This is a genomic window from Paraburkholderia sp. EG286B (genome assembly GCF_040965655.1).
In the GTDB taxonomy this organism is placed as follows: domain Bacteria; phylum Pseudomonadota; class Gammaproteobacteria; order Burkholderiales; family Burkholderiaceae; genus Paraburkholderia.
Map to the genome: position 1 here is coordinate 55,340 of NZ_JBFRCF010000020.1, position 55,899 is coordinate 111,238.

General features: G+C 66.2%; 53 protein-coding genes, 1 tRNA gene, 2 pseudogenes and 1 riboswitch (2 of these 57 only partly in view). Of the genes and pseudogenes, 47 read left to right on the forward strand and 9 right to left on the reverse strand.

Annotated elements, in window-relative coordinates; translation table 11 throughout:
* From AB4Y42_RS33070 to ugpQ, 7 genes are all read left to right on the forward strand, one after another.
* Positions 1–520 carry the 3' portion of a fimbrial assembly protein gene (locus AB4Y42_RS33070; protein ID WP_368691438.1) on the forward strand. The gene continues 152 nt to the left of window position 1, outside the view, so the window shows 520 of its 672 coding nt (coding positions 153–672); its start codon lies beyond the left edge, outside the window; the stop codon is at positions 518–520.
* Positions 517–1,389, forward strand: a complete 873-nt coding sequence (locus AB4Y42_RS33075; protein WP_368696496.1) for a hypothetical protein — start codon at positions 517–519, stop codon at positions 1,387–1,389. The genes AB4Y42_RS33070 and AB4Y42_RS33075 overlap by 4 nt, the downstream gene beginning before the upstream one ends.
* Positions 1,386–3,011 (forward strand): type IV pilus secretin PilQ, encoded by a 1,626-nt coding sequence (gene pilQ, locus AB4Y42_RS33080; protein ID WP_368691440.1) that lies wholly within the window; start codon positions 1,386–1,388, stop codon positions 3,009–3,011. Before AB4Y42_RS33075 ends, pilQ begins: the two co-directional genes overlap by 4 nt.
* A 131-nt stretch (positions 3,012–3,142) precedes the next feature.
* Entirely contained in the window at positions 3,143–3,697 is a 555-nt protein-coding gene (aroK, locus tag AB4Y42_RS33085) for a shikimate kinase AroK (RefSeq protein ID WP_069268233.1), read from the forward strand.
* A gap of 75 nt (positions 3,698–3,772) precedes the next feature.
* The gene (gene aroB / locus AB4Y42_RS33090; protein WP_324157976.1) at positions 3,773–4,855 is read left to right on the forward strand and encodes a 3-dehydroquinate synthase; all 1,083 of its coding nucleotides are present in this window, start codon (positions 3,773–3,775) and stop codon (positions 4,853–4,855) included.
* A 133-nt stretch (positions 4,856–4,988) separates the two neighbouring features.
* Positions 4,989–6,128, forward strand: coding sequence for a deoxyguanosinetriphosphate triphosphohydrolase (locus tag AB4Y42_RS33095; RefSeq protein WP_368696531.1), 1,140 nt, complete (start codon positions 4,989–4,991; stop codon positions 6,126–6,128).
* Between the two features lie 52 nt (positions 6,129–6,180).
* A complete protein-coding gene (gene ugpQ / locus AB4Y42_RS33100; RefSeq protein ID WP_368696532.1) occupies positions 6,181–6,936 on the forward strand; it encodes a glycerophosphodiester phosphodiesterase in 756 nt (251 codons plus the stop codon).
* A gap of 36 nt (positions 6,937–6,972) precedes the next feature.
* Here ugpQ and AB4Y42_RS33105 read toward each other — a convergent pair whose 3' ends face one another.
* Both AB4Y42_RS33105 and AB4Y42_RS33110 read right to left on the reverse strand, forming a co-directional pair.
* On the reverse strand, positions 6,973–7,347 hold the full coding sequence (locus tag AB4Y42_RS33105) for a YqjD family protein (protein WP_133186266.1): 375 nt from the start codon (positions 7,345–7,347) through the stop codon (positions 6,973–6,975).
* A gap of 375 nt (positions 7,348–7,722) precedes the next feature.
* Positions 7,723–8,442 (reverse strand): OmpW family protein, encoded by a 720-nt coding sequence (locus AB4Y42_RS33110; protein WP_133186264.1) that lies wholly within the window; start codon positions 8,440–8,442, stop codon positions 7,723–7,725.
* Between the two features lie 189 nt (positions 8,443–8,631).
* On the opposite strand from AB4Y42_RS33110, the pseudogene AB4Y42_RS33115 reads away from it, so the two are divergent.
* The 4 genes and pseudogenes from AB4Y42_RS33115 to thpR form a co-directional block, all read left to right on the forward strand.
* Positions 8,632–9,321: pseudogene (locus tag AB4Y42_RS33115) on the forward strand (transposase); the annotation flags it as partial.
* A gap of 652 nt (positions 9,322–9,973) precedes the next feature.
* Positions 9,974–14,674, forward strand: coding sequence for a glutamate synthase-related protein (locus AB4Y42_RS33120; RefSeq protein WP_368696497.1), 4,701 nt, complete (start codon positions 9,974–9,976; stop codon positions 14,672–14,674).
* A gap of 104 nt (positions 14,675–14,778) precedes the next feature.
* Positions 14,779–16,245: a glutamate synthase subunit beta gene (locus tag AB4Y42_RS33125; protein WP_368691442.1), complete on the forward strand. Its 1,467-nt coding sequence runs from the start codon at positions 14,779–14,781 to the stop codon at positions 16,243–16,245.
* Positions 16,246–16,431: 186 nt separating this feature from the next.
* On the forward strand, positions 16,432–16,992 hold the full coding sequence (gene thpR, locus AB4Y42_RS33130) for an RNA 2',3'-cyclic phosphodiesterase (RefSeq protein ID WP_368691443.1): 561 nt from the start codon (positions 16,432–16,434) through the stop codon (positions 16,990–16,992).
* 36 nt (positions 16,993–17,028) lie between these two features.
* On the opposite strand, the gene AB4Y42_RS33135 is transcribed toward thpR, so the two are convergent.
* From AB4Y42_RS33135 to AB4Y42_RS33150, 4 genes and pseudogenes are all read right to left on the reverse strand, one after another.
* Positions 17,029–18,393 carry a D-amino acid dehydrogenase gene (locus tag AB4Y42_RS33135; RefSeq protein WP_368696498.1) on the reverse strand — a complete coding sequence of 455 codons (1,365 nt, stop codon included), beginning with the start codon at positions 18,391–18,393 and terminating at the stop codon, positions 17,029–17,031.
* A 49-nt stretch (positions 18,394–18,442) separates the two neighbouring features.
* Positions 18,443–19,738 carry an MFS transporter gene (locus AB4Y42_RS33140; protein WP_368696499.1) on the reverse strand — a complete coding sequence of 432 codons (1,296 nt, stop codon included), beginning with the start codon at positions 19,736–19,738 and terminating at the stop codon, positions 18,443–18,445.
* A 290-nt stretch (positions 19,739–20,028) separates the two neighbouring features.
* Positions 20,029–20,427, reverse strand: a pseudogene (locus tag AB4Y42_RS33145) (SDR family NAD(P)-dependent oxidoreductase); the annotation flags it as partial.
* Between the two features lie 53 nt (positions 20,428–20,480).
* Positions 20,481–22,238: an ABC transporter ATP-binding protein/permease gene (locus AB4Y42_RS33150; protein ID WP_368691446.1), complete on the reverse strand. Its 1,758-nt coding sequence runs from the start codon at positions 22,236–22,238 to the stop codon at positions 20,481–20,483.
* A 309-nt stretch (positions 22,239–22,547) separates the two neighbouring features.
* A riboswitch (TPP riboswitch) is annotated at positions 22,548–22,662 on the forward strand.
* 248 nt (positions 22,663–22,910) lie between these two features.
* Here AB4Y42_RS33150 and AB4Y42_RS33155 point away from each other — a divergent pair.
* The 28 genes from AB4Y42_RS33155 (at position 22,911) to tatC (ending at position 44,799) form a co-directional block, all read left to right on the forward strand.
* Positions 22,911–24,059 (forward strand): FAD-dependent oxidoreductase, encoded by a 1,149-nt coding sequence (locus AB4Y42_RS33155; protein ID WP_368696500.1) that lies wholly within the window; start codon positions 22,911–22,913, stop codon positions 24,057–24,059.
* Between the two features lie 42 nt (positions 24,060–24,101).
* A complete protein-coding gene (gene thiS / locus AB4Y42_RS33160; protein WP_028206558.1) occupies positions 24,102–24,299 on the forward strand; it encodes a sulfur carrier protein ThiS in 198 nt (65 codons plus the stop codon).
* An 80-nt stretch (positions 24,300–24,379) separates the two neighbouring features.
* Positions 24,380–25,195, forward strand: coding sequence for a thiazole synthase (locus AB4Y42_RS33165; RefSeq protein ID WP_368696501.1), 816 nt, complete (start codon positions 24,380–24,382; stop codon positions 25,193–25,195).
* Positions 25,192–26,304: a thiamine phosphate synthase gene (gene thiE / locus AB4Y42_RS33170; RefSeq protein WP_368696502.1), complete on the forward strand. Its 1,113-nt coding sequence runs from the start codon at positions 25,192–25,194 to the stop codon at positions 26,302–26,304. The genes AB4Y42_RS33165 and thiE overlap by 4 nt, the downstream gene beginning before the upstream one ends.
* Positions 26,305–26,473: 169 nt before the next feature.
* A complete protein-coding gene (locus tag AB4Y42_RS33175) occupies positions 26,474–27,295 on the forward strand; it encodes an ABC transporter ATP-binding protein (RefSeq protein ID WP_368691450.1) in 822 nt (273 codons plus the stop codon).
* The gene (gene mlaE, locus AB4Y42_RS33180) at positions 27,292–28,068 is read left to right on the forward strand and encodes a lipid asymmetry maintenance ABC transporter permease subunit MlaE (protein WP_368691451.1); all 777 of its coding nucleotides are present in this window, start codon (positions 27,292–27,294) and stop codon (positions 28,066–28,068) included. Before AB4Y42_RS33175 ends, mlaE begins: the two co-directional genes overlap by 4 nt.
* Positions 28,069–28,135: 67 nt before the next feature.
* The gene (gene mlaD, locus AB4Y42_RS33185) at positions 28,136–28,717 is read left to right on the forward strand and encodes an outer membrane lipid asymmetry maintenance protein MlaD (RefSeq protein ID WP_368696503.1); all 582 of its coding nucleotides are present in this window, start codon (positions 28,136–28,138) and stop codon (positions 28,715–28,717) included.
* Between the two features lie 14 nt (positions 28,718–28,731).
* A complete protein-coding gene (locus tag AB4Y42_RS33190; RefSeq protein WP_368691453.1) occupies positions 28,732–29,742 on the forward strand; it encodes a VacJ family lipoprotein in 1,011 nt (336 codons plus the stop codon).
* Between the two features lie 177 nt (positions 29,743–29,919).
* Positions 29,920–30,552 carry an ABC transporter substrate-binding protein gene (locus AB4Y42_RS33195; RefSeq protein ID WP_342924266.1) on the forward strand — a complete coding sequence of 211 codons (633 nt, stop codon included), beginning with the start codon at positions 29,920–29,922 and terminating at the stop codon, positions 30,550–30,552.
* On the forward strand, positions 30,549–30,821 hold the full coding sequence (locus tag AB4Y42_RS33200; protein WP_368696504.1) for a lipid asymmetry maintenance protein MlaB: 273 nt from the start codon (positions 30,549–30,551) through the stop codon (positions 30,819–30,821). The genes AB4Y42_RS33195 and AB4Y42_RS33200 overlap by 4 nt, the downstream gene beginning before the upstream one ends.
* Positions 30,822–31,098: 277 nt before the next feature.
* Positions 31,099–32,025 carry an ABC transporter ATP-binding protein gene (locus tag AB4Y42_RS33205; protein ID WP_254317694.1) on the forward strand — a complete coding sequence of 309 codons (927 nt, stop codon included), beginning with the start codon at positions 31,099–31,101 and terminating at the stop codon, positions 32,023–32,025.
* Positions 32,022–32,777, forward strand: a complete 756-nt coding sequence (locus AB4Y42_RS33210; RefSeq protein WP_042269663.1) for an ABC transporter permease — start codon at positions 32,022–32,024, stop codon at positions 32,775–32,777. Before AB4Y42_RS33205 ends, AB4Y42_RS33210 begins: the two co-directional genes overlap by 4 nt.
* 15 nt (positions 32,778–32,792) lie before the next feature.
* Positions 32,793–33,032 (forward strand): BolA family protein, encoded by a 240-nt coding sequence (locus AB4Y42_RS33215; RefSeq protein WP_028206568.1) that lies wholly within the window; start codon positions 32,793–32,795, stop codon positions 33,030–33,032.
* 108 nt (positions 33,033–33,140) lie between these two features.
* Complete coding sequence (gene murA / locus AB4Y42_RS33220; RefSeq protein ID WP_368696505.1) at positions 33,141–34,403, forward strand: UDP-N-acetylglucosamine 1-carboxyvinyltransferase; 1,263 nt, start codon at positions 33,141–33,143, stop codon at positions 34,401–34,403.
* Positions 34,400–35,098 (forward strand): ATP phosphoribosyltransferase, encoded by a 699-nt coding sequence (gene hisG, locus AB4Y42_RS33225; RefSeq protein WP_069268253.1) that lies wholly within the window; start codon positions 34,400–34,402, stop codon positions 35,096–35,098. Before murA ends, hisG begins: the two co-directional genes overlap by 4 nt.
* A 97-nt stretch (positions 35,099–35,195) precedes the next feature.
* Entirely contained in the window at positions 35,196–36,515 is a 1,320-nt protein-coding gene (gene hisD, locus AB4Y42_RS33230) for a histidinol dehydrogenase (protein WP_368696506.1), read from the forward strand.
* 211 nt (positions 36,516–36,726) lie between these two features.
* Positions 36,727–37,803 carry a histidinol-phosphate transaminase gene (gene hisC / locus AB4Y42_RS33235; RefSeq protein WP_368696507.1) on the forward strand — a complete coding sequence of 359 codons (1,077 nt, stop codon included), beginning with the start codon at positions 36,727–36,729 and terminating at the stop codon, positions 37,801–37,803.
* Positions 37,804–37,857: 54 nt separating this feature from the next.
* Positions 37,858–38,445: an imidazoleglycerol-phosphate dehydratase HisB gene (hisB, locus tag AB4Y42_RS33240; protein ID WP_133186218.1), complete on the forward strand. Its 588-nt coding sequence runs from the start codon at positions 37,858–37,860 to the stop codon at positions 38,443–38,445.
* 254 nt (positions 38,446–38,699) lie between these two features.
* The gene (gene hisH / locus AB4Y42_RS33245; RefSeq protein WP_368691458.1) at positions 38,700–39,341 is read left to right on the forward strand and encodes an imidazole glycerol phosphate synthase subunit HisH; all 642 of its coding nucleotides are present in this window, start codon (positions 38,700–38,702) and stop codon (positions 39,339–39,341) included.
* A gap of 170 nt (positions 39,342–39,511) precedes the next feature.
* A complete protein-coding gene (gene hisA / locus AB4Y42_RS33250) occupies positions 39,512–40,264 on the forward strand; it encodes a 1-(5-phosphoribosyl)-5-[(5-phosphoribosylamino)methylideneamino]imidazole-4-carboxamide isomerase (RefSeq protein ID WP_069268257.1) in 753 nt (250 codons plus the stop codon).
* Between the two features lie 223 nt (positions 40,265–40,487).
* Entirely contained in the window at positions 40,488–41,261 is a 774-nt protein-coding gene (hisF, locus tag AB4Y42_RS33255; protein WP_368691459.1) for an imidazole glycerol phosphate synthase subunit HisF, read from the forward strand.
* Between the two features lie 4 nt (positions 41,262–41,265).
* Positions 41,266–41,703: a phosphoribosyl-AMP cyclohydrolase gene (gene hisI, locus AB4Y42_RS33260; protein ID WP_368691460.1), complete on the forward strand. Its 438-nt coding sequence runs from the start codon at positions 41,266–41,268 to the stop codon at positions 41,701–41,703.
* Entirely contained in the window at positions 41,700–42,068 is a 369-nt protein-coding gene (locus AB4Y42_RS33265) for a phosphoribosyl-ATP diphosphatase (RefSeq protein WP_110388464.1), read from the forward strand. The genes hisI and AB4Y42_RS33265 overlap by 4 nt, the downstream gene beginning before the upstream one ends.
* Before the next feature lie 42 nt (positions 42,069–42,110).
* The gene (locus tag AB4Y42_RS33270) at positions 42,111–42,503 is read left to right on the forward strand and encodes a membrane protein (RefSeq protein ID WP_028206579.1); all 393 of its coding nucleotides are present in this window, start codon (positions 42,111–42,113) and stop codon (positions 42,501–42,503) included.
* A gap of 42 nt (positions 42,504–42,545) precedes the next feature.
* The gene (locus tag AB4Y42_RS33275; protein ID WP_368691461.1) at positions 42,546–42,914 is read left to right on the forward strand and encodes a histidine triad nucleotide-binding protein; all 369 of its coding nucleotides are present in this window, start codon (positions 42,546–42,548) and stop codon (positions 42,912–42,914) included.
* Between the two features lie 160 nt (positions 42,915–43,074).
* Entirely contained in the window at positions 43,075–43,317 is a 243-nt protein-coding gene (tatA, locus tag AB4Y42_RS33280) for a Sec-independent protein translocase subunit TatA (protein ID WP_342924276.1), read from the forward strand.
* Between the two features lie 97 nt (positions 43,318–43,414).
* The gene (gene tatB, locus AB4Y42_RS33285) at positions 43,415–43,972 is read left to right on the forward strand and encodes a Sec-independent protein translocase protein TatB (RefSeq protein WP_368691462.1); all 558 of its coding nucleotides are present in this window, start codon (positions 43,415–43,417) and stop codon (positions 43,970–43,972) included.
* A gap of 44 nt (positions 43,973–44,016) precedes the next feature.
* A complete protein-coding gene (tatC, locus tag AB4Y42_RS33290; RefSeq protein ID WP_368696508.1) occupies positions 44,017–44,799 on the forward strand; it encodes a twin-arginine translocase subunit TatC in 783 nt (260 codons plus the stop codon).
* A gap of 128 nt (positions 44,800–44,927) precedes the next feature.
* Here tatC and AB4Y42_RS33295 read toward each other — a convergent pair whose 3' ends face one another.
* A complete protein-coding gene (locus AB4Y42_RS33295) occupies positions 44,928–46,142 on the reverse strand; it encodes a Do family serine endopeptidase (RefSeq protein ID WP_368691464.1) in 1,215 nt (404 codons plus the stop codon).
* A gap of 19 nt (positions 46,143–46,161) precedes the next feature.
* Between AB4Y42_RS33295 and AB4Y42_RS33300 the strand changes: the two genes are divergently transcribed.
* The 7 genes from AB4Y42_RS33300 (at position 46,162) to AB4Y42_RS33330 (ending at position 51,388) form a co-directional block, all read left to right on the forward strand.
* Positions 46,162–46,908 carry a Nif3-like dinuclear metal center hexameric protein gene (locus tag AB4Y42_RS33300; protein ID WP_368691465.1) on the forward strand — a complete coding sequence of 249 codons (747 nt, stop codon included), beginning with the start codon at positions 46,162–46,164 and terminating at the stop codon, positions 46,906–46,908.
* Positions 46,909–47,145: 237 nt separating this feature from the next.
* The gene (gene petA, locus AB4Y42_RS33305; RefSeq protein WP_368691466.1) at positions 47,146–47,766 is read left to right on the forward strand and encodes a ubiquinol-cytochrome c reductase iron-sulfur subunit; all 621 of its coding nucleotides are present in this window, start codon (positions 47,146–47,148) and stop codon (positions 47,764–47,766) included.
* Positions 47,766–49,154, forward strand: a complete 1,389-nt coding sequence (locus AB4Y42_RS33310) for a cytochrome bc complex cytochrome b subunit (protein WP_368696509.1) — start codon at positions 47,766–47,768, stop codon at positions 49,152–49,154. Before petA ends, AB4Y42_RS33310 begins: the two co-directional genes overlap by 1 nt.
* An 18-nt stretch (positions 49,155–49,172) precedes the next feature.
* A complete protein-coding gene (locus AB4Y42_RS33315; RefSeq protein WP_368696510.1) occupies positions 49,173–49,973 on the forward strand; it encodes a cytochrome c1 in 801 nt (266 codons plus the stop codon).
* Positions 49,974–50,087: 114 nt separating this feature from the next.
* The gene (locus AB4Y42_RS33320; protein WP_027797364.1) at positions 50,088–50,699 is read left to right on the forward strand and encodes a glutathione S-transferase N-terminal domain-containing protein; all 612 of its coding nucleotides are present in this window, start codon (positions 50,088–50,090) and stop codon (positions 50,697–50,699) included.
* Positions 50,700–50,778: 79 nt separating this feature from the next.
* On the forward strand, positions 50,779–51,294 hold the full coding sequence (locus tag AB4Y42_RS33325; RefSeq protein WP_368691469.1) for a ClpXP protease specificity-enhancing factor: 516 nt from the start codon (positions 50,779–50,781) through the stop codon (positions 51,292–51,294).
* Between the two features lie 18 nt (positions 51,295–51,312).
* Positions 51,313–51,388, forward strand: a tRNA-Thr gene (locus tag AB4Y42_RS33330).
* 85 nt (positions 51,389–51,473) lie between these two features.
* Here AB4Y42_RS33330 and AB4Y42_RS33335 read toward each other — a convergent pair.
* Both AB4Y42_RS33335 and AB4Y42_RS33340 read right to left on the reverse strand, forming a co-directional pair.
* Positions 51,474–52,424 (reverse strand): cation diffusion facilitator family transporter, encoded by a 951-nt coding sequence (locus AB4Y42_RS33335; RefSeq protein WP_368696511.1) that lies wholly within the window; start codon positions 52,422–52,424, stop codon positions 51,474–51,476.
* A gap of 69 nt (positions 52,425–52,493) precedes the next feature.
* A complete protein-coding gene (locus tag AB4Y42_RS33340) occupies positions 52,494–55,274 on the reverse strand; it encodes an N-6 DNA methylase (RefSeq protein ID WP_368696512.1) in 2,781 nt (926 codons plus the stop codon).
* 244 nt (positions 55,275–55,518) lie between these two features.
* Between AB4Y42_RS33340 and AB4Y42_RS33345 the strand changes: the two genes are divergently transcribed.
* Positions 55,519–55,899, forward strand: the start of a protein-coding gene (locus tag AB4Y42_RS33345) for a methyltransferase (protein ID WP_368691472.1). Its footprint extends 765 nt past the window's final position; only the first 381 of its 1,146 coding nucleotides appear in the window; the start codon lies at positions 55,519–55,521; its stop codon lies off the right edge, out of view.

The window sequence follows — 55,899 nt, forward strand, 5'->3', positions numbered from 1 at the left end:
GGGTGTCGTGCTCTGGCAGCGCGTCGAATGCAGCGCGCTCGAGGCTCGTCGCGCGGCGCTGGAGCGGCCGCTGGCGCAGTGGCGTGCACCGCTCGCCGAGGCGCAGCGCCTCACGCGGGAGAGCGAAGCGCGGCGTGTCGGCGAGCGACTCGCCCGGCAGCACGCGCGGGCTACGGCGCGCTTTTTCGCCCTCGCGGACGCGTTGGCAAGCGACGCTCTGCCGGGCGTCGGCTTGCAGCAGCTCGCGCAGTTCGCCGATGAAACCGATCTGCAGGCGAGCGCAGCGGACGAATCGGCGGCTGCGGCGTGGCTCGGACGGCTGCGCTCGCTGCCCGATGTCGAGGCCGTGAGCGTGCGCGAACTCAAGCGCGGCGCGCCGGCCGGCGCTGCACGCGAGCGTGCGTCCGACGGCGAACCGATTCGCGTCGCGGCTCATCTCGTCTGGCAAGGCGCGAGCACCGTGCCGCGAGCCGGCGCACCGCGAGCGTCGAGCGACGCCGCAGCGAAGGAGGCGACATGAGCACGATGGCTGCGCACGCTGGGCAGGAGCGGGCGCTCGTCCCGGCTCGGTCAGGCGCGGGCAACGTCGTGCGCGGATGGCCGCCGCTGCACGCGTGGAGCCTGCACCGCCGCCTGGCTGTCGCGTTGACGATTGCCGTGCTGGCTCTCGCCACTGCAAGCGGCGCCTGCATCGTCGGGGATCCGCTTGGCGTCCATGCAGCGCGCGCCGCGCTGGAAGCCGCTCAAAAGCGCTACGGCGATGCCCAGCAAGTCCTGGCGCGTCTGCCCGCGCTGCGCGAAGCTGCGGCGCGAATGCCTTCGCGTGCGCCGCGTGCGGGCAATTCCGCCGACGACATTCGCCGCATCTCGCAACTCGCCGCGCAATCGGGCCTCGTGCTGCATATGCTGGAGCCAGGCGTCGCGGGCGGCGTGCAAGCCGAGGCGTTCCGGTCGATCAGGCTGGTCGCGCAAGGCAGCTTCGCGCAACTGCGCCGACTGCTCGTAGAGTTGGCGCGCGAGGCGGCGCTCACGGTGCCATTCGAGCTTGCCATCCGGCGCACGGGAACCGGTCTGTCGGTCTCGGCAACGTTGCGCGTATACGATGCGCTTCCCGCCGTGCCGCTGGCGGTGGCTCCCGCAGCGGTGGAGCGCGATCCCTTTGCGCACGCGGCTGCGGCCGGGAGGGCGGAAGACGGGTGGCGCCTTGCCGGCATCCTGCAGGATCGGCTGCGTATCCTCGCGCTCCTGGAAACGCCCGAGGGCGTCGTGTCCGCGCAGGCGGGCGAGGCGGTCGGCAATGCGCGCGTGCTGGCAATCGGGCCGGCGCGGGTCGTCGTCGCGGCGGGTGGGACGACGCGCGCGCTCGGCTGGGCGGAGGCGGCGAAATGAGCGCGCTCGAGCGGAGCGTTGTTGTCCTCGCCGCGTTGATGGTGAGCGTTGCCGCGTGCGCGGCATGGGCCGCGGTGCCGCCGCCTCGACCTGGGTGGGCACGTCCGCCGGCGGCGCTCGCGCGCTACGAAGTGCCGCCGTTGCCCGACGGGGCGGGGGAGCCCGCAGCGAATCAGTGGATCGCCAATCCGTTCATGGGAGGCAGCGATGCTTCTACGACCGAAGTCGCGCCCGAAGACGTTTCGCGGGCAGACGCGGACGGCGACGCTGGCGTGTCCCAACGCGCCGCCCAGCCTTCGCGCGAACCGGTCAGCGCCACACCTGCGGCCGGGCCGCTCGAAGGGCCGCCGGTGCCCATGCGCGCGCCGACGCGCCTCGGCGACGCCGCGGCAGCCAACGATGGCTTGCCGGCGGACCGACCGATCACGCTCAACTTCCAGCGCGCTGAACTCACGGCCGTTCTGCATGCGTTCGCCCAGTTCACGAAGCTCAATATCGTCGCAAGCGAACGGGCGCGCGGCCAGGTGACGTTGCGCCTCGAGCGCGTGCCGTGGCGTACCGCGTTCGACCTGCTGCTGGAAGCAAACGGCCTTGCGATGTCGCGCATCGGCGACGTGATCTGGGTCGCGCCCGCCGCGGAGGTGGCAGCGCGCGAGCGGCAGCGTTACGAGGCGCACGCCCGGGCCGCGGAGCTGGAGCCGCTCGCGAGCCGCTCGTTCGAGTTGCATTACGCGCGCGCCGAGGATCTGCGCCGCTTCCTGACCGGCACGGGCGCACAGCGCGCACTCTCGAAGCGCGGCACGGCGGTGGCGGACGCGCGCACGAATGTCCTCTTCGTCACCGACCTGCCGGCGCGACTCGACCAGATCGGCGAACTCGTGTGGCGGCTTGATGCGCCCGCGCGTCAGGTGCTGATCGAGGCGCGTATCGTCGAGGGGGAAGAGGGGCTGTCGCGCGAGCTGGGCGTGCGTCTTGGCGTGACGCCGGTGAGCGTGGACGCAACGGCCCCCCGCGGCCTGACCACCAAAGCCGACGGCACGGTGTACGACCTCGCGGCGGGCCCGATTGCCGGCTTCGAGCCCGCGGGCCTTGGGCTCACGCTGCTGGCCGCGCGCGCCACGCGTCTGCTCGACATCCAGTTGAGCGCGCTCGAGGCCGAAGGGCGCGGACGGGTGGTGTCGAGCCCGCGCGTGGTCACCGCCGACCGCACGAAGGCCGTCGTCGAGCAGGGTACCGAGCTGCCTTATCAGGCCAAGGTCGGGCAGGGCGTTTCGGGCGTGCAATTCCGGCGCGCCAGCCTGAAACTCGAAGTCGAGCCGCAGATCACACCCGATGGCCGCGTGATACTCGACCTCGACGTGGCGAAGGACAGTGTCGGCGAGCAAACGGCCGCCGGGCCTGCGATCAACACCAAGCACGTGCAGACGCGCGTGGAAATCGAGGACGGCGGGACGGTCTCGATTGGCGGCATCGACGCGACCGATGACCGCGATGATGTGACGCGCGTGCCACTCCTGGGCAAAATACCGGTTCTGGGCGCGCTTTTTTCGCATCGCGCGCACCGGGATAAGCGCAGCGAGCTCGTGGTGTTCATCACGCCGCGCGTCGTGGAGCCGAATTGACCCTCATTGATCGGGCAAACTGGCTGCCAGCGGGCAGCCCCATGTTTACGGGGTCTGATCAACGGGGCCGCAGGCTCGACAATGCCGCCGCTTTGCCAGTAAGCTGCGGCACCAACCTTTCGTAGGAAACGCTGCAAGTGCGGGACGCAAACGCCAATGTATTTTTCGTAGGGCTCATGGGCGCCGGCAAGACGACCGTGGGCCGGGCGGTCGCGCGCCGGCTGGAGCGTCCGTTCTTCGACTCCGATCACGAGATCGAGGCGCGCACGGGCGCGCGCATCCCGGTGATTTTCGAACTCGAAGGCGAAGCGGGCTTCCGCGACCGCGAGGCCCAGATGATCGAAGAGCTCACGGGGCGCGAAGGCATCGTCCTCGCGACCGGCGGCGGCGCAGTGCTGCGGCCCGAAAATCGCGCAGCGCTCAAGGCGCGCGGCTTCGTCGTGTATCTGCGCGCGCATCCGCACGACCTGTGGCTGCGCACGCGGCGCGACAAGAATCGCCCGCTGCTGCAAACCGAAGACCCGAAGGCGCGGCTCGAAGCGCTGTACGAAGTGCGCGACCCGCTGTATCGCGAAGTCGCGGACTTCGTGATCGAAACCGGCCGGCCTTCCGTCAACGGACTCGTCAACATGGTGCTGATGCAGCTCGACATGGCCGGCGTCGTGCGGGCCACGGCGCGCGAGTAGGGCGCAGGTCGCCCGGTGAGTCGCGCAGTGAGTCGTGCAGCAGGCAGTGCATCGGAAACCCAAAAGATTCAGAGCATGATTACCGTCAACGTCGAATTGGGCGACCGCGCCTACCCCATCCATATCGGCTCCGGCCTGATCGGTCAGACGGCGCTCTTCGCGCCCCATATCGCCGGCAAGTCGGTCACGATCGTGACGAACACCGTCGTCGATCCGCTCTACGGCGAGACGCTGCGCGCCGCGCTTGCGCCGCTCGGCAAGGACGTCAACACGGTGGTGCTGCCCGACGGCGAGGCGCACAAGAACTGGGAAACGCTCAACGAGATCTTCGACGCGCTGCTCACCTCGCGCGCCGACCGCAAGACCACGCTCATCGCGCTGGGCGGCGGCGTGACGGGTGACATGACGGGCTTCGCGGCCGCCTGCTACATGCGCGGCGTGCCGTTCATCCAGGTGCCGACCACGCTGCTTTCGCAGGTCGATTCGTCGGTGGGCGGCAAGACGGGCATCAATCATCCGCTCGGCAAGAACATGATCGGCGCGTTCTACCAGCCGCAGGCCGTGATCGCCGACATCGGCGCGCTGGCCACGCTGCCGGAGCGCGAACTGGCGGCCGGCATTGCCGAGGTCATCAAGACCGGCGCGATTGCCGACGCCGAATTCTTCGACTGGATCGAAGCCAACGTCGAGTCGCTCAACCGTTGCGAGCCCGAAGCGCTCGCGCACGCGGTCAAGCGCTCGTGCGAGATCAAGGCATCGGTCGTCGCCGCCGACGAGCGCGAGGGCGGCCTGCGCGCCATCCTCAACTTCGGCCATACGTTCGGCCACGCGATCGAGGCCGGGCTCGGCTACGGCGAGTGGCTGCACGGCGAGGCGGTGGGCTGCGGCATGGTGATGGCTGCGGACCTCTCGGTACGCGTGGGCATGCTGGACGAAGCCTCGCGCACGCGCCTCGTGCGTGTGGTCGAGGCCGCGAAGCTGCCGGTGCGTGCGCCCGCGCTCGGCGCCGACCGCTACGTCGAGCTTATGCAGGTCGACAAGAAGGCCGAGGGCGGAGCGATCAAGTTCATCCTGCTCAAGCGCTTTGGCGAGACGCACATCGGCCGCGCGCCCGACGAAGCCGTGCAGGCCACGCTCGCCGCCGCGACGCAGAACTGAGGCGGCGCCGGCGACAACCCCTTGCGGAGGAACGGTGAGCGACACCCGCAGCGATAACCGTAGTGATCCCCGTAGTGATCCCCATAGCGTTCAGGAACGTAGCGACGCGCATGGCGGCGACGCCAGCGCCGCGCTGGTCGCGTCATTCGAGGCGGGGCTCGCGCCTTTCGCGGCGCACGCCTCGCGCTCGCGCGGGCGGCGCTATCCCGAGCCGCCGCCCGCCGCGCGCAGCGAGTTCCAGCGCGACCGCGACCGCATTGTCCATTCCACGGCGTTTCGCCGCCTCGAGTACAAGACCCAGGTGTTCGTGAATCACGAGGGCGATCTCTTTCGCACACGGCTCACGCACAGCCTCGAAGTCGCGCAGATCGCCCGCTCGGTCGCCCGCAATCTGCGCGTGAACGAGGATCTGGTTGAGGCGATCTCGCTCGCCCACGACCTCGGCCATACGCCGTTCGGCCATGCGGGCCAGGACGCGCTCAACGAGTGCATGCGCGAGCACGGTGGCTTCGAGCACAATCTCCAGAGCCTCGCGGTCGTGGACGAGCTCGAAGAGCACTACGGCGCGTTCGACGGCCTGAACCTGTGCTTCGAAACGCGCGAAGGCATTCTCAAGCACTGCTCGCGCGAGCATGCGCGGCATCTGGGCGATCTGGGCGAGCGTTTTCTGCTCGGCCGGCAGCCGTCGATCGAAGCGCAGATCGCCAACATCGCCGACGAAATTGCCTACAACAACCACGACGTCGACGACGGCTTGCGCTCGGGGCTGCTCACCATCGAGCAGCTTGCCGAGGTCGAACTCTGGCAAACGCACTACGACGCCGCGCGCGCCGAATATCCGCAGATCGAGGGCCGCCGGCTGGTTCACGAGACGGTGCGGCGCATCATCAACACGCTGATCGTCGACCTGATCGGGCAGACGCGGCGCAATCTCGCCGAGTGCGCGCCGCGGTCGCTCGACGACGTGCGCGCGGCGCCCGCGCTCGTCGCGCACAGCGAGCGCGTGGCCGCGCAGGCGGCTGCGCTCAAGCGCTTTCTCTACCGCAACCTGTACCGCCACTATCGCGTGATGCGCATGGCCAACAAGGCGCGGCGCGTGGTGAAGGGGCTGTTCGAGGCGTTCAGCGAAGACTCGCGCCTGCTGCCGCCGCCGTACCAGACGCAGGACGCCGCCGTGCAGCCGCGGCTGATCGCGCATTACATCGCAGGCATGACCGACCGCTATGCCCTGAAGGAGTACCGCCGTCTCTTCGTCGTCGCCGACGACGTTTGAGGGCGCGGCTCGCCCCCTCTCACCGCCCCTGCTGATTCCGGGAGCCCATTTGATCAAGACCTGGCCGTATCCGCGCGTTGCCGCGCACCGAGGGGGCGGCACGCTCGCGCCCGAGAACACGCTGGCGGGTCTGCGCACGGGCGCGAGCCTCGGCCATACGCTGGTGGAGTTCGACGCCAAGCTGTCCGTCGACAACGTCGCGTTCCTGCTCCACGACGACACGGTGAACCGCACATCGAACGGGCACGGCGCCGCGGCATGCATGCGCTACGCGGAACTTGCCACGCTGGACGCGGGCAGCTGGCGGGACGCGCGTTTTGCGGGTGAGCCGATGCCCACGCTCGCTCAGGTCGCAAAGTGCTGTCGTGAACTGGGGCTTGCGGCGAACCTCGAGATCAAGCCCTGCGCGGGCCGCGACGTGGAGACAGGCCGGATGGTCGGCGCCGAAACGGCGCGCCTGTGGGAGCAAGAAGCGCAGGCGGGCATGCCGCCTTTGCTCTCGTCGTTTTCCTACGCGGCGCTCGAGGCGGCGCGCGAGAGCGCGCCGCAACTGCCGCGCGGCCTGCTGTTCGAGCGGGTGCCCGCCGACTGGCGCGAGCAGACCGCGGCGCTCGAGTGTGTGTCGCTCCATGCGAGCCATCGCCATCTGGACGAGGCGCTCGTCGGGCGCATCAAGTCGGCGGGGCTTTTCATCCTCGCCTATACGGTGAACGACCTCGACCGCGCTCGCCAGCTCGTGAGCTGGGGCGTCGATACGGTCTGCACCGACCGTATCGACCTGATCGGGCCGCACGCGCTCGACGCCTAAGGCCCCAGGCCGGGCGGCCGGTGCCCGGCTCCTCCTTCAGCGGCGCGAGAGCAGCGCGCCCACTACCAGCGCCACGCCGCCGGCAATCGCGACGGCCTGCCAGGGATTGCGGTGCACGTAGTCGTCAGCGCCGGCGATAGCCGCGTCAGTATGGTCGCGCGCGGCGGCACGCGCGACTTCGAGCCGCTCGCGGGCGGCGTCGAGACGCTTGCGGATGTCGGCGCGCAGCGCAGCCGCATCGGCCTGGGTTCCTTCGCCCAGCGTGTTTTCCAGCTCGGCGAGCAGATCACGCAACTCGTCGGTGATATCGGCGGCGGCGCTGCGGCCGCGGCGCGCGATGCGCCGGGCATGTCGGCTCGTGCGCGTCCAGGAATCTCCGAGGGCTTCTCGCGTGTTCGGAAAGGCGCTCATGTATGGCTCCGTCGTTGAAAAGTCACAGGTAAAAGGCTCGCCGCGGGGCGCACGAAAAAGGGCGCGGGAGGGCGAGGACCGGAGTGCCAGTATTGCGCAATTCCAGTGCCCAAGCCTTGAACGAGCGCAGCGAGCCGGGCGCAAATGCCCGCCAGGCGGGGCTCTGATCTCTGGTGACAAAACAGGTGATTACGGGGACAGCACGCTTTTTCGCAGAGGCATAGAATCAGGATAAGCCCATGCGAATGCGGGGAAAAATCGATGGAGACGCGAAGACGGGAAGGGCACGGCCGGGCGGGAAACGCTGCCCTCCGCCAGACGCCGCAAGGGCGAGGCGAAGGGCCGGCGCGAGGTAATGCGTGGCGCTGCAGCGCGTTAGAAGTTGTAGCCGACCTTCAGGTACGTCACGAGCGGGTTCAGGTGAATCTTCGATTCCGCGACTCGCTGGGTGCCGAACTGGTTGTTCAGCGTCGTGTTGTACGTAGCCGTCACGTTGATCGGAATGTACGAGAGCGAGAAACCGGCGAACCAGTGCTTCGTGAAGTTGTAGTTGAAGCCCAGGTTAAACACGGGGGCCCAGGAACGATCCGTCGAAACACTGGTCGGACCCCCAAGCACACCGTTTTCGAAGGAGCCGTTGGTGATCTTCGCGTCGGTGAACCAGGCGTAGGTCACGCCGATGCCGAGGTAAGGACGGAATTTTGCTTCCGGGCTGTTGAAGTAGTACTTGAACAACAGCGCGGGGCTCCACAGTTTCGCCGAGCCGACCTTGCCGAAGCTGCTGAAGCTGCCGCCGCCGGAAATATCGAACTTCGGCGGAATGCCCAGTTCGGCTTCGGTCGCGAAGTGGTCGGTGATGTAGTAGCCGAGGGAGAAACCCACGGTGTCGGCCGAGCCGACGCTGGCGCCCGTATTCGGAATGGCCATGTTGACGGGCGTGCCGCCGACGCTGTCGATCTTGAGCGGATCGCTGGTGTCCTGCGGCATGAAGCGGAACCAGCCGGTGGTGACGTAGAACGTGTTTGCGGATTGTGCGTGTGCTGCCGTGAAACTGGCGAGCGCGGCGACCCCTGCCAGCGCCTGTTTTAATTTCATATTAATTGCTCCTCCATGAAAGGCCCGCTCATTATGAACACAACGTTTGCAACAAACCAGACGCGACCGTTAGAGCTTTTTTACTAAGCGCCGCGAGCTTTCCGCCGAAGCCGCATGCCAGCGAGAACTAGCGCTGGTGGGGCCTGGCGGGTCTGCGGGTATTCACCAACGGAACCAGGAAAATCGAGCATGGCACGGCTTGCACGTCTTTATGTTCCCGATCAGCCACAGCATGTGATCCTGCGCGGACTCGATCAGCAGCCCGCGTTCGTCGATGACCAGGACTACGAACTGTTCATCGACTGCCTGAAGGCCGCGGCGCGCGATCATCATCTGGCGGTGCATGCGTGGGTTTTGATGCCCGGCGCGGTGCAACTGCTCGTCACGCCTTCTGACGAATCCAGCCTGCCCAAGGCAATGCAGGCGGTCGGCCGGCGCTACGTGGCGCATTTCAACCGGCGCTATGCGCGTCGCGGCACGCTCTGGGAGGGGCGCTACCGCGCGACGGTCATCGAGGGCGAGCGCTTCTTCCTGCTGGCGAGCCGCGTCGTCGAGCTCGCACCGGTGCGCAGCCACCTCGTGACGGCGCCCGAAGACTATCGATGGTCGAGCTACCGGCATCACATCGGCCTCACCGTCGACAGCCTCATCACCGACCATCCGCTGTACTGGGCGCTCGGCAATACGCCTTTCGAGCGTCAGCGCGCGTATCGCGAACTCTGCGAGCAGGTGCTCGACGAGCGCGAAACGACGCAGCTTATGCAGGCCACGCTCAAGGGCTGGGTGCTCGGCAGCGACACGTACCGCGATTGGGCGTCGCGCACGGCGAACCGGCGCGTCTCGCCGCTGCCGCGGGGGCGCCCGCGCAAGGTGCGCGAAGCGCCGGGCACGCCAGCGGCAACGCCGGGCGCCATTGGCGCCGCGGCCACCGCGACCCCGGCTTCGACGCCTGCGGCCGGATCGGGCGGGGCGGGCGGTCAGTCGGCGGGCCATGGTGCCGCTCAATCTGGCCCCCATTCGACTTCGCATCCCGGCGCCAATCCGGCCGGCTCGACTTCGACGCATGGAGGCGGCCACGCGGGTAGTGGTTCGGCTACAACATCGGGTGTAAATCCGGGTGGCTCGAACGGCCATTCCGGTGGTTCGCAGGGTTCCGGTGACGGCGGCTCCTCCGGTTCGAGTTCGGAACGCGACCAGCGCAAGCCGGGCACTGGCACTCACTGATTGCTTTTTGGATCAACTGTTTACGAGATAAAACGGCATCTCCGGATGCCGTTTTCTTTTGCCCGAATTTAATATGACCCCAATAAAAAAATGTGCGAATGCACCAACTCGATAATTGGGGTTCTAACATCACGTTTTATTTGCATCCCCTTGATTCGTCGCGTATATTCGCCTTTCGGCTCTCCTGGGCGCATAACGCGGGAAGCACGTAGTACCCGCGCAACGCCGTACAGCGGTCACGTAAGCGGCGTAAATCAAGAAAACGGATTCAACGGCTGGCAACGGCCCCCACTCTGACGGTGTCCCCATGAACGATCACCAGCAGCGCGCCGCGGTGCCCGCCGCGCAAGGTCTCTACGACCCGCAAAACGAACACGACGCCTGTGGCGTCGGCTTCGTCGCCCATATCAAGGGCAAGAAGAGCCACGAAATCATTCAGCAAGGCCTGAAGATTCTCGAGAACCTCGACCACCGGGGCGCCGTGGGCGCCGATCCGCTGATGGGCGACGGCGCGGGCATCCTGATCCAGATTCCGGACGCGTTCTACCGCGAAGAGATGGCCAAGCAGGGCGTGACGCTGCCGCCGTTCGGCGAGTACGGCGTCGGCATGATCTTCCTGCCGAAGGAGCACGCCTCGCGTCTCGCCTGCGAGCAGGAACTCGAGCGCACGGTGCGCGCCGAAGGCCAGGTCGTGCTGGGCTGGCGCGACGTGCCGGTCGATCACGCCATGCCGATTTCGCCCACGGTGAAGGCGAGCGAGCCGCTGATCCGCCAGATCTTCATCGGCCGCGGCAAGGACGTGATGGTCACGGACGCGCTCGAGCGCAAGCTGTACATCATCCGCAAGACCGCGAGCCACCGCATTCAGGCGCTCAAGCTCAAGCACGGCAAGGAGTACTTCGTGCCGTCGTGCTCGGCGCGCACGGTCGTCTACAAGGGCCTGCTGCTGGCCGGCCAGGTCGGTGTGTACTACCGCGACCTGCAGGACGAGCGCGTGGTGTCGGCACTGGCGCTCGTGCACCAGCGCTTCTCGACCAACACGTTCCCGGCGTGGGAACTGGCTCACCCGTACCGCATGATCGCCCACAACGGTGAAATCAACACCGTGAAGGGCAACGTGAACTGGCTGAACGCCCGTACCGGCGCGATCGCCTCGCACGTGCTCGGCGACGACCTGCCCAAGCTCTGGCCGCTGATCTATCCGGGCCAGTCGGATACCGCATCGTTCGACAACTGTCTCGAACTGCTGGTGATGGCGGGCTATCCGCTCGTCCACGCGATGATGATGATGATCCCGGAAGCCTGGGAACAGCACACGCTGATGGACGAGAACCGCAAGGCGTTCTACGAATACCACGCTGCGATGATGGAGCCGTGGGACGGCCCCGCCGCGATCGCGTTCACCGACGGCCGCCAGATCGGCGCGACGCTCGACCGTAACGGTCTGCGTCCGGCGCGCTACATCGTCACGGACGACGACCTGGTCATCATGGCGTCGGAAGCCGGCACGCTGCCGATCCCCGAGTCGAAGATCGTCAAGAAGTGGCGTCTGCAGCCGGGCAAGATGTTCCTGATCGACATGGAACACGGCCGCATCATCGACGACAAGGAACTCAAGGACAACCTCGCCAACGCCAAGCCGTACAAGAGCTGGATCGACGCCGTGCGCATCAAGCTCGACGAGATCGAGCCGAAGGCGGAAGACGTCGCGACTGCGCGTGCCGAAGCCGCCGCGCTGCTCGACCGTCAGCAGGCGTTCGGCTACACGCAGGAAGACCTCAAGTTCCTGATGGCGCCGATGGCGATGTCGGGTGAAGAGGCGGTCGGTTCGATGGGCAACGACTCGCCGCTGGCGGTCATGTCCAACAAGAACAAGACGCTCTACAACTACTTCAAGCAGCTGTTCGCGCAGGTCACGAACCCGCCGATCGACCCGATCCGTGAAAACATGGTGATGTCGCTCGTGTCGTTCATCGGCCCGAAGCCGAACCTGCTCGACACCAACAACATCAACCCGCCGATGCGTCTCGAAGTGTCGCAGCCGGTGCTCGACTTCAAGGACATCGCGAAGATCCGCGCGATCGAGCAGTACACGGGCGGCAAGTTCAGCAGCTACGAGCTGAACATCTGCTATCCGGTGGCCTGGGGCAAGGAAGGCATCGAAGCGCGCCTCGCGTCGCTATGCGCGGAAGCCGTCGATGCGGTCAAGTCGGGCTACAACATCCTGATCGTGTCGGACCGCCGCGCGGACCGCGACAACGTCGCGATCCCGGCGCTGCTCGCCACCTCGGCGATCCACTCGCACCTCGTGCAGCACGGTCTGCGCACGAGCACGGGTCTCGTCGTGGAAACGGGTTCGGCGCGTGAAACGCACCACTTCGCGCTGCTCGCCGGTTTCGGCGCGGAAGCCGTGCACCCGTACCTCGCGATGGAAACGCTCGCGCAAATGGCGCAGGGCCTCAAGGGCGACCTGTCGGGCGAGAAGGCCGTCTACAACTTCACCAAGGCAGTGGGCAAGGGCCTGCTCAAGGTGATGTCGAAGATGGGCATCTCCACGTACATGTCGTACACGGGCGCGCAGATTTTCGAAGCCGTCGGTCTGGCTGACGATCTCATCGCCAAGTACTTCAAGGGTACGGCCTCGAAGGTGGGCGGCATCGGCCTGTTCGAAGTGGCCGAAGAAGCGATTCGTCTGCACCGCGACGCATTCGGCGACAACCCGGTTCTCGCCAACATGCTCGACGCGGGCGGCGAGTACGCCTACCGTGTGCGCGGCGAAGACCACATGTGGACGCCGGACGCGATCGCCAAGCTCCAGCACTCGGCGCGCAGCAACTCGTACCAGACGTACAAGGAATACGCGCACCTGATCAACGATCAGACGAAGCGCCACATGACCTTCCGCGGTCTGTTCGAATTCCGCCTCGACCCGGCGCGCGCGATCTCGATCGACGACGTCGAGCCGGCCAAGGAAATCGTCAAGCGCTTTGCGACTGGCGCGATGTCGCTCGGCTCGATCTCGACCGAAGCGCACGCTACGCTCGCCGTCGCGATGAACCGCATCGGCGGCAAGTCGAACACGGGTGAAGGCGGCGAAGACGAGAAGCGCTACCGCAACGAACTGCGCGGCATTCCGATCAAGAACGGCGACACGATGCAGTCGATCATCGGGCCGGAAGTCGTCAAGGACATCCCGCTCAAGGATGGCGACTCGCTGCGCTCGAAGATCAAGCAGGTCGCGTCGGGCCGCTTCGGCGTGTCGGCGGAGTACCTGTCGTCGGCGGACCAGATCCAGATCAAGATGGCGCAGGGCGCGAAGCCGGGCGAAGGCGGTCAGCTGCCGGGCCACAAGGTTTCGGAATACATCGGCAAGCTGCGTTATTCGGTGCCGGGCGTGGGCCTCATTTCGCCGCCGCCGCACCACGACATCTACTCGATCGAAGACCTGGCGCAGCTCATTCACGACTTGAAGAACGTGAACCCGGTTTCGTCGATCTCGGTGAAGCTGGTGTCGGAAGTGGGCGTGGGCACGGTGGCAGCGGGCGTGGCGAAGGCCAAGGCCGACCACGTCGTGATCGCCGGTCACGACGGCGGCACGGGCGCCTCGCCGCTCTCGTCGCTCAAGCACGCAGGCACGCCGTGGGAGCTCGGTCTGGCGGAAACGCAGCAGACCCTGGTGCTGAACCAGCTGCGCGGCCGTATCCGCGTGCAGGCCGACGGTCAGATGAAGACGGGCCGCGACGTGGTGATCGGCGCGCTGCTCGGCGCGGATGAATTCGGCTTTGCGACGGCGCCGCTCGTCGTGCAGGGCTGCATCATGATGCGCAAGTGCCACCTGAACACCTGCCCGGTCGGCGTTGCGACGCAGGATCCGGTGCTGCGCGCGAAGTTCTCGGGCCAGCCCGAGCACGTCGTGAACTTCTTCTTCTTCATCGCTGAAGAAGTGCGCGAAATCATGGCGCAACTGGGTATCCGCAAGTTCGACGATCTGGTCGGCCGCGCGGATCTGCTCGACACGCGCCGTGGCGTGGAGCACTGGAAGGCGAAGGGTCTCGACTTCTCGCGCGTGTTCTACCAGCCGTCGGTCGGCGCGGAAGTCGCGAAGAAGCACGTCGACACGCAAGACCACGGTCTGGACCGCGCGCTCGATCACACGCTGATCGAGAAGGCGAAGGCTGCGATCGAAACGGGCGAGCACGTCTCGTTCATCCAGCCGGTGCGCAACGTGAACCGCACGGTCGGCGCGATGCTCTCGGGCGTCGTCGCGAAGAAGTACGGCCACGACGGTCTGCCGGAAGACACGATCCACATCCAGTTGAAGGGCACGGCGGGTCAGAGCTTCGGCGCGTTCCTCGCACGCGGCATCACGCTGGACCTCGTGGGCGACGGCAACGACTACGTCGGCAAGGGCCTCTCGGGCGGCCGCATCATCATCCGTCCGACCAACGACTTCCGCGGCAAGTCCGAAGAAAACATCATCTGCGGCAACACGGTGATGTACGGCGCACTCGAAGGCGAAGCCTTCCTGCGCGGCGTGGCGGGCGAGCGTTTCGCGGTGCGTAACTCGGGCGCGACGGCGATCGTCGAAGGCACGGGCGACCACGGCTGCGAATACATGACGGGCGGCACGGTGCTCGTGCTCGGCGAAACGGGCCGTAACTTCGCGGCGGGCATGTCGGGCGGTATCGCCTACGTGTACGACCCGGACGGCACCTTCGCCGGCAAGTGCAACAAGTCGATGGTCGCGCTCGACCCGGTCCTGCAACAGGCCGAACAGGAGCGCACCGTGGACCGCGCACTGTGGCACACGGGCCAGACCGACGAAGCGCTGCTCAAGGGACTCGTCGAGCGTCACTTCCAGTTCACGGGCTCGCCGCGCGCCAAGGCGCTGCTCGAAAACTGGGATGCGGCGCGCCGCCAGTTCGTGAAGGTGTTCCCGACGGAATACAAGCGCGCACTGAGCGAACTCGGCGCGAAGAAGGCGAGCCAGGAAGAACTGGCCGCCTGATCCGCAAGACGACGACTGAACGAAGACGAAGCGCCCGCCGCGCTCACTGTAGCGGCGGCGGGCGCGGTCCCCTCACCGAATAGATAGAGATAGACGAGAACCCTATGGGTAAGGCAACCGGTTTTCTCGAGTTCGAGCGCCAGCATGAGGCGTACGAAGCACCGCTCACGCGCGTGAAGCACTACAAGGAATTCGTGGCGGCGCTCTCCGACGCCGACGCGAAGATCCAGGGCGCACGCTGCATGGACTGCGGCATCCCGTTCTGCAATAACGGCTGCCCGGTCAACAACATCATTCCGGACTTCAACGACCTCGTGTTCCGCCAGGACTGGAAGAGCGCGATCGACGTCCTGCATTCCACGAACAATTTCCCCGAGTTCACGGGCCGCATCTGCCCGGCGCCCTGCGAAGCGGCGTGCACGCTCGGCATCAACGACGACCCGGTCGGCATCAAGTCGATCGAGCACGCGATCATCGACAAGGCGTGGACCGAAGGCTGGGTCGCGCCGCAAGTCGCGAAGCACAAGACGGGCAAGAAGGTCGCCGTGGTCGGTTCGGGCCCCGCGGGCCTCGCCGCCGCCCAGCAGCTTGCGCGCGCCGGTCACGACGTGACGGTGTTCGAGAAGAATGACCGCATCGGCGGCCTGCTGCGCTACGGCATTCCCGACTTCAAGCTGGAGAAGTGGCTGATCGACCGCCGCATGCGCCAGATGGAAGCCGAAGGCGTGACGTTCCGCACCAACGTGTTCATCGGCCGTGGCGAGTTGCCTGCGTACATCGGCAACACGGCGAAGGAAACCATCTCGCCAGACGAGCTGAAGGACCAGTTCGACGCCGTGGTGATCGCAGGCGGTTCGGAAACGCCGCGTGACCTGCCGGTGCCGGGCCGCGAACTCGAAGGCATCTACTACGCCATGGAGTTCCTGCCGCAGCAGAACAAGGTCAACGCCGGCGACAAGCTGCCGAACCAGCTGCTCGCCAAGGGCAAGCACGTGGTCGTGATCGGCGGCGGCGATACGGGTTCCGACTGCGTGGGCACCTCGAACCGTCACGGCGCGAAGAGCGTCACGCAGTTCGAACTGCTGCCGCAGCCGCCCGAGGAAGAGAACAAGCCGCTCGTGTGGCCGTACTGGCCGATCAAGCTGCGCACGTCGTCGTCGCACGACGAAGGCTGCTCGCGCGACTGGTCGGTCGCCACCAAGCGCCTCGAAGGCAAGAACGGCAAGATCGAGAAGCTGGTCGCCGCGCGCGTGGAGTGGAAGGACGGCAAGATGGTCGAAGTGCCGGGCTCGGAATTCGAAATGAAGGCCGATCTCGTGCTGCTCGCCATGGGCTTCACGCAGCCGGTGTCGCCGGTGCTCGAGGCATTCGGCGTCGAGAAGGACGCGCGCGGCAACGTGCGTGCCGCGACCGAAGGCGAGAAGGCGTACTACACGTCGGTCGACAAGGTCTTCACCGCTGGCGACATGCGCCGCGGCCAGTCGCTCGTGGTGTGGGCGATCCGTGAGGGCCGTCAATGCGCGCGCTCCGTCGATGCGTATTTGATGGGCAGCTCGGAGTTGCCGCGATAAATCCGGTGTGTCCCGCAATTCGCCGGGACGCACGGGGGAGACGGCAGGAGACGCAACGACAGAAGCCGGGCACCCGCGAGGGTGACCCGGCTTTTTTACGTTCGTGCTGCGGGTTTGCATGGGCGCGCGCCTCGCGCGAGAGGATTACCATGACGCGATTGCCCGACCGAACGAGGCCCGCCGATCATGTCCGAAGCCCGCGAGACCGATCGTGACACGCAGCAATGGCGGCGCTGCTTCATCGCGCTTTCGCCCACTGCGGCGTCGCGCGATGCGCTCGCCGCGCTCGACGTGCCGCCCAATGCACGGCGCGTGCCCTATGCGCAACTCCATCTGACAGTGACGTTCATCGGCGCGATGTCGTTCGACCAGGGACACGTGCTCTCGCGGCGGCTCGCCGAGCACGCGCCGCTCCTCCCGCCGGCGCAGGTCACGCATATCGAATGCTGGCCGGGCCGCGTGCATCCGCGCCTCATGGTGGCCGTGCTCGCGATGTCGGATGCGTTCACGGCGCTCGACTGGCACGTGCGTTCACTCATGGGAGACGTGGGATTGCCGCTCGACGCGCGAGCGTTTCGCCCGCATGTGACGCTCGCACGCTTCGCGCGCGACGCCGTTGGCGCGCCGGCGGCGAGCGGCGGGGAAGCGCTGCCGCCGTTGCGCTTCGAGTCGCTGGTGCTGTATTCGAGCACGCTGGCGAGGCAGGGCGCGCGCTACGAGGCACTGGCGAGTGTCGCGCTCGATTGAGGCGTCGGCGCCACACAGTGGAGTTTCGACCGACGCTCAGTAGCGATACCGCGCCAGCGTCAATCCATCGAGATCGATTTCCGGCGAGCGCTGTGTGACGAGATCCGCGAGCACGCGGCCCGAACCCATCGACATCGCCCAGCCCGTCGAGCCGTGTCCGACGTTCAGCCACAGGCCATCCACGCCCGACGTGCCGAGCAGCGGCGCGCCGTCCGGCACCATCGGCCGGCGCCCCACCCAGAATTGCGCCGACGAAGGCGTCGCGGCATGCGGGAACCAGTCGTCGAGCACCTTCATGAGCGTTTGCAGCGCCTGCTCGCGCAGCGTCGCGCGGTGGTCGCCCAACTCGGCCGTCCCCGCCACACGCAGATACGGGCCGAAGCGCGTGATCGCCGTCTTGAGCGACTCGTCCATGAGCGCGGCGCGCGGGGCCTTCTGCTCGTCGACCACGGGCAGCGTGGCCGAATAGCCTTTCACCGGATACAGCGGCACGCGCACGCCAAGCGGCGCGACGAGCGCCGCGCTCTCCACGCCCAGTGCGACCACCACGGCGTCGGCGGCGAGCGTGTGGGGCGTGTCGTCGGCGGGCTCGCTGCGCTCGGCCGGGCGAAGCACCTCGGCCGGCGCGCGGCGCTGCTCGCGCCGGTCCTTGCGGTTGTTGGCCGTGCGCCGCCCGGGCACCGCGCGCACGCGCACACCACTTACCTTGCCGCCCGCGGCTTCGAGCGCGAGCACTTCGGTATCGAACAAAAACGTGACGCCGCGTGCTTCGCAGACGGAGCGCAGTTCGCGCGTGAAGCGTGCGCAGTCGCCGGCCTCGTCTTCGGGCAGATAGACGCCCGCCACCGGTTTCACGCGCGACCAGGCAAGCCCGGGCTCGACCTGCGCGCAGGCGGCGGCGTCGAGCTCGCGATAGACGATGCCCGCATCGCGCAGCACGCCGAGCGCCGGTTGCGCGAGTTCGAGGTCGTAGTCGCTGCGAAAGAGCTGCAGATAGCCCTGGCTGCGCCCGTACTCGAACGCGTGCGTGGCGCGAAACGCGTGCAGGCATTCGCGGCTGTAATAGGCGATGCGCTGCATGCGCTGCTTGTTCACGCGAAAGCGCGCGAGATCGCATTCGCGCAGCCAGCGCGCGATCCAGCGCCACTGCGCGGCATCGAGCGTGGGCCGGAAGATGAGCGGCGAGGTCGGCTTGAGCAGATACTTGATGAGCTTCGCGGGCATGCCGGGCGCGGCCCACGGCGTGACATAGCCGGGCGCGATGACGCCGGCGTTGCCGAAGCTCGTGCCGAGCGCGACGCCCGGTTCCCGTTCGACGACCGTGACGTCGCAGCCTCGTTCGCTCAGATAGTACGCAGTAGCGACGCCGATCACACCGGCGCCGAGGACGATCGTTTTCATGCCGGTCGCACAACAGGGAGGGACGGTCGGTATTGCAGCATGTTCGCGCTCATCGTGCAGTGGACTCCGCAGACGCTCGCTCGCTCCCGGCAGCAGGCACTTCCTCGGTCAGCGTCTTGCCCTTCGTCTCCGGCAGGCACAGCGCCGCGACGATCACGAGCAGATAGCCCGCGCCGGCCACCACGCCGATCGCCTTCACGAGCGAGGTGGTTTGCGCGAATGTGCCTACGAGAATGGGGAAAAACGAGCCGAGCCCGCGTCCGAGGTTGTAGCAGAAGCCCTGGCCCGAGCCGCGGATCGCGTTCGGGTAAAGCTCCGAGAGATACGCGCCCACGCCCGCGAAAATGCCCTGCACGACGATGCCGAGCGGAAACCCGAGCAGGAGCATGGCGGTGTCGGTGATGGGCAGCATGGTGTAGGCCATGCCGAGCGCAAACGAGCCGATGGCGAACAGGATGAACGAGGCGCGCCGGCCGATCTTGTCGCACAGGATCGCGCCGACGATGTAGCCCGTGAACGAGCCGACGATCAGCACGATCAGGTAGCCGCTCGTGTTGAACACCGAGAGGTGGCGCACCGTCTTGAGGTAGGTGGGCAGCCAGGTGGTGATCGCGTAGTAGCCGCCGAGCATGCCGGTGCACAGCGCGCTGCCGAGCAAGGTAGTGGCCAGATGCGCGGGCGCGAAGATCTGCATGAAGTGGCTTTGCACCGCGCCGCTTTCGCGCGCCCGGCGCGTGGCGACGAACACGTCGGGGTCGCTCACGTTACGGCGTACATAGAGAATCCAGAGCGCAGGCACGATGCCGATCCAGAAGCACGCGCGCCACGCGTATTCCTCAGGCAGCAGGGCGAAGAAGGCCCAGTACAGGATGGCGGCCGCGCCCCAGCCGAACGACCAGCTGCTCTGCACCGTGCCCACGGCCTTGGCGCGATGCTGCGGCGAGCGGATCGTTTCGGCCATCATCATCGTGACGACCGTCCATTCGCCGCCAAAGCCGATGCCCTGCAGCGTGCGCGTGGCGAGCAGTTGCCAGAACGAATGCGTGAAGCCGGAGAGGCAGGTGAAGAGCGCGAAGGTGGCGATGGTCCACTGCAGCACGCGCACGCGGCCGTAGCGGTCGGCGAGGATGCCGGCGAGCCAGCCGCCGATCGCCGACGAGATCAGCGAGCTGGTCGCGATCATGCCGGCCTCGCTCTTGCTCATGCCCCAGGTCGCGATGAGCGTCGGGATCAGGAACGAGTAGATCATGAAGTCGAACGCGTCGACGGCGTAGCCGCCGAATCCCGCGTAGAGCGTGCGCCGCTCGCGCGCGTTCAACTCGGTGAACCAGTGAAAGTAGCCCATCGCGTGTCTTCCCCCATATTTGTTGTGCGCGCAACGAACCGGGCGAGCGGCCCGTGCGGCGCATGCGACCCGGCCGACGCAGCACGCATTGGGTGGCGTGTGCGCTTGACGCTGGAGGGCTGCGCGGTGCGACGCCGCCCGTCTCCGGTGTGCTGGAGGGGTATTTTACGGTGCGAAACCGCGCTGAGGCGAGGGGCAATTTGGGGGCGCCCGCTATCGTTGTATTCCGATATTTAGTTCGGGTTTAGTTCGATAGCGAGCGAACGATGGCGCGCCGGAACCGCTCGGCGCTAGAGCGTGAGCCCGCCGTCGACGTGGATCACCTGGCCGGTGATGTGGCGTGCGGCGTCCGAGAGCAGGAAGGCGATGAGTTCGGCGACATCGGCGGGATCGGCCACATGGCCGAGCGGCGTTTCCTGCGCCGCACGCTCCCACACCGGCGCGTTTTCCGGCGTGGGGCCCTTGTCCTTGCGCGTATAGCCGGGCGCGACGCAGTTCACGGTCACGCCGTGCGGCGCGAGTTCGGCCGCCGCGGTTTTCGCCAGGGATTCGAGCGCGGCCTTCGCGGCGGCGGTGGCCGCGAACGGCGCGCCGGCGCGGTAGCGGTGCGCGACGAACGAACTCAGCGCGACCACGCGGGCGTGCGCCGAGCGTTCCAGCGCCGGCTGCGCGCGTTGCACGAGCGCCGCGCCGATACCCGAGCCCGCGCCCGTGATCAGCACGACGCGCGCAGCGCTTGCGCTCACGCGGCAACCCGCTCTTCGGGCATGCGCTCGATCTCGAGCGTGTCGTGGTGGTACGCCGCGAGCGACTCGCGGTGCGCGACGCTCACGATCGCCGCCTTGGGCAGGCGCTCCATGAACAGCTTGTAGAGCCGGCTTTCGTTGTCGGGGTCGAGCGCGCTCGTCGCTTCGTCGAGGAACAGATAGTCGGGCTTGTGCAGCAGCACGCGCGCGCCCGCAAGGCGTTGCTGCTCGCCCGGCGAGAGCACGCGCGTCCAGTGCGCCGATTCGCCGAGACGATCCACGTACTCTTCTAGGCGGCAGGCGCGCAGCGCTTCGCGGCAGTCTTCGTCGCTGTAGTCGTCGGCGGGCGAGGGGTAGGTGAGCGCCGCCTTGAGCGTGCCGATGGGCAGATAGCTCTGCTGCGGGATGAACATCATGCGCGCATCGACAGGCGCGTCGATCGAGCCTTCGCCGAACGGCCAGAGGCCCGCGAGCGCGCGCATCAGCGTGCTCTTGCCGGCGCCCGAGGGGCCGCGCACGAGCCAGCGCGAGCCCGGCTTGATGGCGATGTCGCGCACTTCCGAGAGCGGCGTGCCGTTGGGCAGCGAGAGCTTGAGGTGCTCGGTGGCGAGCTCGTTGTTGTCGATGAAGTGCAGGTTGATGCCGCCGTGCTCGGTGGCGGGCGAGACCGATTCCTTCAGACGCGGCGAGTGCACCACACGCACGAATTCGCGCAGACGATTCACGGTAGCGCGCCATTCGACCAGCGTGGAGTAACTGTTGATGAACCACGAGAACGAGTCGCTCACGGTGCCGAACGCCTGCGAGATCTGCATCAGCACGCCGAACGTGAAGGCGCCCGCGAAGTAGCGCGGCGCGGCCACCACGAGCGGGAAGATGATGGCGATCTGGCCGTAGAAGCTCAGCACGAAGGTGAGGCGCTTCGTGTACTTCATCACGCGCCACCAGTTGTCCTTGATGTGCGCGAAGAGGCCCTGCGCGTTGCCGCGCTCGGTGTCCATGCCGTCGTAGAGGGCGATCTGCTCGGCGTTTTCGCGCAGGCGGATCAGGCCGAAGCGGAAGTCCGCTTCCACCTTTTGTTGTTGATAGTTGATCGACACGAGCGGGTGACCGACTTTCTGGATCACGAGCGAGCCGAACACGGCATAGAGCGCGGCGGCCCACACCATGTAGCCCGGAATGGCGAGCGGCTGCCCGCCCAGCGTGACGGTGAGCGCGCCCGCGAGCGTCCACAGGATCGTGATGAACGAGATGAGCGTGACGACCGTCGAGAGCAGGTCGAGCGTGAGCGACAGGGTGGTCGTGGCGAACGACTGGAGGTCGTCGCTGATCCGCTGGTCGGGGTTGTCGGCGAGGCGGTCGCGCTCGATGCGGTAGAACGCGCCCTTGCCGAGCCACTCGTTCAGGAACCGCGTGGTGAGCCACTGACGCCAGCGAAAGCCGAGCATCTGGCGCAGATACCGGCCATACACCGCGAGGATGATGAAGCCGAACGCCAGTTCGGTGAAGGTCATCAACAGCGGCGGGAAGCGCTTGACGTCCTTGGCCTGCAACGCGTTGTAGAACTCCGCGCTCCAGCCGTTCAGGCGCACGTTGATCCACACGACGAGCAGGTTCATCACGATGATCGCGACGAGCAGGCCCCAGGCGATCCAGCGTTCCTCGGAGACCCAGTAGGGCTTGATCAGGCTCCACGCGGTGATCTTCTGATGCTCGTTCTGATCGGGCGTGGCGCGGGCAGGTTGGTTGGTCATGTGCGTCCTGAAGGTGTGGCGGCCCGCTGGGGGCATGCGCCGCGCGCCGCACGGCGGCAGCGTTGCAGCGATTTTTGCAGCGATTCTGTCGTCGGGCGCTTAAGTGAGTCTTAACGGGTCACAGGCGGAGCCAAAACTGGCGCCAGGCGTGGACAAAAGCGCACGCCGGCGCCGCCGTAGCGTGGCGCCCATTGTCTCACCGCGCGGGCTTGCGAGGCGAAAGAGGCGGGTTCAGGGCATTGTGCCAGACCACGTCCCCCGGTTCCGTCGAGGTTTGCGGGCCGCGCGCGTTTTGTGGTCTAATCATCGTTGACGAAACAGGGGTGCTTCACCGGTATGCCGGGCATGCCGCCAGTGAGGCTGAGAGAAACCCTTTGCACCCGATCCGGGTAATACCGGCGCGGGAAGTTTCCAGAAAGTCTTGGCCGGCGCCCAGCCTGGGTTTTGAAAAGGCGGGGGCGCCAGGTTTCCCGCCGGGCTGCGCTTTGGGCGCATGGGTTCGTACGCATTCCGTACGGGCCGTCTGCGCCGCATAGCCTCCACGGTCGGCCTTGCCAGCCGGTTTCGTCCTTGGGTACGTCTGCTGCTGCCGTACGGAAAGGATACGATGACCGCCTATTCTCTTTGTTCCCCGATTCTTATCGCGTTCGCCTTGCGTGACGGAGCATCGTCATGAGCCGCGCCCGCAACCATAACGTGGGCGGCGTGCCCGACTTCGCCGTGCTCGGCGGCGGCCTGAGCGGCCGGCTCGTCGCGTGGCGTCTGGCCGGCGAGGGCCATCGCGTCGCGCTTTATGAGCGTGGCGGGCCCGAAGGCGGCGAAGCCGCCGCCTGGGTCGCGGCGGCCATGCTTGCGCCGCTCGCGGAGGCCGCTGTCGCCGAACTGCTCATCACCGAGCTTGGCGTCGCGTCGCTCGAAACCTGGCCGCGCATCCTGGCCGAGCTGCCGGAGCCCGTGTTCTTCCAGCGCAACGGCACGCTCGTGGTCTGGCATAGCGCCGATCGCACCGAAGCCCCGCTCTTCGAGCGCCGCGTGCGCGCCAACGCGCCGCGCTCGCTCGCCGATGCCAACTTCGTCGCGCTCGCCGGTGCGCAGCTCGACGCCGCCGAACCGGCGCTCGCCGGGCGCTTCGCGCGCGGCTGGCTGCTCGAAGGCGAGGGCCAGCTCGACAACCGCCAGGCCCTGGCCGCGCTGGCGGCGGGGCTCGCCGCGCGCGGCGTGGATACCCACTGGCACACCACGGTCGACGAGGCCAATCCGCCGCCCGCGCGCGTGACGATCGACTGCCGCGGGCTGGGCGCCAAACCTTCGCTGCCGGGATTGCGCGGCATTCGCGGCGAAGTCGCGCGCGTGCACGCGCCCGGCATCACGCTCACGCGCCCGGTGCGGCTCCTGCATCCGCGCTATCCGCTCTATATCGCGCCCAAGGAACACGATGTCTTCGTGATCGGCGCGACCGAGATCGAAGGCGAGGACCGTTCGCCCGTGAGCGTGCGCTCGGCGCTCGAACTGCTGAGCGCGGCGTTTGCGGTGCATCCGGCGTTCGGCGAGGCGCGCATCCTCGAGTTGAATACGCAGTGCCGCCCGACGCTGCCCGACCACCGCCCGGCGCTCATCTGGGACGGCAAGACCACGCTGCGCGTGAACGGCCTCTATCGGCACGGCTTCATGATCGCGCCGGAAGTCGCCGACGAAGCCGCGCGCGTCGCCCAGGCGCTGCTCGACGCCCGCGTGAGCGATGCCGATTCCTTCGAGTCGCTGCGCCGCGCGTCGCGCTGGGGCGAGATGCTGCACGCGCAGGGCGCGCACGAGCCGGCCTGACGCCTCACCAGAAACAATCCGCAGTTTGAGAACGTATTTGCCATGGACATTCATATCAACCAGAAGCCGATCACGCTGCCCGAGGGCGCGACTGTCGCCGATGCGCTCGCCGCATTCGGCGCGCGTCCGCCGTTCGCCGTCGCCCTGAACGGCGATTTCGTGGCGCGCACCCAGCATGGCGCGCGCTCGCTCCAGGCGGGCGACCGCCTCGACGTCGTGAGCCCCGTGGCCGGCGGCTGAGCCTCGCTCGCCCAAGCCCGCGGTCGCGCGCATCGTATGCATCGCGAGCGCTTTCACGACACCGCAAAGGATTCCAACCCATGACCACCACCTCCACTGCCGACGCGCTCACGCTCTACGGCGAAACCTTCGCGAGCCGCGTGCTGCTCGGCACGTCGCGCTATCCGTCGCTGCAGTCGCTCGCCGACTCGATGGCGGCCGCGCGCCCCGGCATGATCACCGTCGCGCTGCGCCGCCAGATGAACGAGGGCACCGCCGAGGCCGGCTTCTTCGACCTGCTCAAGCGCCACGGCGTGCCGCTCCTGCCGAACACGGCCGGCTGCCTCACAGTCAACGAGGCGGTGACGACGGCGCACATGGCGCGCGAAGTCTTCGAAACCGACTGGATCAAGCTCGAACTGATCGGTGACGACTACACGCTGCAGCCCGACCCGGTCGGCCTGATCGAGGCCGCGTCGCGCCTCGTGAAGGATGGCTTCAAGGTGCTGCCGTATTGCACCGAGGATCTCGTGATCGGCCGGCGTCTGCTCGACGCGGGTTGCGAGGCGCTCATGCCATGGGGGGCGCCGATCGGCACCGGCAAGGGCGTGATCAACCCCTACGGCTTGCGCGTGCTGCGCGAGCGCTTGTCCGATGTGCCGCTGATCGTCGATGCGGGCCTGGGCGTGCCTTCGCACGCGTGCCAGGTGATGGAGTGGGGTTTCGACGGCGTGCTGCTCAACACGGCCGTTTCGCAGGCCACGCATCCCGCGGCGATGGCGCGCGCGTTCGCGCAGGGCGTCGAGGCGGGACGCGCCGCGTTTCTCGCCGGACCGATGGCCGAGCGCGAAGCGGCGGTCGCGAGCACGCCCGTGGTGGGCATGCCTTTCTGGCACCAGGATGGAGACAAGCGATGACTGAAACGCTGCGCCTGCAGGACCGCGAACTGTTCTGGCCGCCCGCCGACGAACTCACCGAAACGGCGGAGCGCATCCGCGCGCGCCTGGGCGACTGGCAGCCCACGCATGCGCCGTGGCGCATCTGTCTCACGCCGCCCGACGCGCCCAACGGCGGCGATCTGATCATCGTGACCGACGCGGCGCCGCATCTGGCCAACATCGCGCGCTGGATGACCGACGGCGCGGGCGTGATCGAAGCCGCGGGCGAACACCCGAAGGCGGCGCGCGCCACGCTGCATCTGGGCGGCGAGCGGTACGCGCTCGAGGGCGAGCTGGCGGAAGACTGGATCCCGGCGCTGGCGGCCTTCCTCGACTGCGGCTTCGATCCGCACGACGCGCTCGTGCTCGCGCTCGCCTGGCGCGACGGCGACGAGCAGCAGGCCGACGCCTGGCCCGTCGACATCGAGCGTTTTCCGCGCGTGCTGGGCCTGCCTGCCGCGCCCGCGCAGCCGTTCGCGCCGTGTCCCGCGAAGCTCGGCCTGTATCCGGTGCTGCCTACGGCCGGGTGGGTCGAGCGCGTGCTCGACTACGGCGTGACGACGGTGCAGCTGCGCAGCAAGCAGCCGAAGTCGCCGGCGCTCACGAGCGAAATCGAGCGCTGCGTCGCCGCCGGCCGCAAGCACGACGCGCAGCTCTTCATCAACGATCACTGGCAGGAGGCCGTCGCGGCCGGCGCTTATGGCGTGCACCTCGGCCAGGAAGACCTGCGCGAAGCCGACCTCGGCGCGATCGCGGTGGCCGGCGTGCGTCTTGGTCTCTCGACTCACGGCTACTTCGAGATGCTCACGGCGCTGCATTTCCGTCCGAGCTACCTCGCATGCGGCGCCGTCTTCGCCACCACGACCAAGGCCATGCCGACGGCCCCCCAGGGCCTCGCGCGTCTGGCCCGCTACGTGAAGCTGCTGGACGGCGTCGTGCCGATGGTGGCGATCGGCGGCATCGACGGCAACGTGCTGCCCGAAGTGCTCGCCACGGGCGCCGGCAGCGCAGCGGTAGTGCGCGCCGTGACCGAGGCGGCCGACCCGGCTGCCGCGGTTGCTGCATTGCGCAACGCGTTTACGCAATAATGGTCCGCCCTGGCATCGGGCTGCGCCGCGTGCGCGGCCAGGTGCCGAGGGGGCCGCAACCCGCAGCAGCGGGCGCTTGCGGCTTACATCAACGGGTCCAGGGGCGCCACGGCAGGTTTTCCACGATGGCCCTATAATCCCGCCTTCGTGTAAATGGACTGTCTGCCACGTGCCCTCAACCTCTGAGACCCTGCTGGAGCTGCGCGACGTCGACTTCGGATACGGCGACCGGCTCGTCCTGTCCGGCCTGAACATGCGCTTCCCGCGCGGTCAGGTAGTGGCGGTCATGGGCGGCTCCGGTGGCGGAAAAACGACAGTGCTGCGTCTGATCGGCGGCCTCGTTCGCGCCCAGCGCGGCCAGGTGCTGTTCGGCGGGCAGGACGTCGGTGCGCAATCGCGCGACGGCCTCTACGCCCTGCGCCGCAAGATGGGCATGCTCTTCCAGTTCGGCGCGCTCTTCACCGACATGTCGGTGTTCGAGAACGTCGCCTTCGCCCTGCGCGAGCACACCGACCTGCCTGAAGCGCTGATCCGCGACCTCGTGCTCATGAAGCTCAACGCCGTCGGCTTGCGTGGCGCGCGCGACCTCGCGCCTTCGGAAATTTCCGGCGGCATGGCGCGTCGCGTGGCGCTGGCGCGCGCCATCGCGCTCGACCCCGAGCTCATGATGTACGACGAGCCGTTCGCGGGTCTCGACCCGATTTCGCTCGGCATCACCGCGAACCTCATCCGCACGCTCAACGACGCGCTCGGCGCAACCTCGATCCTCGTCACGCACGACGTGCCCGAGTCGTTCGCGATCGCCGACTACGTGTACTTCATGGCGAACGGCCGGGTGCAGGCGCAGGGCACGCCGGCCGAGCTGCGTGCCTCGACCGACCCGATCGTGCGCCAGTTCATCGACGGCGCGCCGGACGGCCCGTTCCGGTTCCATTACCCGTCGAACCTGCCGCTCGAAGCGGACTTCGGCATTGGCGGAGGCCGCTCATGATCGGCGCCATCAGCTCGATCGGGCGCACCGTGCTCGACACGATCGCGCGCGCGGGGCATGCGACGCGCTTTTTCGTGCGCCTCGTGCTCGAATTCTTCCCGCTGCTGCGCCGGCCGCGTCTTGTCACGAAGCAGATCCACTTCGTCGGCAATTATTCGCTCTTGATCATTGCCGTGTCGGGCCTGTTCGTGGGCTTCGTGCTCGGGCTGCAGGGCTATTACACGCTCAACCGCTACGGCTCCGAGCAGGCGCTCGGGCTGCTGGTTGCGCTGTCGCTCGTGCGTGAGCTCGGGCCCGTCGTCACCGCGCTCTTGTTCGCGGGCCGCGCGGGCACCTCGCTCACGGCCGAGATCGGCCTCATGAAGGCGGGCGAGCAACTCACGGCCATGGAGATGATGGCGGTGGACCCCGTGCGCGTGGTGGTCGCGCCGCGCATGTGGGCGGGCGTGATCGCCATGCCGATCCTCGCGGCCATCTTCAGCGCGGTCGGCATTCTGGGCGGCTACGTGGTGGGCGTGGTGCTGATCGGCGTGGACGCCGGCGCGTTCTGGTCGCAAATGCAGGGCGGCGTGGACGTCTGGACCGACGTGGGCAACGGCGTTGTGAAGAGCATCGTGTTCGGCTTCGCCGTGACCTTCACCGCGCTCTATCAGGGCTATGAGGCGAAGCCCACGCCCGAGGGCGTGTCGCGCGCGACCACCAAGACGGTCGTGTACGCGTCGCTCGCGGTGCTCGGCCTCGACTTCCTGCTCACCGCGCTGATGTTCAGCTAAAGACGCCGGGCAGCGACCCGGCGGCGCGGCGCGCATGTGAGCGACGCCGCAACGGATTCTCATTGGGATGACGATGAAAAAGAATGCTCTCGACTTCTGGGTCGGTCTGTTTGTGGTGCTGGGCTTTATCGCGCTGCTGTTTCTCGCGCTGAAGGCCGGCAACATGAGTTCGCTGTCGTTCCAGGCCACCTACCCGGTGAAGCTCAAGTTCGACAATATCGGCGGCCTCAAGCCGCGCGCGCCGGTGAAGAGCGCGGGCGTGACCGTGGGCCGGGTGGCCTCGATCGGCTTCGACTCCAACACCTATCAGGCGCTGGTGACGATCGACCTCGACCAGCAGTACCAGTTTCCGAAGGACACGTCGGCGAAGATCCTGACGTCGGGTCTGCTCGGCGAGCAGTACATCGGCCTCGAGCCGGGCGGCGATTCGGAAATGCTCAAGGCCGGCGACACCATTTCGATGACGCAGTCGGCCATCGTGCTCGAAAACCTGATCGGCCAGTTCCTCTATAGCAAGGCGGCGGATTCGGGCGCCACGAAGGCGTCCAGCGGCGCGAGCACGGATGCGGCGCCTGCTGCCGCGCCCGCACCGGCGCCGGCCCCATCGCCTGCACCGGCGCCTGCACCGGCGGCTTCGGCGGCCCAATAAGAAGGAGAAAAAGAATGACGACCATACGCATGCGCGCCATTACGCTTGGCGTCGCAGCGCTCGCACTCGGGGGTTGTTCGACGGTGCAGACGCCGTCGAAGGAAGATCCATGGGAAGGGTTCAACCGCACGGTGTACACGTTCAACGACAAGGTTGACACGTACGCGCTCAAGCCGGTGGCGCAGGGCTACGTGAAGGTGACGCCGCAGCCCGTGCGCGACAGCGTGACGAACTTCTTCGCGAACATCGGCGACGTGTACAACGCCGCGAACAACTTCCTGCAGCTGAGGATCACCGACGGTGTCGAGGACATCATGCGGATCGTGATCAACACGGTCTTCGGCCTCGGTGGCCTGTTCGACGTCGCGACGCTCGCGAAGCTGCCCAAGCACAACCAGGACTTCGGTCTCACGCTCGGCCACTATGGCGTGCCGCCCGGTCCGTACCTCGTGCTGCCGCTGTTCGGTCCGAGCACGGTGCGTGACGGCGTCGGCCTCGTGCCCAACTACTTCATCAACCCGCTCACCTATGTGGATCCGGCCGCGCTGTCGTGGGGCCTCTACGGCCTGAACGTGGTGAGCACGCGCGCCAACCTGCTGGGCGCGAGCGACCTGCTCGAAGGCGCGGCGATCGACAAGTACTCGTTCATCCGCAACGCCTATCTGCAGCGTCGCCGCTACCTGTTGTCGGATGGCCGCGCGTCGTCGGACAACAGCAACCTGCCAGACTACGGCGATGGCGCGCCGCTGCCGAAGTACGACGACACCGACGAGGGCGCGGCGGCCCCCGCTTCGGGTGCGGCTGCCGGTGCGGCCGTGCCCGCTTCGGGCACTGCGCCTGCGGCCACGCCGAATGCGGCCAGCATGGTGCCCGCCAACCCGAACGGCGCAACGACCGCCCCGGCCACGCTGGAAGGCCCGGCCGGCGCCGCGGCGCCCGTGGGCGCATCGGAAACCACGGTGCCGGGCGACCAGATGATTCCGCCTGCGCGCATCGGCTTCCCGAGCATGCTGCGGCTGCACTGAGCACTGCGCTCCGGCATGCTGGAACGCCTCGTCGGAGCGTTCGTCTGACGTATACGTCTGACGTAACAAGCAGAAACGCTTGTCGCACTTTGCTGGCGGTTTTGACACAGCGCGATAGATCTCGCGTGATATCGTTGGTTCCAACGGGGCGATGTCCCCCAACTAGCAGGGCTCGATATGAAAAAATTCTTTCTGTACCCGTTTTTCGCCATGTTTCTTTCGTTTGCCGGCGGCGCGTTCGCTCAGACGGTAGACACCAGCAATCCCGACGCGATGGTCCAGACGGTCACGCAGCAGGTCATGAGCCAGATCAAGGGTGACAAGTCCATCCAGTCCGGCGACATCAGCAAGATCACGCAGCTCGTGAACGAAAAGATCCTGCCGTACACCGATTTCCGCCGCACCACGCAGCTCGCGATGGGCCGCAACTGGCGCACGGCCACGCCGGAGCAGCAGCAACAGGTCATCGAGCAGTTCAAGACGCTGCTGATCCGCACGTACTCGGGCGCGCTCGCCCAGGTGCGCGACCAGCAGATCCAGTACAAGCCGTTCCGCGCGAACCCGGACGACACCGACGTCGTGGTCCGTTCGACGGTCATGAACGGCGGCCAGCCGATCGAACTCGACTATCGCCTCTACAAGACGGCGCAAGGCTGGCGCGTGTATGACATCAACGTGCTCGGCGCGTGGCTCATCCAGGCGTACCAGCAGCAGTTCCAGGAAAAGATCCAGCAAGGCGGCGTGGACGGCCTGATCCAGTTCCTCACGCAGCGTAACCAGCAACTCGCGTCGGGGAAGGCGACCTCGTGAGCGAGCGTTTCGCCACCGGTGCCAACCTGACCCACGAAAGCGCGAAGGCCGCGCTCTCGGCCGGGTTCGCGCAGATCTCGGCGGGCGCCACCGCCGTGGACTGCGCAGCGCTCACCCAGTTCGATTCATCGGCGCTCGCCGTGCTGATCGCGTGGCAGCGTGCCGCGCGTGAGCGCGGCGCTTCCCTCGCCGTGCTCAACTTGCCCCCCGCGCTCGCCTCTCTCGCGCGCGCCTACGGCGTCGATTCGCTTCTCGACGAGCGACATTGACCCGCGTCGCCTGGCCGGACGCTCGCGTTCGCGCGGTATCACACCGCACTGCCGGGCCGACGCCGTTCCCCTCCAAGGCCCGGCCGCGCTTTCCGACTTGGCCTATAATCAACCGTTTTTTGGGCGCTGCCTCGGCGCAAAAAGTACCGCTTGATATGTAATAAGCGTGCACTGAGACAGCAAAGCCGGCCTCATAAGCCGTCCCCAATTCCGGTCTTCCCCGCAGCATTGATGCACTCTTGAGCCGCGCCGTTCGCAAACGGGCGGCGTATTAGTCATGCCAGCCATAGAAATCCGTAACGTCAAGAAGCGCTACAAGTCGCTTCAGGCGCTCAAGGGCGTCAGCTTCACGGTCGAAGACGGCGAGTTCTTCGGGCTGCTCGGCCCGAACGGCGCGGGCAAGACGACGCTCATCAGCATTCTTGCCGGCCTCGCGCGCGCGGACGAGGGCTCGATCGCCGTCCGCGGCCACGATGTCGTCGCCGACTACCGCAACGCCCGCCGCAACCTGGGCGTCGTGCCGCAGGAACTGGTGTTCGATCCGTTCTTTACCGTGCGCGAGACACTGCGCATCCAGTCCGGCTACTTCGGTCTGCGCAACAACGACGCGTGGATCGACGAAGTCATGGCCAATCTCGATCTCACCGAGAAAGCCGACGTGAACATGCGCGCGCTGTCCGGCGGCATGAAGCGCCGCGTGCTCGTGGCGCAGGCGCTCGTGCACCGGCCGCCCGTGATCGTGCTCGACGAACCCACCGCCGGCGTGGACGTGGAACTGCGCCAGACGCTCTGGAAGTTCATCGCGCGCCTGAACCGCGAAGGGCACACCATCGTCCTTACCACGCACTATCTCGAAGAAGCTGAGCAGTTGTGCGACCGCATCGCCATGCTCCGGCGCGGCGAGATGGTCGCGCTCGAGCGCACGAGTGCGCTGCTGCAGCGCTTCGCCGGCACGCAGTTGTTCCTGCGATTCTCGGAAGGCGTGCTGCCGAGCGATCTGCGCGCGCTCGAAGTCGATCCGGCGGGCGCCAGCGCACACCAGCATCTGCTGCGCCTCGCGAGCTACGACGACGTGGAGCGTATTCTGGCCAAGTGCCGCGCGAACGGCTGCAAGCTCGAAGAAGTGGAAGTGCGCAAGGCCGATCTGGAGGATGTCTTCGTGCAGGTGATGAACGGTCCTGAAGTGGTCGAGGGTCTCGCATGAGCGGTTTCCGTACGCTGTTCTACAAGGAAGTGCTGCGGTTCTGGAAGGTCGCTTTCCAGACCGTGCTCGCGCCCGTCATTACCGCGCTGCTCTATCTCACGATCTTCGGCCATGCGCTGCGCGGCCACGTCGAGGTGTATCCGGGCGTGGAGTACACGAGCTTCCTGATTCCCGGCCTCGTGATGATGAGCGTGCTGCAGAACGCCTTTGCCAACAGCTCGTCGTCGTTGATCCAGTCGAAGATCACGGGCAATCTCGTATTCGTGCTCTTGCCGCCGCTCGCTGCATGGGAGATGTTCGGCGCCTACGTGCTCGCCTCGATCGTGCGCGGCCTCGCCGTTGGCGCGGGCGTGTTCGTCGTGACGATCTGGTTCATTCCGATGAGCTTCGCCGCGCCGTTCTACATCCTCGCGTTCGCGGTGCTCGGCTCGGCGATTCTCGGCACGCTCGGACTGATCGCCGGGATCTGGGCGGAGAAGTTCGACCAGCTCGCGGCGTTTCAGAACTTTCTCATCATGCCGCTCACGTTTCTTTCGGGCGTGTTTTATTCGACGCATACGCTGCCGCCCCTGTGGCGCGAAGTGTCGCGGCTCAATCCGTTCTTTTACATGATCGATGGCTTCCGCTTCGGGTTCTTCGGCCTGTCCGACATCAACCCGCTCGTGAGCCTGTCGATCGTTTTCGTGTTTTTCGTGGCGCTGGCCACGCTCGCCATGCGTTTGCTCGCGAGCGGGTACAAGCTGCGTCACTAAGCAGGAGCCATACTCATGTTGCCGACTCCGGAACAGATCAAGCAGTACATCTCGGCAGGGCTCGCGTGCGAGCACCTCGAAGTCGAAGGCGATGGCCAGCACTTCTTCGCGACGATCGTCTCCTCAGCATTCGACGGCAAGCGCCTGATCCAGCGCCATCAACTCGTATACGCGGCGCTCGGCGACCGCATGCGCGAGGAAATCCACGCGCTCAGCATGAAGACGCTCACGCCCGCCGAATGGCAGAACGCATAATCTGGAATCTCAGTGCGAATTACCCAGGACAAAGACGCCGCCGCGAGCGGCGCAGCTCAACACCAAGCGACCCTGCAAACCGGCCGCACCGATCAGGAAACCTCAGGCATGGATAAACTCGTCATCGTCGGCGGGCAGAAGCTCGCAGGGGAAGTGGCTGTTTCCGGTGCAAAGAATGCAGCGCTGCCCATTCTCTGCGCAGGCCTTCTGAGCGCGGAACCCGTTCATCTGGACAACGTGCCCGACCTTCAGGACGTGCGCACCACGCTCAAGCTGCTCGGCCAGATGGGCGTGCGCACCGAACAGCACGGCGCGCGCGTGCAGCTCGACGCCTCGAAGGTCAACAATCTCGTCGCGCCGTACGAGCTCGTGAAGACCATGCGCGCGTCGATCCTCGTGCTCGGGCCGCTCGTCGCGCGCTTCGGCGAGGCGAAGGTGTCGCTGCCGGGCGGCTGCGCGATCGGCGCGCGCCCCGTGGATCAGCACATCAAGGGCCTGCAGGCGATGGGCGCCGAGATCAACATCGAGCACGGCTTCATCGAGGCGCGCGCGAAGCGCCTGAAGGGCGCGCGCATCGTCACCGACATGATCACGGTCACCGGCACGGAAAACCTGCTGATGGCCGCCGTGCTCGCCGATGGCGAAACGGTGATCGAGAACGCCGCGCGCGAGCCCGAAGTGGGCGACCTCGCGCACCTGCTCGTGGCGATGGGCGCGAAGATCGAAGGCATCGGCACCGACCGCCTCGTCATTCAAGGCGTGGACAAGCTCCACGGCGCGCACCACACCGTCATTCCGGACCGTATCGAAGCGGGCACGTTCCTGTGCGCGGTCGCGGCCGCGGGCGGCGACGTCACGCTGCGCCACGTGCGCCCGCACATCCTCGACGCCGTCACCGACAAGCTGCTCGAAGCGGGCGTGTCGATCGAAGAGGGCGACGACTGGATGCGTGTGCGCATGCACGAGCGCGCGCGCGCCGTGAACGTGCGCACCTCCGAATACCCGGCGTTCCCGACCGACATGCAGGCGCAGTTCATGGCGCTCAACACGATCGCGGACGGCACCTCGCAAGTGGTCGAAACCATCTTCGAAAACCGCTTCATGCACGTGCAGGAACTGAACCGCCTGGGCGCCCACATCACGATCGACGGCAAGACGGCGCTCGTCGCCGGTGTCGAGAAGCTCTCGGGCGCGAAGGTGATGGCAACCGACCTGCGCGCCTCGGCGAGCCTCGTGATCGCGGGCCTGTGCGCCGACGGCGAAACGCTGATCGACCGCATCTATCACCTCGACCGCGGCTACGACCGCATGGAAGCGAAGCTCACGAAGATCGGCGCGAACGTGAAGCGGATCAAGGGGAGCGCGCAATGAGCACGGTCGAGTCCAGGCCCACGCCGGCGGCCGCGGCCAGCGCGCCGCTCACGCTTGCGCTCTCGAAGGGCCGCATCTTCGAAGAGACGATGCCGCTGCTCGCCGCGGCCGGCGTGCATGTGACCGAAGACCCGGAAACCTCGCGCAAGCTGATCCTGCCGACCACCGACCCGAACCTGCGCGTGATCATCGTGCGCGCGACCGACGTGCCCACCTACGTGGAGTACGGCGCGGCCGACTTCGGCGTGGCGGGCAAGGACGTGCTCAACGAGCACGGCGGCGGCGGCCTGTATCAGCCGATCGACCTCGACATCGCGCGCTGCCGTCTTTCGGTGGCCGTGAAGGGCGGCTTCGACTACGCGAACGCGGTGCGCCAGGGCGCGCGTCTGCGCGTGGCGACCAAGTACACGGAGGCCGCGCGCCAGCACTTCGCGGCCAAGGGCGTGCACGTCGACCTCATCAAGCTGTACGGCTCGATGGAACTCGCGCCGCTCGTCGGCCTCGCCGACGCGATCGTCGACCTCGTCAGCACGGGCGGCACGCTGCGCGCGAACAATCTGGTCGAGGTCGAGGAGATCATGGAGATCTCGTCGCGTCTCGTCGTGAATCAGGCGGCGCTCAAGCTCAAGCGCGCCGCGCTGCGGCCGATCATCGACGCGTTCGAACGCGCGTCGCGCGGCACGCAGGCGAGCTGACAGAGCAGGAGCAAAGGGCAGGCGCAATCACGCGCCGCCTCGCGCGCAGTGCGCCCCAAACGGCGCGGCGCGCACAACGTAACGGATGGATACCAGCATGGCTATCACGATGCGCAAACTCGATTCCGGCGCCGAAGGCTTCAAAAAGGCGCTGCACGCGGTGCTCGCCTTCGAGGCGAGCGAGGACGAGGCCATCGAGCGCTCCGTCGCGCAGATTCTCGCCGACGTGAAGGCGCGCGGCGACGCCGCCGTGCTCGACTACACGAACCGCTTCGACCGCCTGGCCGCCCCGAGCGTCGCGGCGCTCGAGCTGCCGTTCAGCGAACTCGAAGCGGCGCTGGAGAGCCTCGAGCCCAAGCAGCGCGCGGCGCTCGAAGCGGCGGCGGCGCGCGTGCGCGGCTACCACGAGAAGCAGCGCATCGAGTGCGGCTCGCATAGCTGGCAGTACACCGAATCCGACGGCACGGTGCTCGGCCAGAAGGTCACGCCGCTCGACCGCGTGGGCCTGTATGTGCCCGGCGGCAAGGCCGCGTATCCGTCGTCGGTGCTGATGAACGCCATTCCCGCGCGGGTCGCGGGCGTGCGCGAAATCATCATGGTCGTGCCCACGCCCGACGGCGTGAAGAACCCGCTCGTGCTGGCGGCGGCGCTGCTCGGCGGCGTCGATCGCGTGTTCACGATCGGCGGCGCGCAGGCCGTGGCGGCGCTCGCGTACGGCACGGATACGATCCCGGCCGTCGACAAGATCTGCGGTCCGGGCAATGCCTATGTCGCTTCGGCCAAGCGCCGCGTGTTCGGCACGGTCGGCATCGACATGATCGCGGGCCCCTCGGAAATCCTCGTGATTTGCGACGGCACGACCGATCCGCGCTGGGTGGCCATGGACCTGTTCTCGCAGGCCGAGCACGACGAGCTCGCGCAATCCATCCTGCTGTGCCCGGACGAGGGCTTCATCAAGCGCGTGGAAGACGCCATCGACGAACTGCTGCCCGCCATGCCGCGCGCCGAAGTCATCGCCACGTCGCTCACGAACCGCGGCGCGCTCGTGAAGGTGCGCGACATGGCCGAGGCCTGCGCCATCGCCAACGAGATCGCTCCGGAGCACCTCGAGATCTCGGCGCTGGAGCCGCAGAAGTGGGGTGCCGAAATCCGCCACGCGGGCGCGATCTTCCTTGGCCGCTACACGAGCGAAAGCCTCGGCGACTACTGCGCGGGGCCGAATCACGTGCTGCCTACGTCTCGTACCGCACGTTTCTCGTCGCCGCTTGGCGTCTATGATTTCATCAAGCGCTCGAGCCTCATCGAGGTGAGCGCGGAAGGCGCGCAAACGCTCGGCGAGATCGCGGCCGAGCTGGCCTACGGCGAAGGCCTGCAGGCCCACGCGCGCAGCGCCGAATTCCGCATGAAGCAGGTGTAAGGCACGCCTCGCAACCGGCAGAAACCGGTTGAATGCGCCGCCGCGCGGCATGGAGACGCTGCGCGACGGCCAGCCCCACGAGTGCGTGGGGCGCAGCAGTTAGACCTTCAGTTTGACCCGCACGCAGCAGAGACCACGACGATAACCAGGGCAGCCGGCTCGCCGAGCTGCCCGTGCCGGCGGCCCCGCTTTTCGCGAGCCGCCTTTCGACATGACGACACCACAAGACATCATCCGTCGCGACGTGCTCGCGATGACGAGTTACCCCGTGCCCGACGCTTCCGGTTTCGTGAAGCTCGACGCCATGGAGAACCCGTTTGCCCTGCCCGCCGACCTTGCAGCGCAACTGGGCGAACGCCTCGCGGCGGTCGCGCTCAACCGCTATCCCGCGCCGCGCCCCGAGGCGCTGATTGCGAAGCTCAAGCACACGATGCGCGTGCCCGCCGACTGCGACGTGCTGCTCGGCAACGGCTCGGACGAGATCATCAGCATGATCACCTTGGCGTGCGCGAAGCCGGGCGCGAAGGTGCTCGCGCCGGTGCCGGGCTTCGTCATGTACGCGATGTCGGCGAAGTTCGCGCAGCTGGAGTTCGTCGGCGTGCCGCTCAAGACCGACTTCACGCTCGACCTCGAAGCGACGCTCGCGGCGATCGCCGAGCACACGCCCGCCGTGATCTGGCTGGCCTACCCGAACAATCCCACGGGCACGCTGTTCGACGACGCCGACATCGAGCGCGTGATCGCGGCGGCGGAAGCGGCGAAGAGCCTCGTGGTGATCGACGAGGCCTACCAGCCGTTCGCGATGCAAAGCTGGATGCCGCGCGCGGGCGAGTTCGACAACGTGGTCGTGATGCGCACGATGTCGAAGCTCGGGCTCGCGGGCATCCGCCTCGGCTATCTGGCCGGGCGTCCGTCGTGGCTCAACGAGTTCGACAAGGTGCGCCCGCCCTACAACGTGAACGTCCTCACGCAAGCGGCGGCCGATCTGCTGCTCGACCATGTCGACGTGCTCGATGCGCAGGCCGCCGAATTGCGCGCGCAACGTGCGACGCTGGCCGCCGAAGTGGCGAAGCTGCCGGGCGCCGAGGTGTTCGAAAGTGCGGGCAATTTCCTGCTCGTGCGCGTGCCCGACGCGGCGGCGGTTTTTGACACGCTGCTGTCTGCCCGGATTCTGATCAAAAACGTGGGTAAAATGCACCCATTGCTTGCGAACTGCGTGCGCCTGACCGTTGGCACCCCCGACGAAAACGCGCAACTGCTCGCTGCCCTGAAGCTCGTGCTCCGTTAGGCCGATGCTTCGTTCTCCCACTCTCCTGTTACGGGCTGTTTGAAGGAAATTGCCATGCGCGTCGCGCAAGTCGTTCGCAACACCAGCGAAACGCAAATCCGCGTGAAACTCAATCTGGACGGCACCGGCGAGCAAAAGCTCGCGACCGGTGTGCCGTTTCTCGACCACATGCTCGACCAGATCGCACGACACGGTCTGATCGATCTCGAGATCGAGGCGCATGGCGACACGCATATCGACGACCACCATACGGTGGAAGACGTCGGCATCACGCTCGGCCAGGCGGTGGCGCAGGCCATCGGTGACAAGAAGGGCATTCGCCGCTACGGCCACGCCTATGTGCCGCTCGACGAGGCGCTCTCGCGCGTCGTGATCGACTTCTCGGGCCGTCCGGGCCTCGAATTCCACGTGCCGTTCACGCGTGCGCGCATCGGCACGTTCGACGTCGACCTGTCGATCGAGTTTTTCCGCGGCTTCGTGAACCACGCCGGCGTGACGCTGCACATCGACAATCTGCGCGGCCTCAACGCGCACCATCAGATGGAAACCGTGTTCAAGGCATTCGGCCGCGCGCTGCGCCAGGCCGCCGAACTGGATGAACGTCAGGCGGGCAAGATTCCGTCGACGAAGGGCAGCCTCTAAGCGACGCCTTTCACCGACCAGAAGGCGGGCCGCGTTGCGCGCAACCGTGCCGGCGCGTGCCGGAGCAGGACTTCGAGCGCGCCGCGCCGGGGCCGGCCTCCCCATGCGGCGTGCGCGCCACATTAGCCGTTTGGCTTATGGGCTCGCACGCGCCGACTGGCGTACATTGACGGCTTCGAGCAGATCAGGGCACATCGCGGCGCACATGCGCCACATAGCCAAGGGCAAGGCCTTTTGAGCAGGTCGGATTCGAGATGACAACTTCAATTGCGATTGTGGATTATGGAATGGGCAACCTGCGTTCGGTGGCCCAGGCGCTGAGGCAGGCCGCGCCGGAAGCCGACGTGGCCATCGTCGAGCGTCCCGAGGCGATCCGCGCTGCCGACCGCGTGGTGCTGCCGGGGCAGGGCGCGATGCCCGACTGCATGCGCAGCCTCGCCGAATCGGGCCTGCAGGACGCCGTGCTCGAAGCCTCGCGCACGAAGCCGCTCATGGGCGTGTGCGTGGGCGAGCAAATGCTGTTCGACTGGAGCGCGGAAGGCGACACGAAGGGCTTGGGCCTGCTGCCCGGCAAGGTCGTGCGCTTCGACCTGGAAGGCCAGCTGCAGGACGACGGCTCGCGCTTCAAAGTCCCGCAAATGGGCTGGAACCGCGTGCGCCAGGCGCGCGCGCACGCCCTGTGGGACGGCGTGCCCGACGAAAGCTTCTTCTACTTCGTGCACAGCTACTATGTGGTTCCGGCGGATGCGTCGCACACCGTGGGCGAAACGCCGTACGGCGCGGCCTTTACCTCGGCAGTGGCGCGGGATAACATCTTCGCCACCCAATTCCACCCGGAAAAGAGCGCCGCTGCGGGCTTGCGCGTCTATCGCAACTTCGTCCACTGGAACCCCTGATTTCCTGCGGCGCTGACGCTCGCAGCCGCCTTCGCGAGCGCCGCGGCATTAGATTTGCGTCAGCAAGGCCGCCGAAAGAGTTGTACTAAACTAGCGAAACGGCGTCGGATCGGGCCTTTTTTCCGCCGGCGCCGCAGACTTCAACCCCATTCCCAGACACACCCGAAGCTATGCTGCTGATTCCGGCCATCGATCTCAAAGACGGTCACTGCGTGCGCCTCAAACAAGGCGATATGGACCAGGCGACGATTTTCTCCGAGGAACCGGCGGCCATGGCCCGACACTGGGTCGAGCGCGGCGCGCGGCGCCTGCACCTCGTCGACCTCAACGGCGCGTTCGCCGGCAAGCCGAAGAACGAAGACGCGATTCGCGAGATCATCCGCGAAGTCGGCGACGAGATCCCCGTGCAGCTCGGCGGCGGCATCCGCGACCTCGACACCATCGAGCGTTATCTCGACGACGGCCTGTCCTATGTGATCATCGGCACCGCTGCCGTCAAGAATCCGGGCTTCCTTCAGGAAGCGTGCACCGCATTCGGGGGCCATATCATCGTGGGCCTCGACGCGAAAGACGGCAAGGTCGCGACCGACGGCTGGAGCAAGCTCACCGGTCACGAAGTCGTGGACCTCGCGCGCAAGTTCGAGGACTACGGCGTCGAGTCGATCATCTACACCGACATCGGCCGCGACGGCATGCTTCAGGGCATCAACATCGAAGCGACGGTGCGCCTCGCGCGCGCGGTGAAGATTCCGATCATCGCGAGCGGCGGGCTGTCCAACCTCGGCGATATCGACGCACTGTGCGAGGTCGAGGACGAAGGCGTGGAAGGCGTGATCTGCGGCCGCGCGATCTACTCGGGCGACCTCGATTTCGCCGCCGCGCAAACGCGCGCAGACAGCCTGCGCGAATCGGACGACGCGTAAAGCGTCGCATGCCGGCCTCCGTCACTGGAGGCCTTTTGTTTTTGGCGCTGCGCCGCCATCTCCATGGGGACCGGCGCTCGCGCGGGATAATTTCGCCTCAGGGCGCAAGGCACGGCGCAAAGCGCGCGACAATGGGCTGCGCGCCGCGCCCGAAGCGGGGCCGGCAGCCTTCTCGCGAAAGGTGCTCGCCGCACACACACCGACTGGCAACTTCGGCAAGATCATGGCTCTACCCAAACGCATCATCCCCTGCCTCGACGTGACCGCCGGGCGCGTCGTCAAGGGCGTCAATTTCGTCGAGCTGCGCGACGCGGGCGACCCCGTCGAAATCGCGCGCCGCTACGACGACCAGGGCGCCGACGAACTCACGTTCCTCGACATCACCGCGACCTCCGACCAGCGCGACCTGATCCTGCCGATCATCGAGGCGGTGGCTTCGCAGGTCTTCATTCCGCTCACCGTGGGCGGCGGCGTGCGCGCCGTGGCGGACGTGCGGCGCCTGCTCAACGCCGGCGCCGACAAGGTCAGCATGAACTCGTCGGCGGTCGCCAATCCGCAGCTCGTGCGCGATTCCGCCGACAAATACGGCTCGCAGTGCATCGTCGTCGCCATCGACGCGAAGCGGACGTCGGCGCCGGGCGAACCCGCGCGCTGGGAAGTGTTCACGCACGGCGGGCGCAAGGCCACCGGCATCGACGCCGTGGCATGGGCGCGCAAGATGGCCGAACTGGGCGCGGGCGAAATTCTGCTCACGAGCATGGACCGCGACGGCACGAAGAGCGGCTTCGACCTCGACCTCACGTGCGCGGTGTCCGACGCGGTGCCGATTCCCGTGATCGCCTCGGGCGGCGTGGGCGGCCTGCAGGATCTCGCGGACGGCATCGTCAAGGGCCGTGCCGACGCCGTGCTGGCGGCGAGCATCTTCCACTATGGCGAACACACCGTGGGCGAGGCGAAGCGCTTCATGGCCGACCAGGGCATTTCGGTGAGGATGTAACGCGATGAGCAATACTCAAACCGGCAAAGCCGACAACGACCTCGCCAACGCCAACTGGCTCGACAAGGTCAACTGGGACGCCAACGGCCTCGTGCCCGTGATCGCGCAGGAAGCCACCACCGGCGACGTGCTGATGTTCGCGTGGATGAACCGCGAAGCGCTCGCGAAGACGGTCGAGCTGCGCCGCGCCGTGTACTTTTCGCGCTCGCGCCAGCGCCTGTGGTTCAAGGGCGAGGAGTCGGGCCACGTGCAGCACGTGAGCGACATCCGCCTCGACTGCGACGAAGACGTCGTGCTGCTCAAGATCGAGCAGGTCTCGGGCATCGCGTGCCACACGGGCCGCCACTCGTGCTTTTTCCAGCAATTCGAAGGCACCGTCGACGAAGGCCGCTGGGTCGCCGTCGACCCGGTGCTGAAAGACCCCGAACACATCTACAAATGACGCAATTGAACACCAACGACACCTTGCTGCGCCTCGCGGCGGTGATCGACAGCCGCAAGGGCGGGGACCCGGACGCCTCCTACGTCGCGCGCCTGTTTCACAAGGGCGACGACGCGGTGCTCAAGAAGGTCGGCGAAGAGGCGACCGAAGTCGTGCTGGCCGCGAAGGACGTGCGCCAGGGCGGCGCGCCGAAGGCGCTGGTCGGCGAAATGGCCGACCTGTGGTTCCATTGCCTCGTGACGCTCTCGCACTTCGATCTGAGTCCCGCCGACGTGCTCGCGGAACTGGAACGCCGCGAAGGCCTTTCGGGTCTCGAGGAAAAGGCGCTGCGCAAGAGCCGCGAGCGCGAAGAGAACGGCGACTAAGGCTCTACGCTGCGCACAGCGCTCCACAGAGGGAGATGAACGATGTCCACGTCCGGCGACTACCCGCCCCCTTCGTACCGCAACGGCGTCGACGCGGACCGTTTGCGCAGCCTGCGGACGTTCACGCACGTGCTGTACGCGCTCTATGCGGTCTATTGGCTGACCGGCGGCATTTCGGTGCTGGTGGCCATCATCCTGAACTACCTCAAACGCGACGAAGCGCTCGGCACGCCTTATGAGCAGCACTTCACGTGGCAAATCCGCACGTTCTGGCTCGGGCTGGCCGGCCATCTGATCGGCGGCGTGCTCATCTTCGTGCTGGTCGGCATTCCAATACTGTGGGCTGTCGCAATCTGGACGTTGTACCGTATCATCAAAGGCTGGCTGTACTTGTACGACAACAAGCCGCTGCACAACCCGCGCGCCTGGTTCTGAGGGCTTCCGGGGGCGCGTGCGGCTTTGCTCACCAGGAGCACCATGAGTCACGACCGCAGCACCTGTCTCTTCTGCAAGATCGCCGATGGCCATATTCCCAGCACGCGGGTGTACGAGGACGACGAGTTCGTCGCCTTCCGCGACATCCGGCCTGCAGCCGAAACCCACGTCCTCGTGATTCCGCGCCAGCATATTCCCACCCTTGCCGATTGCAGTGAAAACGACGCACTGCTGCTTGGTAGAATGTTTGTATTGGTCGCACGACTCGCCAAAGAGTTGGGCGTCTCGTACACGGGCGGCGAAACCGGGTTTCGCACGGTGGTGAATACGGGGCCGGGCGGCGGGCAGGAGGTCTACCATCTGCACGCGCATTTGCTGGCCGGGCCGCGTCCGTGGCACCGCATGGGCTGAGTGCCGGCGGCGGTGAAAGTCGGTATAAATGACGCATGGCGTGGGTCACACTAAAGCGTCGCGCTAAAGGGTCGCACGCCACGACCATGCAACATCGAACAGGCACAATTTATCGCGTCGCGCACCTCGCGCGGCGGCGGGGTTAAGGAGAGAGTCAATCATGGGTTCGTTGAGCATCTGGCACTGGCTGATCGTCTTGTTGATCGTTGCGCTCGTCTTCGGCACCAAGAAGCTGCGCAATATCGGTAGCGATCTGGGCGGTGCGGTGAAGGGTTTCAAGGAAGGCATGCGCGAGAACGAAGGCGCCGGCGCCGACACGCAAAAGCGCGAACTCCCGGCCGACGGCGGTGCAGTCGACGTCGAAGCCAAGGACAAGACGCAGCGCTCGAACGACTACCGCTAAAACGCGTGGCGGCCGTTTTTTCCGCCGCCACAGGTTTTTCCGCATGTTTCCCGATCGTTTCCATTAAGGCAGCCAAGGCTGACGGAAAACTCCATTCATGCTCGATCTCGGTTTAACCAAGATGGCGCTGATCGGCGTCGTCGCGCTGGTCGTTCTCGGGCCGGAGCGGCTACCGCGGGTCGCTCGCACGGCCGGCGCGCTGTTCGGTCGCGCGCAGCGCTATATCAACGACGTCAAGGCGGAAGTCACGCGCGAGATCGAACTCGACGAGTTGCGCCGCATGAAGACCGAGTTCGAAGCGGCGGCGCAGAACGTCGAGAAGAACGTTCAGGACAATCTGCGCAAGCATGAAACCGAGTTGAACGATGCATGGAACGCGGGCACCTCGGTGTCGCCGAGCATCGCAGGCGGCGCGGATCCTGCCAGCCTGGAAGGCGCCGCCGCCAATGCGGACGGCGTCGCCACGCAATCGGGATGGCGCTCCGGCAACGCGGGCGCAAGCGGCGCGAAGCGCAAGAACTGGCGCGTGAAGCAGGGCGCCGCGCCGGTCTGGTACAAACGCGCCACGCTGCGCCGCACGCGGGTGCAATCGGGCGCTGCGCGCGTGGCGCAGCACACGCCGGCGAGCCTGCGCCGGCCCACGCGGTTCTTCTGAGGCGGATCCGCCTTTGCGCACGACCATTTCCAATAGAGGGCGGTGTGAGCGACCCCCAGCAAAAACTGGAAGAAGGCTCCGAAGAGACCTTCATTTCCCATCTCGTCGAGCTGCGCGACCGCATCATTCGCGCAGGCATCGCCGTGATCGTCGTGTTCGTCGGGCTCGTCTACTGGGCGCCCGACATATTCCGGCTGCTCGCGCGTCCGCTCATGCAGAACCTGCCGCGCGACGGCAAGATGATCGTCACCGACGTGACCGGCTCGTTCTTCGTGCCCATGAAGGTCACGATGCTCGTGGCCTTCGTGATCGCGCTGCCGGTCGTGCTCTACCAGATCTGGGCGTTCGTCGCCCCAGGCCTCTACCAGCACGAAAAGAAGCTCGTCGCGCCGCTCGTGGCGAGCAGCTACACGCTCTTCCTGTGCGGCATGGCGTTCGCGTATTTCGTGGTGTTCCCGACCATCTTCCGCGTGATGGCGCACTACAACGCGCCGCTCGGCGCGGAGATGACGACCGACATCGACAATTACCTGAGCTTCGTGCTCACCATGTTCATTGCGTTCGGCGTGACCTTCGAGGTGCCGATCATCGTCGTGCTGCTCGTGCGCATGGGCGTGGTCACCGTGAAGAAGCTCAAGCAGATCCGGCCCTACGTGATCGTCGGCGCGTTCATCGTCGCGGCCGTGGTGACGCCGCCGGACGTGTTCTCGCAGCTCATTCTCGCGCTGCCGCTCATCCTCCTCTACGAGGCGGGCATCATCGCGGCGCGCATCTTCATCGGCACGGGCGAGAAGAAGGCCGCGGACGAGAGTCAGGCAGCGAGCTAGCCCCGCTGGCTTGGCGGAGAACAGCCGCAGGAAAGCAAAAGGCCGCGAACCCACGTTCGCGGCCTTTTCGTTTTCCGGTTGTGAGTCCGGACGCGGGCAGGGCACGACACCCCGCCTGCGGTGAGATATCAACCGCCGTCGTCGCCCTCGCCGTCTTCCTGGGCCGGCTGCTTTGGCGGCGGCGGGCGCTTGCCGATCAGCACGTCGAGATCCATGTCCTTGTTCTTGCGCACGAGGTGGATCTTCGCGTCGGTGCCCGGCTTGATCTGCGCGATGACGTTCAAAAGGCGCGTGGTGTCGGTGATGGACTCACCGTTCACCGAGGTCAGGACATCGCCGGGCTTGATGCCGGCCTTGTCGGCGGGGCCGCCCTGCAGCACGCCCGCGACGATTGCGCCCGACTTCTCCTTCAGCCCGAACGAGTCGGCGATCTCCGGCGTCACGTCCTGTGGCTCCACGCCGATCCAGCCGCGCGTGACCGAGCCCGAGGTGATGATGCTCTCCAGCACGCTGCGCGCCGTGGAGACGGGAATCGCGAAGCCGATGCCGAGCGAGCCGCCCGAGCGCGAGTAGATGGCCGTGTTGATGCCGAGCAGGTTGCCGTTGACGTCGACGAGCGCGCCGCCGGAGTTGCCCGGATTGATCGGCGCATCGGTCTGGATGAAATTCTCGAACGTGTTGATGCCGAGGTGATTGCGGCCCAGCGCGCTGATGATGCCCATCGTGACCGTCTGGCCCACGCCGAACGGGTTGCCGATGGCGAGCACGACGTCGCCCACGCGCGTCTGGTCCATGCGGCCGAGCGTGATGGTGGGCAGGTTCGGCAGATTGATCTTGAGCACCGCGAGATCGGTTTCCGGATCGATGCCGATCACCTTGGCGTTGGTGGTGCGGCCGTCGGAAAGCGCGATTTCGATCTGGTCCGCGCCGTCGATTACGTGCTGGTTCGTTAGAATGTAACCGTCCGGACTGACAATGACGCCCGAACCGAGGTTGGCCGCAGGCTGCTCCTGCTGCTTCTGGTTTTTGTTGCGGTCGCCGAAGAAGTAGCGAAATAGCGGATCGTTCTGGCGAGGATCGGGCGGCAGCGACCCATCCTTGCTCGAGAACACGTTGACGACCGCGGGCATGGCCTTCTGGGCGGCGTCCGCATAGGAGCCCTGGGCGGCGCCTCCACCGATGCCTGGCGCGACTTCCCGCAGTGCGACGATCGGTTCGGCAAGCTGCTTGCCGAACTGCCCCTGGTGCTGCAGCCACTGCGGTTTGAGCGTGGCGATGATGAACATCAACGCCAGCAGGACCGTCACCGCCTGGGCGAAGAACAGCCAAAAGCGTCTAAGCATCTGAAGATTAGAGGATTATATGGATCGGATCGAACTGGAATTGTATCTGAACAATCTTCTGGAATCCGCGCGGTTCAAGGACTACTGCCCCAATGGCCTGCAGGTCGAAGGGCGGCGGCGCGTGGAGAAGATCGCCACGGGCGTGACGGCCTCGCTCGCCTTCCTTGAAGCCGCGCTCGAATGGGGCGCCGACGCGGTGCTCGTGCATCACGGTTACTTCTGGAAGAACGAAGCACCGCAAATTACGGGCCGCAAATACCGGCGCCTGAAGACGCTGCTCGCGAACGATATCAACCTGTTCGCCTACCATCTGCCGCTCGACTGCCATCCTGAACTGGGCAATAACGCGCAGTTGGGCGCCCGCTTCGGCTGGATCGGCGAACAACGCTTCGGCGACCAGGATCTTGGCTGGATGGCGACGCTGCCCATGCCGATCACGCTCGCGCACTTTACGGCCGAGGTCGAACAGACGCTCGGCCGCACGCCGCTCGTGCTCGGCGACCCCGACTGGCAGCTGCGCCGCGTGGCCTGGTGCACGGGCGCGGCGCAAAGTCTCTTCGACGCCGCGATCGAAGCCGGCGCCGACGTCTTCCTCACCGGCGAGATCTCCGAGCCGATCACGCACACGTCCGCGGAAAGCGGCGTGGCGTTCCTCGCCGCGGGCCACCACGCGACCGAGCGCTTCGGTGTGCAGGCGGTGGGCGCGCACCTCTCGGAAGCCTTCAATATCGAGCATCTTTTCATCGATATCGACAATCCCGTCTGATTGCGTATTCAGCGCAAATTGTCGTGGCGCAGCATCGATTTATTCATGAGGCATTTACAAACTGAAAAGAAAGTGGCCCTCTTTTCTGCGGGAAAACCCCGAGATATCAAGGACTTCCGAGGCTTTTTCGAGAACGCCCCTTGTAAATGCCAACTCCATTCGAGCAAACTAGCGTTCGGCAGCACCGCGGGTAAGCTGGCGTGACGGAAAAATCCAACTCAGAAGTGGGGCGATGTGATGCGAGACAACGAGAATGACCGCGTCGATGGCAGCCGCCGAACCTGGCTGATTGCGACGTCCGTAGCAGGTGGCATTGGAGGCGTGGCCACTGTCGTACCTTTCGTAGGGTCCTTTGCACCATCCGAAAAAGCCCGCGCCGCTGGCGCGCCCGTCGAAGCCGATATCACGAATCTGCAGCCCGGCTCGATGATGACCGTGGCCTGGCGCGGCAAGCCCGTGTGGATCCTGAACCGCACGGATCGCATGATGGCCGACGTGAAGAAGGCCGATCCCGATCTGGCCGACCCGAACTCCGAGCACCCGTTCTCGATGCCGATGCCGGAGTACTGCATGAACGAATTCCGTTCGCGCGCCGAGCATCAGAACATTCTCGTGGCGGTTGCCGTTTGCACCCATCTGGGCTGCACGCCGACGCCGCGCTTCCAGGAAGGCCCGCAGCCGAACCTGCCCGACAGCTGGCCGGGCGGCTTCCTGTGCCCGTGCCACGGCTCCACCTACGATCTCTCCGGCCGCGTGTTCAGGAACAAGCCGGCGCCGCAGAACCTCGACATTCCCCGCTACATGTTCGCGTCCCCGACGCAGATCGTGATCGGCAAGGACGAAAAAGGAGAAGCGTGATGGCGACGGGAACCGAAAAGGACGTGGTGGAAACGACCGGGCTGCAAGGCTGGATCGACAAGCGCTTCCCGATGACCGCGAGCTGGCGCGCGCACGCTTCCGAGTACTACGCGCCGAAGAACTTCAACTTCTGGTACTTCTTCGGCTCGCTCGCGCTGCTCGTGCTGGTGAACCAGATCATCACCGGCATTTTCCTCACCATGAACTACAAGCCCGATGCGACGCTCGCGTTCGCATCGGTCGAGTACATCATGCGCGAGGTGCCGTGGGGCTGGCTCATCCGCTACATGCACTCCACGGGCGCTTCGATGTTCTTCGTGGTCGTGTACCTGCACATGTTCCGCGGGCTGCTGTACGGCTCGTACCGCAAGCCGCGCGAACTCGTGTGGATCTTCGGCTGCGCGATCTTCCTGTGCCTGATGGCGGAGGCGTTCTTCGGCTACCTGCTGCCCTGGGGCCAGATGTCGTTCTGGGGCGCCCAGGTGATCGTGAACCTGTTCTCGGCGATTCCCTTCATCGGCCCGGACCTCTCGCTGTGGATTCGCGGCGACTACGTGGTGTCGGACGTCACGCTGAACCGCTTCTTCGCGTTCCACGTGATCGCCATTCCGCTGGTGCTGGTCGGGCTCGTGATCTGTCACATCATCGCGCTGCACGAAGTGGGCTCGAACAATCCGGACGGCATCGAGATCAAGGCGAAGAAGGACGCGAACGGCGTGCCGCTCGACGGCATCCCGTTCCATCCGTACTACTCGGTGCACGACTTCATGGGCGTGTGCATCTTCCTGATGATCTTCGCGGCGATCGTGTTCTTCGCGCCGGAGATGGGCGGCTACTTCCTCGAATCGAACAACTTCGTGCCGGCCAACCCGCTGCAGACACCGCCCGAAATCGCGCCGGTCTGGTACTTCACGGCGTTCTACGCGATGCTGCGCGCCACCACCGACCCGTTCAAGATCGTGTTGATGATCGTGATCGCGCTGCTCGGGCTGCTCGCGCTCGTGCGCGCGCGCGGCAAATGGCGCGCCGGGCTGCCGCTGCTGGCGGTGCTCGTGATTCTCGCGATGTACTTCACCGAGTCGAAGTTCTGGGGCGTGGTGGTGATGGGCACGGCGGTGATCTCGCTCTTCTTCCTGCCGTGGCTCGACCGCTCGCCGGTGAAGTCGATCCGCTACCGGCCGCTGTTCCACAAGGTGTTTCTCGGCATCTTCGTGGTGGCGTTCCTGACGCTCGCGTTCCTCGGCACGAAGCCGCCATCGCCGGCGGCCACGCTGATCGCCCAGATCTGCGCGCTCGTCTATTTCGCTTTCTTCCTCGGCATGCCGTTCTGGACGCCGCTTGGCACTTTCAAGCAGCCGCCCGAGCGCGTGCGGTTCAAGCCCCATTAATTGACGAGCGAGGAAGATATGACGAAAAGAACTCTTTTTTCGACGCTCGCGAAGGTGAGCGTACGAACTGCCGGCGTCCGGGCCGGCTTGGCCGCGCTGGCGCTCTCATGCGTCTTTGGGGTCGGATCTGTCGCAGCGCAGGAAAACATTCCGCTCGACCGCGCTCCCGATAACGGCGAAAATCTTGCTTCGCTGCAACACGGCGCCAAATTGTTTGTAAACTATTGTCTGAATTGCCATAGTGCGAACTTGATGCGCTACAGCCGGTTGCAGGTTCTCGGCATTCCGCAGAAGCAAATCGAAGATAATCTGTTGTTTACGACCGACAAGGTCGGCAACACGATGTCCATCGCGATGCGCCCGGACGACGCGAAGGCGTGGTTCGGCGTGGCGCCGCCGGACCTCTCCGTGGAAGCGCGGGCGAAAGGGCGCGACTGGCTGTACACGTACCTGCGCAGCTTCTACCGCGACGACACGCGGCCGACCGGCTGGAACAATCTGGTGTTCGAAAACGTGAGCATGCCGCACGTGCTGTGGCAGTTGCAGGGCATCCGCACGGCGAAGTTCGAGGACACGACGGACGAGGAAACCGGGGAAAAGGTCCGTCGCTTTGCGGGGTTCCAGCAGGTCACGCCCGGAACGCTCTCGCCGGTGGATTATGATGCCGACGTGGCCGACCTGGTGGCGTACCTCGGCTGGATGGCCGAACCCGAGCAGAAAACCCGCAGGCAGCTTGGCGTGTGGGTGCTCCTGTTCCTCGGCGTCTTGAGCTTTTTCGCGTGGCGATTGAACGCTGCGTACTGGAAAGATATCAAATAGGCACGTCCTGACCGACGTGGGGCCGGTGCGACGAGATGCCGTCTGACGGTTCAGGGACCGTCAGACGGTTTTTTCGCCCGCTGGCCTTTTGGGTTTATTGAGGAAATGTAAATCATGATGGTTCTGTACTCCGGCACTACCTGCCCGTTCTCCCAGCGCTGCCGGCTGGTGTTGTTCGAAAAGGGCATGGACTTCGAAATCCGCGACGTCGACCTGTTCAACAAACCGGAAGACATCGCCGTGATGAATCCGTACGGTCAGGTGCCGATTCTGGTCGAGCGCGACCTGATTCTGTACGAGTCGAACATCATCAACGAGTACATCGACGAGCGCTTCCCGCATCCGCAGCTGATGCCGGCCGACCCGGTCCAGCGCGCCCGCGCGCGTCTGTTCCTGCTCAACTTCGAGAAGGAACTGTTCGTGCACGTAAGCACGCTCGAAAACGAGAAGGGCAAGGCCGCCGAGAAGAACCACGAGAAGGCGCGCCTCGCGATCCGCGACCGCCTCACGCAGCTCGCGCCGATCTTCCTGAAGAACAAGTACATGCTGGGCGAAGAGTTTTCGATGCTCGACGTCGCCATCGCGCCGCTGCTGTGGCGCCTCGACCACTACGGCATCGAGCTGTCGAAGAATGCCGCGCCGCTCATGAAGTACGCCGAGCGCATTTTCAGCCGTCCGGCGTACATCGAAGCGCTGACGCCGTCTGAAAAGGTCATGCGTCGTTAAGCAGTATCCTGGCGGTTGCAGGTAACAGAGGCGGCGTGCACAGCGTGGGTGTGGATGCCGCCTCGTGAAAGGATTGTTGATGCAAGAGATTTCCACCAAGCCGTATTTGCTGCGCGCGCTGTACGAGTGGTGCACCGACAACGGCTTCACGCCGCATATCGCGGTGCGGGTCGACAACCGCACGCGGGTGCCACGCCAGTTCGTGCGTGACGGCGAGATCGTGCTGAACATCAGCTTCGAGGCGACGAGCCAGCTGCAGATGGGCAACGAGATGATCGAGTTCCACGCGCGCTTCTCGGGCAAGTCGCACAAGATCGAGGTACCGGTGTCGAACGTGCTCGCGATCTACGCGCGCGAGAACGGCCAGGGCATGGCGTTCCCCGTCGAGTCTCCGCCCGGCGACGCCGACGACGTGCTGTCCTCCGAGGACCACGAGGAAGCCGAAGCGCATGAGGCGCACGCAGTGCGCGACGAGCCCGCCGAGGAACCCGCTGCGCCGCTCGCGCCGGTTGCGCCGGTTGCGACGCGCGCCGCCGACAAGGATGACGAAGGCGGCAACAAGGGCGGCAAGGGCCACCTCAAGATCGTTAAATGAAGTAGAATAGCGGGCTACGCCGGCTTAGCTCATCTGGTAGAGCAGTTGATTTGTAATCATCAGGTGGCGGGTTCGAGTCCTGCAGCCGGCACCATATTCGAAGCAATGCGTCAAGACAAAGGGTTACGTGAATCTCACGTAACCCTTTGTGCTTTCTGCGCCCCTTTCCCCCAGATTCCTCACTCCGCCCATTCCGGATCGCTCGTGAACATGATCGTGAGCCAGCGGTGCGACTCGTCCCCGCCGATGGCCCGGCCGATTTCGTCGCGGATCGCATCCCATTCGGCGATGCGCTTTGCCGGCATGTCGGGCGGCACGACGAAATACAGCTCGATCTCGCGGGAGCGGCCCACTTTCGCGACATAAGCGCGGTAATACTCGAAGGCGTAGCGCTCGACGAAGCGTTTCGCGACGGCATCGACATGCTGCTTGAGATCCGCGGGCGCCACGAGCAAGACGTCCAGCAACGCCTGGCGGATTTCCGCGAGCGGAATCGGGATGATCACGACGCACACCACCACGAGCGCCGCCGGGTCGACATAGGGCGTGAAGCGTTGCCACGCCGTTCCCTGAATCGCATAGCCGACGCTGAAGGCGACGAGGAGCGCCGCCGTGATGCCCGCGGACATGATCCACGACTTGATGTCGAGGCGGAGGAAATCCGAGTGGATCCGGCGGTTCGCGCGCGATTCGAACACCGCCATCGCCACGCAGGCACTGACGGTGAGCACGGAGTAGACGAGTGCAGGACCGAAGTGCAGCTCGTGGCCGCCGGAGAGCAGGTTGGTGGCGCCGTTGATCAGCGCGTAGACGGCCACGCCCACGAGCAGCGTGCTGTTGAGCCCGAGCACCATGGGTTCGAGATGCCAGAAGCCCATGGTGAAGCGCTCGCGCCATTTGCGCGGCAGGTCGACGTTGACCGCGTAGGAGGTGATCAGGCGCACGACGGCGAGCGCGAGCGCGCTCATGCTCGCGTCGACGAGCGAATAAACGCCGTCGAACACAATCGAAAACGAGCCGGAAATCAAGCCGAACAGAATGCCGATGAGAGCGATCACCAACGTCGTGGCGATCGATAGCGTCAGCACACTGCTCTCGTCGGAAGCACTGAAGAGGCGAAGCCGTTCCATGATGTCTGCCCTGCGCGAGGATGAGCAAGACTAGCCGACTCGCCGGGACGCCGTCGCTGCGCTGCGCGCTCAGCTTGCCTCGCGCGCCAGGGAGCCGGCGCGGCCTTCCACGAGGTCGATCTCCTGTGGCGACAGGCCAAATGCCGCGTAGAGGCGTCGATCGATCTCGCGCGCGATGCCGTCCACTTCGGCGGCGTCGCTGCCGGACTGCCCGGCGCGCAGCAAGCGGGTCACGCAGTCGGCCACTTCGCTGCGCACCGAAGCGCCGCCCGGCACGGGCAAGGCGTCGATCATCGCTGTCGTGAATGCCACGCCGCCGTTGTAGCTCGACGCGCCGTACTTCGCGCGGATCAGGAACAGCGAGAGCGGGCAATTGAGCAACGCCGCCGCGAACTTCAGCAGATTCTCGTCGTCCGCGCGCAGGATCAGCGTGGTCTTGCCGGGGATCGTGTCGCCAGCGAGATCGAGCGTCGCGTCGAGCCGTGTGAGGCCTTTCACGATCACCTTTTTCGCCCTGGCTTTCGCGCCGTAGCCGTTCGTGAACGTCGACGCGAAACGCTTGCGCTCGACCACGGGCGCCGCGTAGCGCCGTCCGAGATAGGTCATCGGTTTGCTGCGCCAGCGCGAGACATAGCGCCCGAGCGTGCCGGTGTTCACCACACGGTAGTGACGGTCCGGCTGGAAGCGGCCATCGGCCGCCTCGACGAGAGGCGCGAGCCGGTAGGCGTCCGATGTCGCACAGGCGTTTTCGCACGGCAGCAGCGAACCGAGTGTCGCGTGCGCACGGGCGAACCGCTGCACGAACGCGGCGTGCGGCGAGAGCAAGGCGTCGAGCGGCCATGGCGTCGCGAGCGTGCGTTTGTCGGTTTGCGCCAGCTCGGTGAGCGTCTCGCCGTCCATGCGCGCGGTCGCGATGGCGGGCGTGCCGGACTCGCGAAAGAGCGTGATGATCGAATCCACGCGCGCCTGCTCGAACACGTCGCGCCCGAGCCTGACGATGCGTTCGATCTTGTCCAGATGCCGTGCGCGCAACGCATTGCCGAAGGGCTTCGAGAGCCACTTGTCGGGCGTGAGATATGCCATCGCGCCGCCGGGCTTCAGGAGCGCGAGGCCCAGTTCCATGAACACGATGTAGAGATCCCAGTTGCCTCGCGCGCTCGGCCAGCGCCGCGCCAGCCGCTCACGCAGCGCGCGCTGGCCCTGGTTGATCATTCGCTCGGAGTCGATATAGGGCGGGTTCGCGATGACGGCGTCGAAGCGCTCGAAGTCGCCTTGGTCGGTGAGGAGTTCGGCGAATTCGATGCGCCATTCGAACGCCTCGGCTTCTTCGGCCGGCGTGTCGGCCTGGTGGTTCGCGAGGGCGTTGTGCAACGTGTCGCGCAGTTGCGCGCCTCGGGCGATTTCGGCGCGCCTCGCGGCTGCTGTGGCTGTCGCCCGCAGTCTAGCCGCGCTGGCGCGATAGTTCGCCACTGGCTCAGCGTAGCCGCGTAGCGGCGTATCGAAGTCGAAACGGCTGAGCGTCGCATTGCCTGCTTTGAGGTTGGTCTCGAGGTTCGGCAGCGTAGCGGTGAAATCCGCGTGTTCGAGCAGTTCGATCCACAGCCGCAAGCGCGCCATGCCGACCGAATCCGGCTTGATATCCACACCGAAAAGCGAGTGCTCGACGATGTCCCGCTTGACGCGAAAGAGCGCGGCTTCGATCTTGCGGATGGTCGTGCCATTGCGCTCGCGGGTGAGCGGCTCGCCATTTGCGTGCCTGACGCACAGCCGGTCCGCGGTGACGTCGATGCGGCAAGCGCCGAGCGCTTCGCGGTCCTGCGCGTTCAGCAAGCCGAGGCGCACTTTCAGCGCGAGCAACTCGTTGAGCGCCGAAACGAGCAGATGCCCCGAGCCCACGGCGGGATCGCAGATGCGCAGCGAGTCCAGAATCGCGCGCGCTTCGTCGCGGTTTTCGATCGAGTCGCCGATCAGTTCGGATAGCTGATCGATGTTCGTGCAGTGCCAGCCCCTGGCGCGATTCAGGCGATTGAGCGCCGCTTCGGTGATGGCGGGACGGGCGAGCTGCATCGCGACGCTGCCCGGCGTGTACCAGGCGCCGTCGCGGTAGCCGTTGAGCTTTTCGAAGACGAGCCCGAGCGAGGCGGCGTCGAGGCAAGGCCTGTTCGCCGCACCGGGTTCTCGCGCGATTAAACCGGCGGAGAAGTCGAACGCCGCGAGAAAATCGAGCAGATACGCAAGCGTGTGCCGCTCTCCGTTCGCATCGGGGAGCACGGTCGCCGTGAAAAGCGGCAGCGTGGCGCGATCGTCGAGCGCGCTCATGCCGAGCAGGCTACGGTCCAGGTCTTGCGGCGCGAAAAGCGCACCGTCGAAGCGGGGAAGGTGAGCGAAGCGAGCCGGCGGCGTGTCGTCACCGGCGCCGAGTACGGCGTCGCACAGCGCGTCGAGATCGCTGAACGAGCGGATCTGCTGGGCGTTCAGGAACGCGTAGGCCGCATCGCCGCCATGGAGCATCAGCAGACGCGTTTCGAGCACCTTGAGAAAAACGAGGCGGCTGATCCATGCGATGCAAAGCCGAAGCGCGAGTTCGAAGTGGTCGGCCTCCGGCGCCTCGCTCTGGCGCTCTCCCTCGCGGGCGGCCAGGCGCGACAGCGCGTGTTCGAGCAGCGCGCCGGGCAAACGATCGTGCGGCGCGAGTCGCGCGACGGTGCGTCTCACGCCGGAAACGCTCTCCCGCAACCCGACGATATGCAGCAGTTCGGCGTAAAAGCCTTCGTCGAGCCCACCTCCGGCGCCGGCGCGGCGAGTGCGCGGTTTGCGCGCGCGGCGGGTCTGCTGGGTGGTTTGTGGCATGGTCTCGAGCGGGTGGGCGTGGCCTGGCGGGGCGCAGTCGGCGCACATTTTACTGCCGGGCGCGTGCGTTTCGTCCTACACCGTCTGGCCGAGTCGACGCGTCCGCCCGTCTGAGCGATCATCGTTGCGATGGCGAAACGGCGGAACGCGCCGCATCGCTCTGCTATATGATGGCGCCCCGCGGCGCCCACCCGCGGGCCCGGTACGAATCGACGAACTGGCCCGCCGCACCGAATATCCGACTATGACTGAACATCCCACTCTCACCTGGCCCGACACCGAAGGCCCGCGCACGGTGCGCTGGCGCTCCGAGGCTGGCGTGCCGGCGCCCAAACGCGTGGTCATCGCCGACGATCGCACGACCGCGGACGCAGCGTACCGCCTTGCCTGCGAAGGCACCGCGCTGCTGTGGCACGGCGACTATCAGAACGCGCGTCAACTGCTGCAGGCCATGGCGCGCCGTGCCGAGCGCAAACCGCGCAAGGGTGCGCCCAAGGCGCCAGCCTCACCGCTCGAAGCGTTTCATCTGCATCGCCAGGCGCAGGCGCAGCGCGCCCGCACGCTCGGCATGGTGCTGATTCCACTCGAAGGCGACTACGGCATCAACCTGCGCCGCGCACCCGAC

Bases quoted from the DNA above. Each gene is read 5' to 3' on its own strand.
- AB4Y42_RS33075 (WP_368696496.1), top strand. From the start codon at position 517: ATGAGCACGATGGCTGCGCACGCTGGGCAGGAGCGGGCGCTCGTCCCG.
- pilQ (WP_368691440.1), top strand. From the start codon at position 1,386: ATGAGCGCGCTCGAGCGGAGCGTTGTTGTCCTCGCCGCGTTGATGGTG.
- aroB (WP_324157976.1), top strand. From the start codon at position 3,773: ATGATTACCGTCAACGTCGAATTGGGCGACCGCGCCTACCCCATCCAT.
- AB4Y42_RS33105 (WP_133186266.1), bottom strand. From the start codon at position 7,347: ATGAGCGCCTTTCCGAACACGCGAGAAGCCCTCGGAGATTCCTGGACG.
- AB4Y42_RS33110 (WP_133186264.1), bottom strand. From the start codon at position 8,442: ATGAAATTAAAACAGGCGCTGGCAGGGGTCGCCGCGCTCGCCAGTTTC.
- AB4Y42_RS33120 (WP_368696497.1), top strand. From the start codon at position 9,974: ATGAACGATCACCAGCAGCGCGCCGCGGTGCCCGCCGCGCAAGGTCTC.
- AB4Y42_RS33125 (WP_368691442.1), top strand. From the start codon at position 14,779: ATGGGTAAGGCAACCGGTTTTCTCGAGTTCGAGCGCCAGCATGAGGCG.
- thpR (WP_368691443.1), top strand. From the start codon at position 16,432: ATGTCCGAAGCCCGCGAGACCGATCGTGACACGCAGCAATGGCGGCGC.
- AB4Y42_RS33135 (WP_368696498.1), bottom strand. From the start codon at position 18,393: ATGAAAACGATCGTCCTCGGCGCCGGTGTGATCGGCGTCGCTACTGCG.
- AB4Y42_RS33140 (WP_368696499.1), bottom strand. From the start codon at position 19,738: ATGGGCTACTTTCACTGGTTCACCGAGTTGAACGCGCGCGAGCGGCGC.
- AB4Y42_RS33150 (WP_368691446.1), bottom strand. From the start codon at position 22,238: ATGACCAACCAACCTGCCCGCGCCACGCCCGATCAGAACGAGCATCAG.
- AB4Y42_RS33155 (WP_368696500.1), top strand. From the start codon at position 22,911: ATGAGCCGCGCCCGCAACCATAACGTGGGCGGCGTGCCCGACTTCGCC.
- thiS (WP_028206558.1), top strand. From the start codon at position 24,102: ATGGACATTCATATCAACCAGAAGCCGATCACGCTGCCCGAGGGCGCG.
- AB4Y42_RS33165 (WP_368696501.1), top strand. From the start codon at position 24,380: ATGACCACCACCTCCACTGCCGACGCGCTCACGCTCTACGGCGAAACC.
- thiE (WP_368696502.1), top strand. From the start codon at position 25,192: ATGACTGAAACGCTGCGCCTGCAGGACCGCGAACTGTTCTGGCCGCCC.
- mlaE (WP_368691451.1), top strand. From the start codon at position 27,292: ATGATCGGCGCCATCAGCTCGATCGGGCGCACCGTGCTCGACACGATC.
- mlaD (WP_368696503.1), top strand. From the start codon at position 28,136: ATGACGATGAAAAAGAATGCTCTCGACTTCTGGGTCGGTCTGTTTGTG.
- AB4Y42_RS33190 (WP_368691453.1), top strand. From the start codon at position 28,732: ATGACGACCATACGCATGCGCGCCATTACGCTTGGCGTCGCAGCGCTC.
- AB4Y42_RS33195 (WP_342924266.1), top strand. From the start codon at position 29,920: ATGAAAAAATTCTTTCTGTACCCGTTTTTCGCCATGTTTCTTTCGTTT.
- AB4Y42_RS33205 (WP_254317694.1), top strand. From the start codon at position 31,099: ATGCCAGCCATAGAAATCCGTAACGTCAAGAAGCGCTACAAGTCGCTT.
- AB4Y42_RS33210 (WP_042269663.1), top strand. From the start codon at position 32,022: ATGAGCGGTTTCCGTACGCTGTTCTACAAGGAAGTGCTGCGGTTCTGG.
- AB4Y42_RS33215 (WP_028206568.1), top strand. From the start codon at position 32,793: ATGTTGCCGACTCCGGAACAGATCAAGCAGTACATCTCGGCAGGGCTC.
- murA (WP_368696505.1), top strand. From the start codon at position 33,141: ATGGATAAACTCGTCATCGTCGGCGGGCAGAAGCTCGCAGGGGAAGTG.
- hisG (WP_069268253.1), top strand. From the start codon at position 34,400: ATGAGCACGGTCGAGTCCAGGCCCACGCCGGCGGCCGCGGCCAGCGCG.
- hisD (WP_368696506.1), top strand. From the start codon at position 35,196: ATGGCTATCACGATGCGCAAACTCGATTCCGGCGCCGAAGGCTTCAAA.
- hisC (WP_368696507.1), top strand. From the start codon at position 36,727: ATGACGACACCACAAGACATCATCCGTCGCGACGTGCTCGCGATGACG.
- hisB (WP_133186218.1), top strand. From the start codon at position 37,858: ATGCGCGTCGCGCAAGTCGTTCGCAACACCAGCGAAACGCAAATCCGC.
- hisH (WP_368691458.1), top strand. From the start codon at position 38,700: ATGACAACTTCAATTGCGATTGTGGATTATGGAATGGGCAACCTGCGT.
- hisA (WP_069268257.1), top strand. From the start codon at position 39,512: ATGCTGCTGATTCCGGCCATCGATCTCAAAGACGGTCACTGCGTGCGC.
- hisF (WP_368691459.1), top strand. From the start codon at position 40,488: ATGGCTCTACCCAAACGCATCATCCCCTGCCTCGACGTGACCGCCGGG.
- hisI (WP_368691460.1), top strand. From the start codon at position 41,266: ATGAGCAATACTCAAACCGGCAAAGCCGACAACGACCTCGCCAACGCC.
- AB4Y42_RS33265 (WP_110388464.1), top strand. From the start codon at position 41,700: ATGACGCAATTGAACACCAACGACACCTTGCTGCGCCTCGCGGCGGTG.
- AB4Y42_RS33270 (WP_028206579.1), top strand. From the start codon at position 42,111: ATGTCCACGTCCGGCGACTACCCGCCCCCTTCGTACCGCAACGGCGTC.
- AB4Y42_RS33275 (WP_368691461.1), top strand. From the start codon at position 42,546: ATGAGTCACGACCGCAGCACCTGTCTCTTCTGCAAGATCGCCGATGGC.
- tatA (WP_342924276.1), top strand. From the start codon at position 43,075: ATGGGTTCGTTGAGCATCTGGCACTGGCTGATCGTCTTGTTGATCGTT.
- tatB (WP_368691462.1), top strand. From the start codon at position 43,415: ATGCTCGATCTCGGTTTAACCAAGATGGCGCTGATCGGCGTCGTCGCG.
- AB4Y42_RS33295 (WP_368691464.1), bottom strand. From the start codon at position 46,142: ATGCTTAGACGCTTTTGGCTGTTCTTCGCCCAGGCGGTGACGGTCCTG.
- AB4Y42_RS33300 (WP_368691465.1), top strand. From the start codon at position 46,162: ATGGATCGGATCGAACTGGAATTGTATCTGAACAATCTTCTGGAATCC.
- petA (WP_368691466.1), top strand. From the start codon at position 47,146: ATGCGAGACAACGAGAATGACCGCGTCGATGGCAGCCGCCGAACCTGG.
- AB4Y42_RS33310 (WP_368696509.1), top strand. From the start codon at position 47,766: ATGGCGACGGGAACCGAAAAGGACGTGGTGGAAACGACCGGGCTGCAA.
- AB4Y42_RS33315 (WP_368696510.1), top strand. From the start codon at position 49,173: ATGACGAAAAGAACTCTTTTTTCGACGCTCGCGAAGGTGAGCGTACGA.
- AB4Y42_RS33320 (WP_027797364.1), top strand. From the start codon at position 50,088: ATGATGGTTCTGTACTCCGGCACTACCTGCCCGTTCTCCCAGCGCTGC.
- AB4Y42_RS33325 (WP_368691469.1), top strand. From the start codon at position 50,779: ATGCAAGAGATTTCCACCAAGCCGTATTTGCTGCGCGCGCTGTACGAG.
- AB4Y42_RS33335 (WP_368696511.1), bottom strand. From the start codon at position 52,424: ATGGAACGGCTTCGCCTCTTCAGTGCTTCCGACGAGAGCAGTGTGCTG.
- AB4Y42_RS33340 (WP_368696512.1), bottom strand. From the start codon at position 55,274: ATGCCACAAACCACCCAGCAGACCCGCCGCGCGCGCAAACCGCGCACT.